Consider the following 57,671-nt stretch of genomic DNA (forward strand, 5'->3'; position numbering starts at 1 on the left):
TGTATTAGGCACGCCGCCAGCGTTCGTCCTGAGCCAGGATCAAACTCTCCAATAAAGAGTTGATATAGCTCATTGTTGTTTTGTCCCATGCGGGACAAAATTTAACGTTGACGTTTTTGTTCGTTCAGTTTTCAAAGAACAATTAATATCGCTCAGAAGCGACTTTTCTAATATAACATGTGTTGTGTTTGTTTGTCAACACTTTTTTAAAAAAGGAAATCCGTCGGCCGCTTTTGTTTTTCTAATCAAATCGCAGCGACGGATATTAATATAACAAGTTTTTCAATAAAGGTCAACACCTAAAATAGTTTTTTACGATAATTTTTTCGTAAGTTTATAATAACGATGAAAAACACCAGGTCCTTTGGTTTCAATAGTAACAACCTCAATCACATGTTTATCAATTAAATATTCCAAAAGCATACCAAGATCAACTGAATAATGAAGGAGGTCCTTGTGGTTTGTTAATTCATTAATCGACCATATTTCTTTTTCAGAAAGCACATCTGCCAGATGCATCATTCCACTTTTCATTTTTGAATGAATTAAAAATTCACTGGCAAGGAACAGAAGTTCAAGCCTTTTATCTAAGGTCTCATGGCTATTTACTAATTCTTCATATAGTTTGGTGATTTCAGGTTCAATCATTTTTACCTGTTGCCAGACTGTGACCTCTGGATGAAATCCATTTTCTATTACTGAAAGCCTCGCCAGATGATGAAGTGAGTGAACTATATTGTTATACGCATCTAAGTAATGGCCATTTTCGAAGAAGGCCTTCCCATCCATATACCGCCTGATCAGCTTAGCAAATTCTAGGCCCATTTTTAACTTTCTTCCGTAAAATGGAAACTCTGTAATTTCAGTCTTAAGATTATGAATGTATTCATTCCGTTCAAATATCACTTTACCATTGTATAGCCAGTCAAATATCTTTCGATGGGTTCCCAGCAAGATCCACTCACGCAATTTTTCATCAGTAACAGTATATAAGGCTGCTTTTTCATTTTTGTATGTGTAATGTTTAACAAACACAGGCGAATCTGCTTCTTTAACAAGGATTAGTAATATAGCATCAAATGTATTCGTCACTGGTGTATTATTTGGCTGCTTTTTGACCAATAATACTCCAAGGGTATTTGCCTGACTTGCCCGTTCCTGGTAAATGGGGCGGAGAATGTCTTCCATAAATAATTCCTCCAAATGATTGTTAGGTTATATGTTCGACAATTTTTTTATATTTTCCTTCCTTTAATGCAAAACGGTCTTTATTAATTTGCTTTTATGATAGGTTCTTTTAAATATAGCCGCCGATTTCCGCTCTCCTATTAATTTGTCATTAGTCAACATTAGCTTTAAATCATCCCTTTGAAAAATAATATTTCTGCTAACCCATTATGGTTTTTTTATTTAATTTCCGTCAAACGTTATGATATAGTTATTCCTTAGGAGGGACAAGGATGGCTAAATATACAATGTATTCAAGTAAAATTAATAAGATACGTTCATTTGCGCTTGCTTTAATATTTGTAGGATTTATTGTTATGTATATTGGAATTTTCTTTAGAGAATCTCCTCTTGTCATGACCATATTTATGATTTTTGGACTCTTATTCTTCGTTGCCAGTACGGCTGTTTATTTTTGGATCGGTATGCTTTCGACAAAAACGATTCAGGTTGTTTGTCCCAATTGCGAGAAACCCACGAAAATGCTTGGCAGGGTTGATATGTGTATGTACTGCCGGGAGCCTTTAACTTTAGATCCTAATCTTGAGGGCAAAGAGTTTGACCAAAAATATAACAGAAAAAACTTAGAAAAATAGGCATTCGCTATGTTTTTGCGAATGCCTTTACTTTATATGCGGTTTTTTAAAGGTTTTTATAAAGAATAGACTAAAAACAAAGAAGCTGTCAGCATCATAGCCAGCAGCTTTCTTGGCCTTTTTTAGTGTGCCTCTTTACTGGCACAGTCCGGACAAGTTCCGTAAATTTCCATTCTATGATGACTGATTTTAAATCCAGTTACGTGTGAAGCTAAATGTTCTACTTCATCTAAGCCTGGGTAATGGAAATCCACAATTTTTCCGCACTTCTCACAAATAACATGATAATGCTGTGTAGTAACAAAATCAAACCGGCTGGATGCGTCACCATAGGTCAATTCTTTAACAAGACCAACCTCACGAAATACTCTTAAATTATTGTAAACTGTAGCCACACTCATATTTGGAAATTTTCCTTCTAATGCTTTATATATTTCGTCAGCGGTTGGGTGTGACATTGAGTTTATTAAAAATTCAAGTATCGCATGACGCTGTGGTGTGATGCGAACTCCGGTTTCCTTTAGCGTATCTAACGCTTCTTTTAAATCCATTTGCGCCACCGCCATGCACCTCTCTTCTAACAAGAATTATTATATTATAATCTTTATAATCAGTGTACTAATTTATTGCCACATTTGTCAACATAACAACCTGCTTTAATCAATTTCCCGGCAATTTTTTAATATATTCCTTCCCCCCTTCTGTTTGTTTTTATTTATTTTAATATATGTAAGCAATTCATATTTAAAAACATAAAAACTGACTGTCTTTTCATAAAAAAAGGAAGCAGAAGAACCTTTCCATTGTTCCGGAGTTTGGTCCTTTTGCTTCGTAAAATATAACTGAGGAGGTATGCCCTAATAAATCATATTCAAATTGCACTACATTGAATGGACGTAAGCCTTTGTATTGAAAAATAGGCTGTGTTTACGAGAGATTTGCCTTGATAAATTCAAGAGCCTCTTCTACATGCCCCTTTACTGTAACCTTTCTCCACTCTTTGGCTATTTTACCCTCTTTATCTATTATGAATGTGGAACGTTCAATACCCATGTACTCTTTTCCAAAGTTCTTCTTTAATTTCCAAACATCATAGGCCTCTGCTGCTTTATGTTCCTCATCAGCTAGCAAAACGAAAGGCAGATCATACTTTTCAATAAATTTCTCATGCTTGCTGACAGGGTCAGGGCTTACTCCCAGTATCACAGCATTTAAACCGGCAAAGCTTTCATGATGATCTCTAAAGTCGCAAGCTTCAGTTGTACATCCTGGCGTCATATCCTTTGGATAGAAATATAAAACCACATTTTTCCCGCGATAGTCAGATAATTTCACACTTTCTCCATTGCTCGCCATTAATGAAAAGTCAGGCGCTAATTCACCCACAGAAATTGTCATGTTAATCCCTCCATCTTTTTCAAATCCTTTATCACAAGCGTACCGAATTTTAACAGGAAAAACAATTTATCCGACTATACCTGATGCGATTACATATTATTCTCCATATCAAACACCGCCCTGAATACAAAAGCTGCCGGAATGGTATAACCAATTAATGCCTCTGTAACAGCTATCATTCTGCCAATTCCAATCGGAGCAATATCCCCATACCCGACAGAAAACAATGTGACCGCGCTAAAATAAAATCCTGTCTCCAGCTGTGCAAAAAAATCGTCATCGATCCCAAATGTTCCATCCATAAAAACGGTTAGCCCATTTAATTCAAGAAGAATATATATCAATCCAAAACCAATCATGACCGTTAAATATATAAATGCTAAATAAAGAAAGTTTTCAAACGAAACCTTTTTTCCTTTAATTTTATGCGGCAAAAATAAGGTCCGCAGGCTCATCGCCATACAAAAAACAATTAGTGACAGGGATAAGTAAAAAACCATAGTCCTCCCTCTTTCCCTTTCTATCTTTCTTAAACTATACGCTTATGCAACATGCTCTATGCCTGCTTGTCTCGCAGAAAAGAAGCAAAAGATTAAGTTAATTCCACTTTAAAAAGTCGAAATTGTAAGACCAAGCTTCTATTGTTAAAACATGTTAATATAATAAAGGTTGAGAATTAAAAGCACCAAGTTCTTAAAGGAGGATTTTTTGTGCAGTTTACAAATTCAGAACGGATACATAAAGAAGCGCTTGAACATATTGTTGGCGGTGTAAACAGCCCTTCCCGCTCCTATAAAGCGGTTGGCGGCGGTGCACCTGTAGTTATGGAAAGGGCAAGCGGCGCCTATTTTTGGGATGTTGACGGAAACCAATATATAGACTTTTTGGCCGCCTACGGTCCAATCATCACTGGACACGCCCACCCTCATATAACAGAAGCGATAAAAAAGGCTGCTGAAACCGGCGTTCTTTACGGAACACCTACACCGCATGAAGTAAAATTCGCAAAGATGCTTAAAGAAGCTATGCCTGGATTAGAAAAGGTGCGTTTTGTCAATTCCGGTACAGAAGCTGTAATGACAACCATTCGTGTAGCACGTGCCTATACAGGAAGGGACAAAATCATTAAATTTGCTGGATGCTATCACGGCCACTCCGACCTTGTGCTTGTTGCCGCAGGCTCAGGGCCATCCACTTTAGGAACACCGGATTCAGCTGGGGTACCTAAAAGTATTGCCCAGGAGGTTATCACCGTTCCTTTTAATGACATTGAGCCATTTAAAGAAGCAATGGAAAAATGGGGAAGCGAAATTGCCGGCGTTCTTGTAGAACCGATTGTCGGGAATTTTGGTATTGTTGAGCCAAACCCTGGATTCCTTGAACAGGTCAACGAATTAACGCATGCAGCCGGCGCCATCGTTATTTACGATGAAGTCATTACTGCTTTTCGCTTTATGTATGGCGGTGCCCAGGATTTATTGGGGATACAGCCGGATTTAACAGCGATGGGTAAAATTATCGGCGGTGGTCTGCCAATCGGCGCATACGGCGGCAAAAAAGAAATTATGGAGAAGGTTGCTCCGCTTGGACCTGCCTATCAAGCTGGTACAATGGCTGGAAATCCAGCATCTATATTATCGGGTATTGCCTGTCTTGAAGTTCTTAAGCAGGATGGAATATATGAATACCTTGATCGGTTGGGAGCTATGCTCGAAGATGGCATTACCGAGGCAGCAAAGGAATATAATATCCCAATTACGATTAATCGCTTAAAAGGCGCATTGACCGTCTATTTTACGAATGAAAAGATAGAGAATTATGAGCAAGCTGAAAATACAGATGGAGAGATGTTTGCTAAGTTTTTCAAACTAATGCTTAAACAAGGGATTAATCTGGCTCCATCCAAGTATGAAGCCTGGTTTATTACGATTGCACATACTGAGGAAGATATTAACGCAGCCATTTTTGCCGTACGAAATGCATTTGAAGCATTAAGTGAAAAATAATTTGATTAACAGGGGGATCTTTTTGGTTCCCCTGTTTTTCCTCCATCCTAGAATCGCTATCCCTTCCTTAAAATAATGAAATTACCCATTGTACATCCTTTCATAACCATGTATAGTACATTCATGCATATAATACTATAACAAGCCTTTTCATATATTCTAATGGTTTGGACTCATGTAATTATTTATTAAGAAAGGAACATCAGTATTTATGAAGCTTGGCGCCCGCATTTTCAAAACGGGAATTGCAATTATTTTGTCATTATTTTTATCAGAGTTATTCCAGCTTCCGTCGCCACTATTTGCAGCAATTGCTGCTATTTTTGCAATACAGCCGACGGTATACCGTTCCTTTTTATCGATTGTTGAACAGATTCAAGGGAATGCCATCGGTGCGATTATTGCAGTAGTATTCGTTCTTTTATTAGGAAAAGATATGCTGATTGTTGGCCTTGCAGCAATTATTTTAATAACCATCAATCTTAAACTTAAGATAGAAAACACGATCGGGCTTTCCCTTGTCACCATGCTTGTTATTATGGAAACCCCTGGAGATGCGTTTATTGAATTTGCTTTCATACGGTTTTTAACCATTATGCTTGGAGTGCTTTCAGCGTTTATCGTGAATTTATTCTTTCTTCCGCCAAAATACGAGAAGAAGCTTTACTACCAGCTTTCTGACGTCACAGTGGAGATCACCAAATGGATTAGGATGACTATTAGACATTCTTCTGAACACAAACCCCTTAAGAATGATATTAAAAAGATGAAAGAGACCGTGCGTGGGCTTGATCAGCTTTATTCATTGTTTAAAGAAGAAAGGCATTATCTTAAAAGGGACACCTTTGCCAAATCACGAAAATTGGTTGTCTACAGACAAATGATCTCTACAGTAAAGCGAGCCCTTGAAGTCTTAAGAAAATTGCATCGATATGAAAATGATCTTTATGAAATGCCTGCAGAATTTCAAGTCATTGTCCAGCAGCAGCTTGACAGCCTGGTGCACTACCATGAGCACGTGATGCTGAAATTTATTGGGAAGGTTCGTCCGCAAATGATCTTTGAAGACGGAGAGTTCTATTTAAAAAGAAAAGAGCTTGCTAACCAATTCCTTTCCTATCAAAAGAATTCACATATAACAGATGAATCTACCCTAACCCATACGATGCAAATCGTTTCGGCCATTATTGACTATGATGAACAAATTGAACACCTTGACAAAATTATCAGCAGCTTCCAACGGTATCACAAAAAAACAAACAAGATTTTGATTGAAAAATAACAAAAAGCACTGACTCTTATTTAAGAATCAGTGCTTTTTTGTAGACGAGAATGGAAGGTACCCCTGTTTCCCTTCGGGACACGGTGCCTGTCCCCTAGTCCGCGGCCGGGACAAAGTGCCTGTCCCCTTGTCCCAGTTCCTGGACTTGGAAGAGCTTATAGTAGCCGCCTTGTTTTTCCATTAATTCATGGTGGCTTCCGATTTCTGCGATTTTTCCATGTTCAATTAAAATGATTCGATCTGCATGCGTGATTGTGGACAGCCGATGGGCAACTATAAAAGTGGTTCGGTCCTTTGCAAGCTCTTCGAGTGACTCTTGTATTAAATGTTCACTTTCCAAGTCTAAAGCTGAAGTTGCTTCATCAAGGATTAGGATAGGCGGATTTTTTAAAAAGATCCTCGCGATGGCTATCCTTTGTTTTTGCCCGCCGGAAAGCTTTACTCCTCGTTCACCAACCCTCGTGTCATACCCCTCCGGAAGGTTCATAACAAAATCATGCGCATTGGCTGCTTTTGCCGCTTCGATTACCTCTTCATCTGTTGCATCTGGTTTGCCCAGCAATATATTCGTTTTAACCGACTCGCTAAAAAGAATATTGTCCTGCATAACCATGCCAATTTTATCCCGCAGACTTCTCACCTTAAAGGAGCGAATATCTTTTCCATCAAGCAGAATGCTGCCCTCTGTGACATCATAGAATCTTGGAATCAGGCTGACCAATGACGATTTTCCTCCACCGCTCATACCAACTAGGGCAATGGTTTCGCCTTTTTTCACATGAAGTGAAATATTATCTAATACAGGACCTTCCTTTTCATTATAGGAAAAGCTGACGTTCTCAAATTGGATATCTCCTCTTACATCTACTACTTCAGCAGCTCCCGGAAGATCATCGATATCATATTTCTCATCAATCAGCTCAAATACCCTGTCCATCGATGCAATGGATTGAGTCAGAGTGGTTGAAGAATTTACAAGTCTCCGCAAAGGATTATACAATCTTTCAATATAAGCATAGAAAGCCATCATTGTACCAATGGTCAGATTTCCTTGAATAACCTGGTACCCCGAATATCCGATTAAAAGCAGCGGAGCGATATCTGTTATCGTATTGACAACTGCAAATGCTTTTGCATTCCATTTCGTATGGTCAATGGCTTTGACTAAAAAGTTTTTATTCTGCCGGTCAAATTGTGTCTGCTCATAATCTTCAATGGCAAAGCTTTTGATGACTGCTACTCCCTGCACCCGCTCATGAAGATATCCTTGAACCTCAGCAAGGGCTTGGGAACGTGCTCTTGTCAGCTTTCTTAAATTTCCGAAGAAGTATTTAACGGAAAATCCGTAAAAAGGGAACAAAATTAACGATACAATGGTCAATGTAACGTCCATTTTCAGCATGATCCCCACTGCGATAAGAATCGTTGCCAAATCAAGCCAGAGATTCATGAGACCTGTAATAACGAATGTTTTAGTCTGTTCCACATCATTGATGATTCTTGAAATGACCTCACCAGATCTTGTATTTGCAAAATACTTAAAGCTTAATTTCTGTATATGGGTAAAGAGCCTATCCCGGATATCATATAAAATCTTGCTTGCCACCCATTGGGCAAAATATTGCCGATAATACTCAATTGGCGGGCGCAATAAGACAAAAATCAGAATCATTAATCCCATCATCTGCAAGAGACTGGATGTCTTGTCCGCAGTGCTTAAATCAGGGTTCCCTGCTACATCATCAATGACATATTTTATTAATAAAGGTGTGATGAGCGGAATGGCAAATTTAATAATTCCAATGATAATCGTTAAGATGATTTGCCACTTATAAGGTTTAACAAATTTCATGTAACGCTGAATGCTGCCCAACTATTTCCCCTCTTTGTACGTAAAATTTATATAAATATTATCTGTTCATGGAAAAACCTGTTGATGTATGGTCAACAGGTAATTACATAATCCTTATTTAGCGTCTGTAGGTTAAATATCTTTCATACCAAATATCAATAAAATCAGGCGCAAATGGACCTTTTTTTTGCCGAATCCAATAGATTAATTTTTTCACATTAGATTTAAGTATCCGGTCAATCGGTTCCGGATAATTCATTTCTTTTCGATGTCTTTCATATTCATCTTCATCAAGCAGATTAAAGGTCATATCTGGAAAAACCTTTATATCCAGGTCATAATCAATATATTTTACTGCTTCCCCATCAAAAATGAACGGTGAGCTTAAATTGCAGTAATAATATATCCCGTCTTCTCGAATCATCCCAATCACATTAAACCAATGCTGGGAATGAAAATAACATATTGCCGGCTCCCTAGTAATCCAAGTCCTTCCATCTGATTCAGTAACAACCGTCCTGTCATTGCACCCAATGACTAAATTCTGCGTTGCTTTTAGTACCGTTGTTTCCTCCCAGACGCGATGGATGTGCCCATTATGTTTATAGCTATGGATTTGTACTGGTTCTCCTTCAATGGGTACGGCCATACTTTTCCCCTACTTTCATAAATCCCGGGCTTTGCAACCTATAGAAAAAACGCATTGGCGCGATATGTTAGAGGCTGAAGGCAAAAATATAATAAAAAATCAGGCGATGTCTGATCTTTTACAAACCTTCCGCAATGGTTCAAAACAAATTAAGGCAACAAAGATCGAATACTTTTTTCTATTATTATAACGGTTTAAGAAAGAATTTAAAACAAAGAGCCATTGGAAATCAGCGATTTGGGAAAATAATAGAATAAAATGAGGAGTATTTGCCCCCGTTAAATGGAAATATGGTGGACGGGGGCAGATTGCCTGATAGCAAAAAACGAGGCATCTTTTCAAACAGTTACCTTAGCATTTTGATAGGAACGAATAACCTCTTCTGTCTGTTCTTCAAAAGTCTGATGGATATCTTTTAATTCAATTTTTAATTTAGCAATTTCCAAACGGATGCTTTCTAATTCTGTTTCCTCCTCTAAGGAATTAAGCTCCTGCTCCAGTTCCTCGCATCTTTCAATCTCACTTTGCAAATATAATAATTTTTCCATTGTTTGCATTTGCTCTGCGACTAAATGGTTAAAGTTTTTCATTGTAATCAGACACCGCCCCATTTATTTTCTCTTTTTTAATTATTCGCGGTATCTTCCCAGCAATCCTTTGACAATTAATGTAGAGATAATAGAAGTTTTGTCGAAGAACAAAAAAAAGAGAAGGTGCCCTTTTCGTAAAGAGAGCACCTTCTAGGTTAAGTATTATGAATTTTGAGGACCTGAGTTTTGTGCTTTACGAGACTCAGCCTGCTGGTTTTGCTGTCTAACTTCTTGTGCATTAGTTTCACTAGCAAATTCAGTACCGAACTGTCCTGCACCTGAAGCAGACTGTGCATTTTGCTGTCTTACTTCTTGTGCATTAGTTTCGCTTGCAAATTCAGTACCGAACTGTCCTGCACCACCTGCAGCAGATTGTGCATTTTGCTGTCTTACTTCTTGGATGTTAGTACCTGCTTGTGTTTTGTTTGGTTGTTTTGCCATGTTTATCACCTCCACGCTCATTAATTTGTACCATGCGTGAAGGAAATATCCTTAAAAAATAAAAATGTTTTTTGAATAATTAACGAAAACTTAAACCAGTAATGATATCCCGCCATCGACAATGATAGTCTGACCGCGAATCATGCTGGACTCATCTGCCAGGAGGAACATAATTGCATTGACCATATCCTCAATCTGCACCATTCTCCCTGCAGGTGTTTTTTCCTTTGCTTCTTCTAACAGTTCATCACGGTTTGGAAAATGCTTTAATGCTTCTGTATCCACCGCTCCGCCTGAAACCGCATTAACAACAATATTTTTTGGAGCAAGCTCTACCGCTAAGTATCTTGTCAGTGCTTCAAGGGCCGCTTTGGATGTGCCAACAGCTGTATAGTTTTCTAAATAGCGGATGGAACCTAAGGAGCTGATGCTGACAATTTTTCCTCCCCCGTTTCTTTCCATCAGCTTTGCTGCTTCTTGGGCACAGAATAGAAGAGCTTTGCTATTAATATTTAACGTCCAGTCCCAATGGTGTTCCTCCAGTTCCATTAATGGTCTCTGAACACCTGATGCCGCATTGTTGACAAACACATCAAGCCGGCCGAATTCCTTATCAATTTCTTCAAACAGGTTTTTTATCTTTTGGACATCCCCGACGTTTGCTTTTACGGTTAAAGCCTTTCTGCCCAAAGCTTCAATTTCTGATGCTGTTTCCAGTGCAGCTGTTTTGCTGCGGGCATAATTGATAACAATATCATATCCTTCTTTGGCCAGACGAATCGCTGTAGCCTTACCGATGCCACGGCTGCTTCCTGTTACTAGTGCTACTTTCTGTGTCATTTTCATAACCCTTTCTTTATTGATCAGCCAATAATGGCGTATCTTCTATTTCTTCTCATTTTATCCTTTTCCATGTATATATGGCAATTAGGTTAAAAACAATATGAAATAGATCCAAGAATAGAAAGGAAGATTTATATGTACGATGGCCGTGATATGACTAAGCTTTCAATGATGTCCATTAAATATTGGACAGACAGCGAACTTAAGCATTTTCACCATTCCCTGCAGCAAATGGATTCTTATTTAAATACCGAAGGCCAAACGATTCAGACGGAAATTGTCCAAGAGATCCAAAACCGCGGGGGATTGAAGAAGATAAATTAGTAAAAAAGCTCTAGTGCCATAACTGGTGCTAGAGCTCTTTACTTTCATTATGCTGCTTTAAGATTTTTTGATGGGAAACAGAGAAAGGATAATGTTGAATTTCTTCCATAGTGACAAGCTTTAAGTCTGACTTTTCTTTTTTTATTGACAGAAGTTTCCCTTTGTAGACATTGATGTTCCACGTTAAATGGGAAAATACATGCTCAATCTGACCAATCATTTCATTCATTTTAACTTCTGCCTCGTATTCGTTTTTAATAGCTTCTTTTAATTGCTCTTTTTCAAGGTCATGCGGCGGCAAGACCTCTGCATTTGGGAATTCCCACAGATTTGCCAAAAGCCCTGATTCTGGCCGTTTATGAATTAATACCCTGCCTGCTTCATCTTCTAAAACAACCGCTGCTATTTGGACTTGGCGCTGTTTTTTATTCTTTGTTTTAACAGGAAGGTCGTTTTGAACGCCATCGTAAAAACCTTGACAATGCTCTCTTACCGGACAAAGAAGACAGCTTGGTGAGGTTGGGGTACATATTAAGGCGCCCAATTCCATTAGAGCCTGATTAAAGGATGAAGGGTCCTCCTTTGAAATAAGAACTCTCACGGCATCCTCAAAAACTTTTCTCGTTGACGCTTTGGCAATATCATCCCAAATGGATAATATTCTTGATAATACACGCATGACATTTCCGTCAACAGCTGGTTCTGGAAGCCCGTAAGCAATACTTAAAATGGCTCCAGCTGTATACGGTCCTACTCCCTTAAGCGAGGAGATCTCCTTAGGTTCGTCTGGAACCTTGCCTTCATATTTTTCATTTACTTCTTTTACAGCAGAATGAAGATTGCGTGCCCTCGAATAATAGCCAAGGCCTTCCCAGGATTTTAGAACTTTCTGTTCTTCAGCTTCTGCTAATGCCTTGATATCTGGAAATTGCTCAATGAAGTTTTTAAAATAAGGGATAACAGTGTCTACCCGCGTCTGCTGCAGCATGATTTCTGAAACCCATATTTTATACGGATCCTTATCCTCTCTCCATGGCAATTCTCTTTGCTCTGCTTTAAACCATTGGATTAAATCATGCATAAAAGCTTCTTTAGGAAATTTCTCTAACTTGTCGTCATATTTTATATTCAAAACAGGATCCTCCAAACTTCGGGATAAACTCAATATAACTTGGAAAAATAGTATTATGTTTTGGTTGAACACGTTCCCGCAGCTTTAAATGTAACAATATTTTAACTGGTGCAACAAGATAAAAAAGTTTAGAATTATTATTAAGATGTTTGATTAGTTCACATCAACCTCTACTATTAAAGGAGGTCTTTCGTTTTGGATACTGGAACACATATCGTAATGGGCTTAGCTCTAGCCGGGATTGCTACACTGGATCCGGCTGTTGCAGAAAATTCTGCTACCATGACCAGTGTCATGATTGGGACGATTGTCGGTTCACAAATACCGGATATCGATACTGTTTTAAAACTAAAGAATAATGCCGTTTATATCCGCAATCACCGCGGAATTACCCATTCCATCCCCGCAGTTTTGCTTTGGCCAATTTTGATTATAGCACTTATTTATCCCTTTTTTAGTGGAGCTAATTTGTTCCATTTGTGGATTTGGACATTTGTCGCTGTTTTTCTCCATGTTTTCGTTGATATTTTTAATGCCTATGGAACTCAAGCACTAAGGCCATTTTCATCGAAATGGGTAGCCTTAGGAGTTATTAATACATTTGATCCGATTATCTTTGGTTTTCATGTTGTTGGTTTAATCGTCTGGGCATTAGGGGCTCATCCTGGATATACTTTCCTAACCCTTTATGCTTTGCTTGTTGTTTATTATTTCGCGCGTTTTTGGGTACAGCGGAAGGTATATGCTGAGGTCAAAAGGCTTATCCCAAATGCAACAGAAATCATCATTTCACCGACGATGAAGTTTAATCAGTGGCGAATAGCTGTTATGAACAAGCATCAATTCTTTGTTGGCCGTGCGGTAAATAATGAAGTGACGATATTGGATCAATTTAACCGGGTTCCCGTTCCGGAAACCCCAGTTTTGGAAGCAGCGCAAAAAGATAAAAATTTATCCGCTTTTATATCCTTCTCCCCTGTTTATCGGTGGGAAATTGATGAGTACGATGATTTTTATGAAGTTCGCTTTATTGATCTAAGATATAGGAGCAAAGATTATTATCCATTTGTCGCTGTCGTCCAGCTTGATTTGGAGTTAAACATTATTTCCTCCTATACCGGGTGGATATTTAGCGAAGAGAAGTTACGCAAAAAACTGGATATCATTCCTGGTTAACCTTTTCAAAAAAGTCCTTCATTTTACGAATATGAAGGGCTTTTTTTTGGCTTTTTTGCGGGTCTTGTTTTCCATAAGGGACAAAATGTCTTCATTCATAAAACGCTTTACCAATATATAACCTTCATACTTAAGCACGAACAACTCATACTATTAGTACGTGATCAGCAATTGGTTCTGGCCATTGTTTTTCACGGTTGAAGCCTTTCTAGGAGGGTTAATATGCGGAATAAAGAAAGAGGTTTCCCCAATCAGAACAGAAATAAATTAGAGGGTGAGCCGCGGGCTAAGGCAGATTACAACTCCTTAAGAGCCAACGGGACGATTAACACCCATCCTCAGGAACGCATGCGAGCTTCGTCAAACCGAGATTTTGATACACCTGAATTTTAACTTATTCAGACTGAATCATAAATGAGGAGGCTCAAGTAATGGGACAAAAGCCGAAAAACTTCTTCCAAACAAAGTTTAATGCTCCATGGTTTAGGCCAAAGAGAGCTCACTCACAGGTAAACGGCGAAACGCAAATTACACAAAACCTCGTTATTCTAGAAGCGCAAACTAGAAAACGCTCTTAGAAAAGATTTTTGGCGCTTCAACAAAAAAGGAAAGGGAAGGTACTCCTTCTCTTTCCTTAACTGTTTTCTTTTTTTAGAATGGAAATCGGCAGTGCTTCTTGTTCACTGCCTTCATTTAAACGATATCCCCAGGCGAATACTCCATTCATATAATCAATTTTAAAAAAGGTACCTGGATCTCCATCAATTTCATATATTTCTCCGGGCTTAAAGTCCTCCGGATTCAATAGATAACATTTAGCCATTACCATTTTTCTTTCTAAAACAGCAAATTCATTAACCATGCCCATTTGCTCTGCTTTCCTGGCCTTTTCAGTCAGTACAGAAACCTCCTGAAGCAGCTCCTGGATTGTCATATCACTATATCTTCTCTCGTGCATAATTTTTCACTCCCATAGCTGGTACATAGATGTAAATAAAACATTCCCCATTTAGTATAGTGAATTATCCTCTATTAGAAAAGCCTTTTCAAATGCGTTCCCTTAAATACCGTTCAATTAATTCAATGGAAAATCCTTTCCTGTAAAGGGTTTGTTTCATTTTTTGCTCATATTCAAATCCGCTGAGATTAGCATATTTTCTATGCGCCTTTTCGGCATGGACCAAAAGAGCAGTCATTTCCTCATCTTCAGATTTATCTGCATCCACTTCTGAAATGGCCTCTTGAATAATTTGCAGAGGAAAGCCTTTTCGCACAAGCAGCTGCTCAAGCTTTTGTTTCATGATTCGCGTGGAATCACGTTTATTTTTCAGGACAAATTTTTCAGCTATTTGCCCAGCCGTGCTAAGTTCCATATCAAACGTATATTCCAGCATGGCTTGTTCAATCATCGGATCTGCGATTCCTTTTTCCCTTAATTCACGGCGGATTACTGCTGACCCTTTATCTGTTGTGTTTACTTGGGTCCGAACAAACGCAATCGCATATTCCTGATCATCCAAAAACTTATGTTTATACAATTTATGTATGACTTCTTGGATTACCGGATCCTCAATTTCTTTTTCCTTTAAATGCTGTCTTACCTCTTTTTCCGATCTCATTCTGCGCGATAAGTGCTGAATCGCCGTATTATAAGCTTTGCTAATATCATCGTGATAGGAAATATCGGCCATAGAAAAATCATCTATGTCCATTCCCTTCTTTAATTGATGTTTAATTAGCACCTCTTCATCCACACTAAATGCATATTTATCATCCAAAAAAATATTGTAACGGTCTTTATTTTTTTGCTGAATAGATATTTTCGTAATAACAGGCATCTTTTTCACCTCATTTTTACTGTAACACATAAGTATCAATTCATACATCTAGGGGAAAAATATAAATGGTGTGAGATTTTTACATAACTTTGAAAGGGTGATCCAGATGGATAAAAAAACGAAGGATAAAAAGAAACGGTCATTGTCAGCTACCCAGGAGGTTTTGTATTCACGTGAATTTAAAATGGCTGACCGTGCTGGCGGCTATTTAGGGAAACATTCCCGGTCTTAATTTCAGCCTATAATATTGCTGAAAAAGCAAATAATAAGTTGTGGAAACACCTTAAGCGTTTCCCTAATCAAAGCTGAAAGGGGTTATTGCCATGGGCCGTTCACGCGGACAAAGATCTCGGGATAAAAACAAAGCAACACTGCCACAAGTACCTCAAAATATGAAGTCAGATGGTGTAGACGAGGAATTTTCACAGGAGCTTGCTGATCAAGCGGATCTTGAAGCACAGGCACGTGCAAATGCTGCCAATCAAAGGGTAAAAGGAAAGCAAAGAAGAAGTTAATTAAGAAAAGTGCAAGGCGGCGGTCAAGGTGCCTGAAGCTGAACAATTCTTAAAGCAGGGAGCCGATAAATCTCGGCTTCCTTTTTTAGTTGTGAACAAGTTTATCCACAAATATGTGGATATTGTGCATAAGTGCTATGAGACTTTGGTATGTATAGTCCGAAAGTTCCACAAGGAAAATCCCTATTTTCTGTGGATAATGTGGATAAACCTGTGGACCATTTAATATTACTGGATTTTTCGTGTGGATAAACAGTGAAAAAATGGAGACAGAAGAACTCTTCCTATCCCCAATAATGCTTAATTGTCTGCTTTCCCCTGCAGGCTATAGTAAAAGCCCTTCTTCTGAAGTAAAGCTTTATGTGTGCCTTCTTCAATTATCCGGCCCGAATCAAGAACAAAAATCCTGTCAGCACTTTGAATCGTATTTAGACGATGGGCAATAACAAAGCATGTTCTATCTTTCATCAGTTCTTTTAAAGCTTCTTGAATTTTAATCTCAGTGACGGTATCGATGCTGCTTGTCGCCTCATCTAAAATTAAAATGGATGGGTTTGCTAAAAAAGCCCTGGCAATAGACAGCAGCTGCTTTTGCCCCTGACTAATCCCGCTTTCATCCTGACCAAGTATCGTGTCATATTGATCTGGCAGCCTTGAGATAAAGGTATGGGCATTGGCCATTTTCGCCGCTTCAATAACCTCTTCTTCAGAAGCATCGAGCCTTCCATAACGAATATTCTCTCTGACCGTTCCTTGAAACAAAAAGGAATCCTGCAGAACAAAGCCCATATGACTTCTGAGGCTCTCCTTTTTCACAGTGGCAATATCCTTGCCATCAATAAAAATCGCCCCGTTATCCACCTCATAGAATCGCGATAGTAAATTGATCATCGTTGTTTTTCCCGCACCGGTGGGACCGACAAACGCTGCAGTCTCTCCTGGATATACATGCAGGTTAATATTTTTCACAGTGCTGTCTTCTTCATAGGAAAAGGAAACATCCCTGAACTCTACTTCCCCTGTTACTTCAGCAAGTTCCATTCCGTTTTCTTGCTGAAGTTCATCCTTTTCCTCAAGGATTTCAAATACCCTTTGGGCACCGGCGATAGCCGATAGCAATGTGTTGAATTGATTGGCTAAGTCGTTTAAAGGACGTGTGAATTGCCGTGAATACTCAGCAAAAATAACAATAACACCAATCGTAATCATCCCTTTTAAGGCAAATATCCCGCCAATGCCAGCGATAATCGCAAAGCTCACATGATTTAATACGTTCATCAGCTTTGGGATAAATCCTGAATACGTCTGCGCCCAAAACCCTGATAATTTCAGGCTCTGTGCCTTTTCTAAAAATTCATCGGTCATTCTTTTTTCCTGCGAGAAGGTCTTAACAATCCGCTGGCCGGAAATAGTTTCTTCGATAAAGCCATTTAAGTCCCCAAGATTTTTTTGCTGTTCTTTAAATAGCACCCTTGTCCGTTTGGTAATCCACTTCATCCCGAAAAACATAATGGGCACAATAACCAGCATGATCAAGGTCAAAATTGGACTGAGCCAAAGCATGACTGATACGGTGCCAATAAGCGTAAGCAGACTTGAAAAGATCTGAATGACAGAACTATTCAGCGTAGAACTGACATTTTCAATATCATTTGTAATCCTGCTCATTAATTCCCCAGTCTGCCGTTTATCAAAAAAGGAAATGGGAAGCTTATGCAAATGATGAAAAAGATTGGTTCTCATTTCAAAAACAGTATTTTGGGCAATGCCGATCATCCAAATGTTTTGATACCAGATAGAGAGTGAATGAATCACATAGATAAGTGCTAGACATGCTAACAAAGTGAATAGGCCCTGGCTATTTTTAGCTACTATGTAGTTGTCTATTGCCTTTCCTAATAAAAATGGCCCTAATAATCCCAAAAGAGAACTGACTACAACTAAGAAAAGCACAAGCAGTAATCGCCTCTTATGTATAGAAAGATATACCCATATTTTTTTTAGCGTACCCCTCATATTTTTTTTCTTTACCATTTGCTCTGAGGAAGTCTGAAAGGAGTTCTCCTTTATTAATACCTCACTCTTTTTATAAAAAAATGGTTTCAAAAGCTCGCTAAGCATAGCTTCTTCCCTCTTCTCTCAGCTGGGACTGGTTAATTTTCCTATAGAGTTCAGAACTTGCCAACAAAGAATCATGTGTTCCTTTTGTAAGGAGCCTGCCGTTTTCCAGAAGCAAAATATAATCAGCTTTCATTGCGGTACTTACTTTTTGGGTAATAATTAATGTTGTGCAGGTATATGATTTGAGGTCCGCCAGCAAGTCAGCTTCTGTTTTTAAATCAAGTGCGCTTGTGCTGTCATCTAGAAGCAGAATCTTTGGCTTTCTTACCAGCGCCCTGGCAATAGACAGTCTCTGCTTTTGTCCTCCGGAAAGGTTCACACCCTTTTGGCCAATCTTTGTTTCAAACTGATTTGGAAGCTTCTTAATTGTTTCATAAATTTGCGCATGCTTGACAGCCATGGTGATTTCTCTTTCAGATGCTTTCTCCTTGCCCCATGAGATATTTTCTTTAATTGAACCGCTAAATAATAGAGCTTCCTGTGGAACAAAGCCAATTTTTCTTCTCAAGTTTTCTATCTTCATATCACGGACATCGATCCCATCGATCAAAACCTTGCCTTCACTCACATCATATAGCCTAGGGATGAGCTGGAATAGTGATGATTTTCCCGAACCAGTGGCTCCCATGACAGCGATTGTTTGCCCCGGCTGAACAATGAAACTCATATTCTCAATGGCTGGCGTCTTAGCATTAGGGTGCTGGAAAGTGACATTCTGAAACTCTATTTTTCCCTCTTTTACAAGAAGGGAAGATTTATCTAGGTGAGAATCGGATAAATCAATATCCACGTCAAGAACCTCAGCAATCCTTTTTGATGAAGCACGGGCTCGCGAGAAGGCCATGATAATAAAAGAAAAGACGAAAAATGCACTTGTCATTCTTGTTGCATAGTTTACGATAGCAACTACTTCGCCAACCTGGACACCGCCGTTATCCACATGTATGCTTCCAAACCAAAGAACGCCAAGAATACTCATATTCATAATAAAGAGCAGGATTGGCATGGTTATTTCCATTAGCCTCAATGCCTTGATTGTCTGATCTTTCAGGTTTCCATTTGTCTTGGCAAATCGTTTTTCCTCATGTTTTCTTCTGGCAAAGGCCTTGATAAGACGGATGCCCGTTAAGTTTTCCCTCATTACGCCATTAACAGAATCCAGCTTTTCCTGGACGCTTTTAAAAAGCTTTCCGCCTTTATTCATGACAAAGATCAGAAAAGTAAATAAAAACGGTACAACTATAGATAAAATAAAGGCAAGCTTAATATTGATCGTAAAAGCCATGATAAGGCTGCCGATGATTAACAATGGTGCTCTGAGCATAATGCGCAGACTCATAAACACCGTGTTTTGGATTTGGGTGATATCATTGGTCATTCTTGTAATTAGAGATGACGCAGGAAAGGAGCTGAAGTTCGCAAAAGAGAAGGATTGGATCTTTTTAAAAAGGCTTTTTCTGACATCAAATCCGAAGCTTTGGCTAACATGGGCAGAATAAAATGAATTAATCACTCCCGCTGCAAAAGACAGCAGCGAGACAGCTGCCATGATTAATCCCCATTTGATGACTGCTTGTAAATCGCTCTGCAAAATTCCCTCATCAATGATTTTCGCCATAAAAAGAGGCTGGATAAGCTCAACTGCCAGTTCTGTCAGCGTTAGAGAAAGCGCGGCCGCTACAGCGATCCTGTACGGCTTTAAATAAGCTAAAACCTTTAACATAATGTCCTCCCGAAGCTGTAAATATTTCGAAGCCCAAAATAATATATCCCTATCATAAATGATTTGAGTGAATTTTTAAACAACATTATGCAGAGGGTTTTATCCATTAAAAAAATGTCCAATATAATGGACATTTCTTTAACGCTTTAACGTATCGGGGGCCTGTCCCCCGTTGCTTTAATGCTTTAAATGGTTGGGGGCCTGTCCCCCGTTGCTTTAGTGGGTTAAAGCTGTGCTTGGTATTCATGCTGGATGAGCAGGTTTATTGTATGGTGTTCTTGCGGGTTTTGGGCATTTATTTTTTCTTTTAGGACTGATTGGCTATTTTGGTGGCCTGTTAAGAGGATGACCCAGTTTCCTGCCAATGTTTCTTGAAGTCTATTAATCTTTTCAACAGGTAATTTGATATTCTCCAATCTTCCTGGTGATGCTGCGAAGTCCATTCCCGCTTCGATGCTGAATACTTCTTTAAGCCATATTTGCAATCCGCCCATTGTATTAAATTTCATTTGATAGCCGCTTTTTATCGCCGTCTCTAAATCTTCCTCATGCTCAGCTGCATAAGAGAGAAATTGATCATACTTGAAATGCTCATCCTCAGCTGCTTTAAAAAGTGAAGCATCGCCAGATTTAACACCTGCCAGCAGTTCCTCTGCTGTAATACCATAATTTCTTGCTCGTTCTAATAAAATAGCCGTCATTTGCGAAATCCTTACTATAGCCATCTAATTGCTCCTTTATAAAAAATAAGACACGGGATCGATTCCCGTGTCCTAGGGACAATCAAACTGCCCCAATGTAATTATAGAAGATCTTTTCTTAAATCTTCTGCAGATTTTGGTGAGATGTAGACAGGCGGTACTTCAAAGACTGATTTCGCACCAGCTTGTCCTTCTTTATTCAAACGGTATGCTGCACGTGCATAGGCAACTAACACGCTTGAAGTGAATTCAGGATTGCTGTCAAGGTTAAGAGAGTATTCAATGATTTGCTTGTTGCCCTCTGAACCTGTATTTCCGCCGCGAATGACAAATCCGCCGTGAGGAAGTTTTGAATGTTCTGCTTTTAACTCTTCTTCAGTAATGAAGTGCACTTCTGTTTTATATTCATCAAAATAGTTTGGCATTGTTTTAATTGTTTCCTCGATTTTAGCCTGGTCATAGCCTTCTTCAGCAACAACATAGCAAACGCGAAGGTGCTTCTCTGCAGTGGAAAGTTCTGGATTTTCGCCGCTTCTTACTCTATCCATAGCTTCTTCAACTGGAACTGTGTATTGTACTCCGTTCTTAACGCCTTCAACACGGCGAATCGCATCTGAGTGGCCTTGGCTGACACCCTTGCCCCAGAATGTATAAGTTTGGCCATCCGGTAAAATTGCCTCAGAATACAGACGGTTAATGGAGAATAAACCTGGATCCCATCCAACAGAGATGATGCCAATCTTTCCGTTCTCTTTTGCCTCTTTATCTACAGATGCAAAATACTCTGGAATTTTTGCATGTGTATCAAAGCTGTCAACTGTATTAAACATTTGTACAAATTGAGGGCCTTGTTCAGGAAGGTCGGTTGCAGAACCACCGCATAAAATCATGACGTCAATTTGATCTTTATAGTTTTCTGCTTCAGAAATATGTAATACTTTTGCATTTGTATTTTGCACATTTAGGCTTTCTGGAGATCTTCTAGTAAAAATTCCAACAAGCTCTATGTCCTCACATTTATTGACAGCATCTACTACTCCGCGTCCAAGATTTCCGTAACCAACAATTCCTAACTTAATTTGATTGCTCATCATCCTACCTCCATTGCAGTTTAAATATAAAGAATTCTTTACATTTTTCAATAATACAGCTTTTTTGCCCTGATGACAATAAAAACTTTATTGTGGTAAAGTTTTACAATGGTAACGCATACAAAGATTATGAAATAGAAATATTAAATGACTGTTCGCTAATTTTTTCATTGGCGTATACACGCTCATTGTACTCAATTCCCTCATTACTCATTAGCAGTACCGTTGAGCTTCTCGTCCCGTATCCCTCGCTTTTAATAAAAATCGGGGATAATGTCCGTTCCCATTCCAGTGAAACCCCAGTTTTCGGTAAGTCATCGTCAGCTGCAGGATCAGCATTATTTAAAAGCTGAAAAAGCTTTTCGGATTGAACGTGCTTTTGTTCCTTCACTAATGCAGCCAATCCTTCCTTTCCGCGCGTCACCTTTGGCCAGCCTGTATTTAATAGATGATTGCTGACACCATAAATACCCGGTTTAAGCTTTAAAATCTGATTTTCAATATTTGAGTAGTAATACAGCTCTTTTAAATCACCAGCCAACAAGTTATAGCCAGGATAACTTTCCCTATTGCGGGAAATTATCTTTAAATACTCTTCAGGCCGGCTGCTTCCCTTCAAATATTCTGCAACAAGCTCGCCCCGAGAACGCTTTCCATCAGTTTGCTCTTTTGGATTGCGAAAATTTGTTAATGCGGCAAATCTCCCATTTTTTGATACACCCATCCATGTTCCCATTTTTTCAAGATCCCTGCCTGCTAAAATCTCCGGCTCATCCTCCCAAAAGTGTGCATTCGCCGTAGGGCGCTGGTAATATTCATCTCGATTTGCTGCGACCACTAGTCTATATTTCGGATGTACATCATAAGCGAAAAGAATTAAACACATGTTTGAACCTGCCTTCGTCATCATATTAAATATATTATAGGGAATTTTCGGCAATAATGTAAAAAAAAGAGCTTAGGAGGCAATTGCTTTTGGACCTATCCTGGATGGCATTTATCATGATTATTTTAGCAAGCTATCGGCTAACACACTTAATTGTTTTTGATAAAATAGCAGAACCATTGCGCAACGTTTTTCTAAAAGAAAAAGAAAATAAAAGTCACGAAATCAAAAAGGTTCCCAAATCTTTAATCGGTTATCTGCTAACATGCTATTGGTGCACCGGCGTCTGGTCTGCCATTTTTCTTGGCCTTATGCACCTGTTTCTTCCTTCGATTGCCAAATACATTATCTTTATTCTGGCCATTGCAGGCGGCCAGGCCATACTGGAAACCTTTGTGGGTGTTAATATTAAGAAAACTGCCTATTATGATCATCAAATCAAGCAGGACAACAGCTAATGGGGATATACTTTTATTTTGGGCTTCCCCCTTGGCCATTCTCCTGCCTTCTTATACTCCTCTATATACAAAATTCAAAATATTCATTATAATATTCGGGTACCGAAGTTTATTTTTCCGGGGGATATTATGATGAAAAGCTCATTGAACACAAAGAATCAATATCAGGGCCGTATTTTACTAATTTTAGGTATTATTTTCGTCGCTTTCACATTAAGACCAGCACTTACTTCCGTTGGTCCTTTAACAAGCGCAATCCGTGCGGAGACAGGCATGTCAAACGGAGCTGTCGGTCTTGTAACAACACTCCCGCTCATTGCCTTTGGGCTGCTTTCCCCTGTTGTTTCTAGAATCGCCCGCAAATTCGGAATTGAATTAAGCGTTCTAATCGGTTTAATTATATTAGGTGCCGGAATTATTCTTCGCTCGACAAACACGATCTTTCTGCTTTTTGCAGGAGCAGCAATTATTGGCTTTGGCATTGCTATTTGCAATGTACTTCTTCCTGGGATTGTAAAACAATCTTTTCCTAAGAAAGTGGGTTTGATTACCGGTATCTATACTTTATCGATGGGTATATGTGCTGGCCTGGCTCCTGGCCTTAGCATTCCTCTTGCAGAATCCCTTGGTTTGGGATGGAGACTGTCACTTGGCACTTGGATTATTATGATCATCCTTGCTATATGCTTTTGGATACCGCAGTTAAAAAGGAAACGCAGCGCAGCCGTGCGTTCAGCTGAAAATCATTCTAAGGATCCGTCTATTTGGCTTTCCCCGATTGCCTGGCAGGTTACGCTTTTTATGGGCCTGCAATCACTGGCTTACTTCAGTATAACTCCATGGCTGCCGGAAATACTTCACGGCAAAGGATATGATTTAGCTGTTGCTGGCTGGATGGTTACTCTTCTTCAGTTTTCTGGGCTTCCGGCAAATCTTATTATTCCCGTTTTGGCTGACAGGCTTCCGAACCAAAAAGGGATTGCTCTTGCTATTGGTCTCATAAATATAACCGGATTGATCGGATTGCTCTTTAGTACAAATAAAATCTTAACGATATGCTGCATTGCATTAATTGGGATTGCCCTGGGTGCAGCTATAAGCCACTCATTAACACTTATCGGTTTGCGGGCAGCTAATGCCAAACAAGCAGCTGATCTTTCGGGCATGGCACAGTCTGTCGGATATCTTTTATCAGCACTTGGACCTTTCGTAATGGGGTTCCTTTATGATCTTTTCCACTCATGGTCACTTCCGATCTTCGTGATTATGATAATTACCATTATATTTACTGTTTCAGGTATCGGCGCAGGACGAAACCAATATGTTTTTCAAGAACATTCCGCTCAACAAAAAGAAGCCCCTTCTACGATAGCGTAGAAAGGGCTTTACCTTTATAGATTTGCAATAATTTTCTTTGCCGTATTTTCACCGCTTTCAATACAGACAGGGACACCTACACCATAGTAAGAGCAGCCCGCAGGGTAGATTCCAGGGTATTTTTCCTGCAAGACATCTTCAAGATTCTTGACTGACTGCGGGTGGGTCAGCAGGTAATTTGGCATCTGATCAGACCAGTTTGTTACCTGGCTTGTGATTGGCTCAGCCGTGATACCCAAGCTTTTTTCAATATCCGAAAGGGCAGTCTTTAGAAGTTCCTCTTCACTTAGATTCTTAAGACCAGCGAAGGCTGGATGACTGCTCTTGTAAAACAGCCGAACAAGAAGGTTTCGTGTTTTGGATGTATGCTCCCATTTCCTGCTTGTCCATGTGCAGGCATTGCATGAAAGCTCGTCAGTATCAGCCGTAATAAATCCAGTTCCATCTTTTGGCAGAACACTGTCAGGAACATCAAAGCCAACATAGACACTGATAAGTGAGCTATTTTTAAAATTGGAAAAAACATTTTCAAGCTCTGAATCAACTAACAGTTTTTCTGCTTCAGAGTGCGGAATACTTAACACTATATAATCAGTTTCGACCACTTCACCGTTAGCAAAAGTAACAAGATAATGCTGATCCCTTTTTTCGATCTTCGCGGCTTTTGTATTTTTGTAAATATCCACACCGTTTAATTTTGCTTCATAGGCATCAATGAGAGTTTTTAGCCCATTGTTGAATGAGAGAAATTTTTCTCCGCCTCTATTTTGATATTTTTCTTTATTCGCTTCAAAACCTTTTATAATGCTTCCATATTCATTTTTATACTGAAGTACAAACGGAATCGTCGATTCAATAGTCAAATCGCTTAAATTTCCGGAATAGACGCCGGAAAGGACAGGAGCAATTTGCTTTTCCACTAATTCCTTGCCAAAAAAGCATTCCAAAAATGAGCCAATGGAATCCGTTTTGGTGAATGTCTCATTCTTCACATATAAGTCCTTAAGCGCCTCTACTTTCCCTTCTGCGGAAACTAATGTGCTTTTTGCCAATGATTCAACTGTTGTTGGGATCCCGAATAAGGAATCATCAGGAATCGGTTTAATTTCTCCATCAACATATATATACGAGCGGCCCGCTGTATTATAGACGACCTCATTTTCTAATCCAAGCTCTTTTATGAACGACATTTCGGTTACTTTGCGGGCTACAAGCGAGTCTGCTCCTTCTTCCATTAGAAAGCTGCTGTCTCTTTTGGTCTTTAGTTTTCCTCCAAGCTCTGGTGAGCCCTCTGCAAGAATAAGACGGACATCAGATGAATGTTCTTTTTTCCATTTATTTAATTCATACATAGCTGATAAACCTGTAATACCTCCGCCAATAACCATGACTGTTTTCATCTAGTGCACCTCATTTAGCTTTTGATAAAAAAAGTGTACCATACCAAACTTACTTCTCCTATGACATATATCATCTGTCATAAACCTGCCACTTTTTCTTGAAGTATTAACTTTTACAAAATTTAGCAACAGTTTATTTGTGACTGTTTATCCACCATTCGCATACATTGGTATGAAAGGAGGGATAAGCTATGCATTATTCTGCTGAAAAACTTGTACGCTATGCGGTTGCCTATGTATTCATCGTTTCCGCCCTTTTAGCATTTATTAGCCCAGATATGGAAGCGTATTTTATTAGCTTAGGCTTGCCGATTCATCTCATGTATTTAGTAGCTGTAACCGAATTAATATGCGGGGGGTTAATCCTGCTAAATAAACACGTTAGTACAGCGGCCATTCCCTTAATGATCATTATTGTTGCCTCCATCATCCTAACAAAACTTCCAACCCTTAATACCGGTATCCTTCAGTTCGCCTATAACGCAAGACTGGATATCGTCATGCTCATCCTGCTCTACATTCTATACAAAGCAAAAAAGCACCACTAGTGCTTTTACACTTTAAAGGAAAGGGGGTCAGTCCCCCATCGCTTTAAAGCGATGGGGGACTGACCCCCGTTATATTAACGCAATAAAGTATTATTTGCGTTTACCTTTTTTTGTTAGTCTGCCTAGGACAAATGCACCTGCAGCGACACCTAGGACAGTGTTTGTTTTCTTAGTGAATACTTGTTTTGCAACAAGATTTAGGTTTTGCGGTCTTTCTGCAAGACGGCGCATAAAGTAGCCATACCAATCTTGACCAAAAGGTACATATGTTGTAAAGTTGTATCCCTCTTTTGCAAGATCTAGCTGCATTTCTTTTCTAAATCCATAAAGCATTTGGAATTCGAATTTATCATTAGAGATATTATTTCTTTTTACGAAATCCTTAACATGGTTAATGATATTATGGTCATGCGTTGCAATAGAAGTAAATTTACCATTCAGTAAATGCCATTCAATTAGTTTAATAAAGTTTCTATCAATATCTTTCTTATCCTGGTACGCATATTGTTCAGGCTCTTTATAAGCACCTTTAACAATGCGAAGACGGAAGTCTTTATATTTTTCAAGGTTTTCCTGAGCATTATAGAAATATGCTTGGATAACCGTTCCTACATTATCATATTCCTTTGAAAGCTCATCTAAAATATCGAAGGAAGGCTGTAAATGGCTGTAATCTTCCTGATCAATATTAATGAACATATTATATTCATTTGCTTTTGCAACGATTTCTCTTAGATTTGATAAGGCAAAATCATAATCAATATCTAAACCTAATTGAGTTGGCTTTAGAGAAATATGTGCGTCCGCTTGGTTTTCATGAATTGCTTCAATAACCTTAAGAATTTGTTCTTTTGCTTGGGTTGCTTCTTCTCTTTCGAAAACAAATTCCCCTAAATTATCTACTGTACAAGAAATACCATGGGCATTAAGCTCTTTAATACTTTTAATTGTTTCTTCAATATTTGTTCCAGCCACAACACTTTGAGCACCTAGTTTTAATCCATATTTTTTAGCAGTTGCATTAAGAAATTGGTTCTGTGACAGACCAATGAAAAAGTCCTTTAAAATAGGCATGGCAATTTCTCCTTGTATTTTTTTATTATCATTATATCACGCTTTTATTTAAATTAATGTTTTGTAAATACTCAAAATAATTAAGGAAGCAGAGGTAAAAACCTTGCTTCCTTAATTATTTCTTTCCCAATATATTATCTTCAATATTATAATCAAGTATTACTTTTCAGCTAATTTGGCATTTGCAAAAGAAGCCATCTGCCGCTTTTCACTTGAGCGGTTTTCAGTTTCTCCCTTTTTCAGACTGAGCATAAAGATGAAGGAAATGATATACAATCCTGCAAGGTATGTCATAGCTACTGTCATATCATAAGATTGTAAGAGATATCCTACTAGGATGGGAGATAATCCCCCAACAGCCCGTCCAAAGTTGAAAATTGTATTGGTCGCTGTACTTCTGATTCCTACATTGTAAAGACTTCCAATTAAAGCTCCATAGCCGGCAAACATTCCATTTGAAAAGAATCCTACGATGGCTCCTCCTATCAATACTCCAGCACTTCCTTCCGCAAAAGCGTATAGGAATACAGCAGCCGCCGAAGCGAGAAGGAAAATTCCATATGAACGTTTGATGCCAATTCGGTCAATGAACTGTCCAAATGTGAGCATTCCGATAATCATTCCAACTGCCGTACTTATCGTCCAAATCGCCGAACCTGAAACTGATAAACCTTGGGACTGCTGCAGCATGGATGGCAGCCAAATCATTAATCCATTGTAGCCAGCAATTTGAACGGTAGCCATTATTGCTAGAGCGATTGTGGTCATAGCCGTTTTCGGTGTGTTGAATAGCTGTATAAGCTTTCCTTTTTCTTTTACCTTTGCAGCTTTTTTCTCTTTCTGTGAAGCAAGCCATTCAGGTGACTCATCTAAGTTCTTTCGTACGATAAAGGCAAAGATAACAGGGACAATACCGACGAAGAATAATGCTCTCCAGCCAAGAGTTGGAAGAATCATAGCACTAAGAAGCGCAGCAAGAATAACGCCATATTGTGCTCCTACACTAACGTATGATGAAGCTCTGCCCTGTTTATTCTTTGGCCATGCCTCAGCAACAAGGGCCATTCCGATTCCATACTCACCGCCGGCACCCAGGCCAGCAATAAATCTGAAGAGGTATATTTGTTCAATGTTTGATGCCATACCAGTTAAGGCTGTTCCGACTGCAAATAATAGGACCGTATAAGTGAAGATCTTCACCCTGCCAAACTTATCTGCAAGAATTCCGAAGACTACACCGCCGGCTAGCATACCGATATTTGTAATAGAAGAAATAAGTCCGCCTGTCGCAAAATCTATTTGGAAATGAGCGACAATCATTGACATGGCAAATGAGATAAACATGATGTCCATGCCTTCTAATGTTAAACCTGCTACTGATGCTACTACTGTTTTTTTACGATAATCCATTGTTGTTTCCCTCCATTATCATTGTTTGAGGGAATGGAAAATTCTCTTTTCCATTCTCTTTACAAGTCTCACAGGACATGCTTAAAAGAGATATATTCTCTTAAAATTAGGCCGTTGATTTCCGTTCCAGGCGCTTCGCTTTCAGGGGGCGTTTTGCGAGCCTCCTCGGAACGATCGTTCCTGCAGGGTCTCACTTCAACGCTGATCCCCCAGGAGTCTACGCACCTTCCACTCCAATCAACTAAGCGGTTAAAATCAACATTAAGCTTTGACACTGCCTAAAAAATAAATGCCCTTTTCGTCTCAGAGGACAAAAAGGGCATAGAATGACATAGTTACTCCTACTATTGCGCCCTTCTCGGCCTCTCTGGACCGTATTAAAGGTATTTATTTTCTGTTTCTAATATTATCACGCATAAAATAATGATTCAACAAAAAAATGATAGGATATTAATTCCAATCGCTTTTAACTGTCACCGAACACTTTTCCACCATTTATTTACATCATCATGTTGTTCCCCATCCTTTTAGATGCCTATTTTATTTTTGTTCAATAATTTGTCACTTTTTCTATATTCGCCCTATTTCCTTTTTAAATCATGAAAACAGTGATAATACCGCGGTTTGCGGGTTCTTGGCCAATTTCATTTTTCATAAATTTATGGTTTAAACAAGCCAATTTATTATTTTTATTAAAAAAGAACTTTTGCATGTGATGCAGTTCACTTCTGTGATAATCATTCGCAACTATTATGTAGGTATGAACCAAACAAGGAGGGAATAAAAGATGGGAGCTGCTAAACCAAATCACGGAAAAAAAGGGTCTAAAGAAAACGAAACAATGGTAGGTACCTTTTTTTCAGTAGGTGTTGTCGGAGCTGTTATTTTATTCACGTATATAGTTCTATACGGCCTATTTATGGCTAGATTCTAAGGGGGGAAAATCATGCATCGTTCTGAGAAAGTTTGGCTAACATTAAGCTTCGGTATGATCATGTTATTTATGATTTTTGCTGGCTATCAAGCATTTGCGCTGGAGATGGGACCTCCAAGCAATGAGGAAAGAATCGATCCGCAAAAAGTGGATCAAACAGCACCATTTGACCAGCCAGGGGTAAAACAAATTGGTGAAAATGAATATGAAGTTGTCATGACTTTACAAATATTTAGCTTCAACCCAGGTAAAATTGAAATTCCTGCTGGATCAACTGTTCATTTTACTCTTACTTCTAAAGATGTTGTTCACGGATTTGAAATTGCTGAAACAAACGTCAATGCAATGGTAATGCCTGGATATGTACAAAAAATTACTCAAAAGTTCGATAAGCCTGGAGAATATTTAGTTTTATGTAATGAATATTGCGGTGCCGGTCACCAGTTAATGGCAACTACCATTACGGTGAAATAAAGGGGGGATTTTAGATGGAAGCGGTAATAAAAACTGCAAGCTTTAAGGAAAAAACAAATAAAGTAATGGGTGTAAACCCTCTTGATGCGAAATTATCTAAATCATATTTCTTAGTAACATTTATCGCACTATTGCTTGGCGGTACCTTTGGATTAATGCAAGGTTTAAACCGCGGCGGCCTTTTAGAACTGCCATCATGGCTTAACTACTATCAAGTCTTAACAGCACATGGTTTACTTCTAGTTGTGGTATTCTCAGCATTCTTTACAATCGGTTACTTCTATGCTGGTATGTCACATACTTTGGGAGGTCTTCTTCCAAAAGTACGTAAAATGGGATGGATTGGCTTCTGGCTAAAAATGATCGGATTAGTGCTTGTAGTTATTCCGGTTTTGATGAATGAAGCATCTGTTATGTACACATTCTATCCGCCAATGGCTGCACACCCAGTGTTCTACTTTGGTCTAGTCTTTGTCGTCTTAGGAATTTGGATGTGCTCTATTGGGGCATTTGTTCAAGTAGCAAACTGGAGAAAGAATCATAAAGGACAGCATCTTCCAATCCTTTCTTTCTTTGCAACTGGTGTATTTGTTCTATTAGTTGGTGCCACTGCCTTTGTAGCAGTTGAAGTACTCTTTATGATCATTCCTTGGACACTTGGCTGGGTGGATACCATCAATGTCATGGTTGCCCGTACACTATTTTGGGCATTCGGCCATACAGCCGTTAACATCTGGTATTTAACAGCAGTATCTGCATGGTATGTCATCATACCAAAAGTTGCCGGCGGAAGACGCTGGAGCGATTTATTAACTCGTGTTGTTGTTATTGCCCTTGTTATTATGAATATTACAGGTGGATTCCACCACCAGATCGTTGACCCTGGTATCTCACAAACTGTTAAGTTTATGCACGTATTTATGAGTTTAGCCATTGGATTCCCTTCATTAATGACTGCATATGCACTATTTGCAGTACTAGAAAAAACTGCAAGAGCCAAAGGCGGCAAAGGAATCTTAGGCTGGTATAAAGCATTACCATGGGGCGATGTTCGTTTCTTAGCACCATTTATCGCAATGGCTGCCTTCATCCCTGCTGGTGCTGGCGGTATTGCTCAAACAACAAACCAATTAGACCAGGTTGTTCATAACACTATGTGGATTGTAGGACACTTCCACTTAACATTAGGTATGTCTGTAGCAATGACATTCTTTGGATTAAGCTACTTCTTAGTTCCATATGTATCAGGTCGTGTTTTAACACCAAAAATAAATAGATTAGGTGTTATCCAAACCATCCTTTGGACAATTGCCATGATCTTAATGTCAGGATCTATGCATACAGTAGGATTATTTGGTTCACCACGTAGAACTTCTTTCTCAACTTATTTTGATAATGCAACTGCCTTGAGCTGGAGCCCATATTTAATCATGATTGCAATTGGTGCAACAGCATTATTCATCGCAGTGCTTATCCAAGTGTATGCCGTATTCAATATGATGTTCTTTGCACCAAAAGGTGAAACAGAATTCCCAATTGCAGACGTTGAAGAAGGAGCAACTAAAACTCCATATTGGACTGAACGCTGGGGACTTTGGGTAGTACTTGGGATTGTCGTTATTGCCATGGCTTATGTCATCCCATTAACTGACTTTATCGTAAATGCACCTCCAGGATCACCTCCATTCAAGACTTGGTAATTAGAAAAGCTCAGCGCCTTGATAAGGCGCCGCCCAATCAAGAAACTTTTATTATATGAGATAGCTCAACTGCTTGGGCTATCTCATAATGAAACGGTATAAAATCGGCACCTAGGACAAGGAAACGATTATTACAAGCTGGTGCAAGCGGGCGTTAAGCTCGTTTGCACCCCTAATTAATTTATTTACCAACATTGCCACCTTTTTAAAAAGAAATTGGGAAGTGATCTCCATGATCAAAAACCGGAACAGCAGGATCGCAGCTACTATCGTTTTAGTATTCGGGATTATCTTGTTTTATGTTGGTACAGATGGATTCAAAGCCTATACAGCTGAAACAGCAAGGGTCAATGACCTGCTTCAAGAAAAGCCTATGTTTCCAGAAGTAACGCTCGAGGATAGCAATGGACATACCTATCCCTTCTCCGAATTTAAGGATAAATACGTCTTTATTACTTTCCTTTACACATCCTGTGCAACCGTATGTCCTAAATTAGAGTTGAATATGTCTCAGGTATATGATCTTATACCAAAGGAATATTTTGGAGAAGATATTGTCTTTTTAAGCATCAGTTTTGATCCTGAGAGGGATACTCCTGAAACATTAAATAGATACAAAGATGCGTTTCACAGCGATGGGGTAACCTGGAGAATGGCAAGAATTCCAAATCAAAAAGAATTAAATTCTTTATTGGATGAATTCGGGGTTATCGTTATTCCGGATGGTCAAGGGAATTTCACACATAACTCTGCGTTTTACCTTGTCAATCCTAACGGCCAGCTGATCGATGTAATGGATTATACAAAAGTGAATGAAGCAGCAGATAAAGTTACTAGAATTCTTAAAAATGAAACGGAGGAATAATGATGAATCAATCATCTCTCGGTTTTTACCTGCTCATCTTCTTAGCTATTCCTCCGGTTGCTCATTTAATGGAATCCGTAATGATTATTCATATGCATATGCAGATGCCAATGCTGATTATTGCAGGAGTTTTAATGGCACGTTTTTTCCAATTACGGTTTCCTAAGTTCTTCGAAAAATGGAATAGCGACGGTATACCTGGCATCTTACTATTTGTCATTGTTATGGGATATTGGATGCTCCCTCGAACAATGGATGAGGCACTTGAAATCCAGGCCGTTGAAATCTTTAAATTTATTAGTCTCCCATTTTTAGCAGGAGTTCCGCTTCGCGACAGCTGGAAAAAACTGAAGCCAATTGGAAAAAACGTTATTTTCGTTCTTTTTACCATTATTTTTGCGATCGTTGGCTGGATGTACATTTTCTCAGATGACCAAATTTGCAATAACTATTTAGTCATTGAACAAATCACACTTGGCTGGGGCTTTTTAACAATGGCATTAAGCATTATCATCTACCTGTTTTATGCAACCTTTACTGACCCTAGCAAATACGAATAAACAATTATTGCGCAGTTTTATTTTTTCAGAAGCCACCCTTAGAAAAGCCAGGGTGGCTTTTATTATTATTTCTACTCCCACTTTTAAACAGTAACTGCCTGTTTTTTTATTTTTGTTGCTGGCTTTCATTAAGCTCATCCATTAATTGCTTCGTTCTTTTCGCATTTCCTTCAGCAAAGTTTTCCAGTCGCTCTTTTAGCTGATCGTCATCATGAATGCGTTCGGCTGTTATTAAGTAGGTCCGCATTAAATCCTCTTCCACATCTATGGAATGCTTCAGAACCTCCTGAAGATTTGCTTTCTCTTCACTAGACTCTTTTCCAGTCATTTTTTGACTCATTTAGAAACCTCCTTTTCTGCTTATCGTTCTCCATTTTAAATGCGGGTATCCATGAAAAAGGGCAGTTCTCTTTGAGAACTGCCTCCTGTCATATAGTTAAAATAATTCGGGATATGCTATTTTCGCTGCTAATTCAACAGCTTCGCCAATTCTTGGTCCTGGACGTGACATAATATCCGGGTCAAGGAAGAAGACCTTGTCATTTTTTACAGCATCTAAACTATCCCATCCTTGGCGTGATTTTATTTCTGCGATTGGGTCATCTGCATAGTTAACCGTAGTCACAATAATATCTGGATTTTGTTTCAATATTTCTTCTTCAGAGACCTTAATCCACCCTTCTTGTTCACCAAAGATATTCTCTATGCCTGCCTTTTGTAAAATTCCCTGCTGGAATGTATTCTTTCCTGTTGTATAAATATCTGGCGAAGGGCTAATTTCAAAATAAACGCGCTGTTTTTTGTCAATGTCAGCTAATTTATTTTCAACCTCCGTTACTTTCGTCTGAATATTGGCAGCTAACTCTTCTCCTTTATCCTTTACACCCATAACTTCAGAAATTTGTTTAATATCATCATACACATCTTCAAAAGTAAGTGCCGATTGAATAATAAATACAGGAATCCCGGCATCCTCTATCGGCTTTATGGCAGTTTCATCACCGTTCGAAAAGGCAAATACAACATCTGGATTAAGTTCAAGAATGCGTTCGGCATTGATATTAACAGCATCCGCTACGCGTTCTAATTTGCTTGTCTCCTCGGGATAGTTATCAAACTCATTTACAGCGATAACTTTATCTCCCACACCCAGAGCGAATAAGGTTTCAGTATTGCTTGGCTGCAAGGAAATAACGGTTTCTGGTATTTTTTCAAGCTTAACTTCTTTTCCCCGGTCATCCTTTACCGTATACGAACTGGTTTCTTCTGTTTTTGGCTGATTATTATCATTGGTTTCGACTTGATTATTGTCTGCAGATTGGCAGCCCGCAACCAAAACGGCAAGCATTACGATTGACAGCCAGCTAAATAATGTTACTTTTTTCATGATGTTTTCCTCCATGTAATTACCTATTTACTGCTAATTGCGGTGAATGGGTGTCTGTTAATTGAACTTCAACCCATCTTCGGACACTATTAATGAACCATATTCTTTCGCACTTTTTTAGATCAGATATGGTAAGTATTTTTTCACGGATTTCACCTGCTGCAATAAGCTTGCTGCGGAATGTTCCAGCGAGCAGCCCGCTTTGGACAGGGGGTGTCCATAATTCCCCATTTATCTGCAGAACTACATTCCCATTCGTGAATTCAGTCAGTTCCTCACTTTTATTCCAGAGAAGCACATCGAAAATATCTGAAGGCTTTTTCTCCTGGAATCGCGTGTAGATTGCTCTGTTAGTCGTCTTATGGAATAGGAAAGGCTCGTCGTTATCTATTGGCTGACTCCCAAGCATAACTTTCACTGCCCCTTCCTGCTTTGCTAATTCCTGTGCTTCCAGGGTCAGTTCGTTATTTTTTGATAAAAGCAAGCGAACTTTATAGACGCCACTGTTATTCTTGTCAGCAAATTCATGCAGTGCCTCTTTAATCTTTGCGAAATTACTTAAGAACCCAAAGTATTGTGCTGATTCTTCCAGGCGTTTTAGATGTTCTTCAATCAGAAAATAATCTCCATTTTCAAGCAATAAGCTTTCCAGCAGCTGGAACTCAGGGCGATTTTCCACAAGAAGTCTTGCTTTGGCAAGGATCTCGTCATATTCTCCATCCGGCGTTGAATCCCAGGTAATACCGCCGCCTACCCCATACACTGCCTTTCCGGTTTGATGCTCAATCAAAACCGTTCGAATCGGCACATTAAAAACCGCTTCCCTGTTTGGAGTAATAAAGCCAATCGTCCCGCAATAAACCTCACGCGGTGCAGTTTCTAGATCTGCGATAATTTTCATCGTGCTGATTTTTGGCGCACCAGTAATCGAGCCGCACGGGAAAAGTGCTTTAAAAATATCAGCAATCTGGGTATTTTCAGAGATTTTCGCCGTAATGGTAGAAGTCATTTGATGAACAGTCGGATAAGGTTCAATGTCGTAAAGCCTTGAAACGGCCACAGTCCCTTTATCCGCAATCATCCCTAAATCATTCCGCAGCAAATCAACGATCATGACATTTTCTGCACGGTTTTTTTCAGATTGATATAGCCATTTTGCATTTGCCTGATCTTCTTCATAGCTTCTTCCCCTTTTAACTGTTCCCTTCATAGGCTTAGTTGTAATGGTATCACCTTTTAAATGGAAGAAAAGCTCAGGTGAAGCAGATAGAATACTATGTTTACCGGTATGAATATAAGCGCAATAATTCGAAGACTGGGCTCTTTTTAGCTTTTGAAAATACGATAGATCATCGCCTTGAAAATCAGATTTCAGCCTGATTGTATAGTTCGTTTGATACGTATCGCCGCTCTCAATCGAGTCCTTTATGGAAATAATCGATTGATCATACTCTTCTTTGGTAACAGAAGGCTTCCATTCGGTGAGTGAGTAGTTCCCTTGACTTGATATCTCCTCGGAGACAGGCTCTGAAAAAATCCCGAACCAAAGAAGCGGCAGGGTCCCTCCTTCCACTACCTGAAAAGCTGAATCAAACGCAGGTGCACTTTCATAGGAAAGAAAGCCAGCAGCATAAAGCCCTTCATCAACTGCATCCTGAACAAGCTGAAAGCATGGCAAGACTTCTTCTAGCTTTCGAGCCTCAATTACCCTGATTGGCTTTCGAAAAGTAAGCGGCCTTACTTGGCCAGTCGAATCAGCAAACTCAAATGATAGTAATGGTTCATTTTGTTTCATGATAGCACATCCTTTTAAAAGCACGGGGACAGGTTTACTCTGGTTATTATGAGGAGGATTCCTATCCCGCTGTTATAGATTTGAAAAATGCTCTCGCGCTTTTTCTGCAACCTCTTCCGGTATTTTATATGTAAGGGGCTCCTGGTGCAATGCTTGAAAGTAATTAATATCACTTGTATCCATCATCCCGATCGTAAATCTTGGAATTAACCGGGCATGTATCGATTGTTTTGCACTTGCTTCAGTTGGAACAGTAAGCATCATATTGAAGCTGGCAAAGCCCTGGTCGGTTAATGCAGCAAATACCGCCTGCAGCCCCTGCGCAAAATGAATCCAATCCTGTTCCACAATATCATCAAGGGAATACTTTTCCGGGAAAATCGCAAGAAAATCATTTTGGCCCTTTGGTGAATAGGCATGCATCCAGGCTGTATTTCCTATTTCCCCAATCCATCTATCTCCAAGAGACTTTTCTTTTTCATAAAGGTCAGTAAAATAGTCTTTTTCACTATTGAACCCTTTAATCTTTTCGTTGATAAGCGCCTGGTAATTCGTTGGAGAATCAGAAGCCGCCACCTGTAAATGCGGATGCAGGATACTGCCGCCAGAATAAGGCAGGTAGTTCCAGTTAATCGATGCATAGCGAACATCTTTATCGGTTTCTACTATCCTTTGGACGTACGCTTGAGCTGCTGCTAAACCATCTTTGATAAGTGGTACAGTCATTTCCTCCAAACGCAAATAATGCTTTTTAGAAAGAACAACTACTCCATTATGCTTGCTGTACGGGAAAAGATTCGGAAAAACAACCGCTTCTCCTTGGATGATTCTGCCTTGTTCAGCAATTTCCTCTTGAAAAACTGGAGTCATCTTATATAAATTTTCCAGACAGAACGGACACCTTGCCCCGCCTGTCTCTTCAGCTGCCCGTGTAAAATCAGGCGGAGTAAACTTTATCCCCGGATCAAATATGATGCGTGACGTCTCCCCAGTAAGCGGATCAACCCGAACCTCCGTCTTCCTTTCAATCAAATTCCCTTGACCATCACGAAACCTAAACCATTCATCCTTCTTAACAAATTTCACTGTTCCATCCCTCCTAAATACTGATAACTTCAGCAAAACTCAGCGAAAATCCTCCCAAAGGAAGCAGCCCCGCCCTTTAACACACTAAAGCACCGGGGGTCAGGCCCCCAATGGTTTAACGCGTTACATCGCTGGGGGTCAGGCCCCCGATGGTTTAATGCGTTAAAGTGTAGGTTGTGCAATGCCAATGTTTTGCGTTTGATTTTCTTTTTCCCTTCCAGCCTTTTTTTTGCAGTTCTTCGGCTATGAATCTATTGAAAAAGCCGTGGCCGACCAATGCAACCGATTGATGCTTTTGGGCATAACCTATTAATTGTTCTGCTGCCTGTTTGGCCCGCTGTTTGGCGCTTTCCTTAGATTCACATTGTCTTGAATAACCAGCAAACCATAGACACCTAGCCAAAACAAGCCAAACATTAGGGCTCATTTTCAGCCATGGAATATTCCTCAATGCCGGCAGTTCTGTTTCGCGAAAACAGGCATCAGATATAATATCCGCTTTGGGAGCTAACAGAACAGCCGACTCTGCTGATCGCTTCAAATCACTTGTAATAACCAGGCTGGCAGCCGATATTTTATTACGTGTGAACTCAGGGTATTGATTCTCCACAAACACACCGCTGCTGTCATATTGTTCAACCCAATGCCGGAACTCCTTTGCAGCTGTACGAGTATGATCAATATGCCTGGAGCGGCCATGCCGGATTAAGGAAATTTCCAACGAAACACATCCCTCTATCTATATTTATATCTTAATATACTCTATTTTTTCATAAGAGTCTGATATCCTTCAATAAGTTCTTATTTAACATTAAATCCCTAATAGAAAAAATCCTTGCAGACAGCAGCTGCAAGGATTTTAAATCTATTATATTTACTTAACTGGCACCAGCTTAATCCGTTCTTTCGTCTCTTTCTCAACACTTTTGCGGCTATAAAGTAATGGGAAGGCATCATTTTCAGCCCAGATTTTGAATAAATCGTCATAATGCTCGCTATTTGGGTCCCCAGATTGGCCAGGACTGTTGACAGCGATAGAATTATCCCAATTTCCGACATCGAGTACCATTCTGTAGGTAGCCCCGCTTGTTTGTCTAAAATTAGAGAGATTATACGATGTTGCACCAACGGTATCACCGCTGCCTCCGCGCGGATATGGCCCAACATTAAATTTTTCCTTCGTTTTATCATCCATTAAATCAGAGAGCTGATGTTCTAAATAAACCTGATGCAAATCTCCCCATTTCCATTTCTTCATGTTTGGCCCAAGCAGCTTCTCAACATGCGCAATGGCATCCTTTAAACTGGCAAGCAATACATCATTTCTCGCTTTTTCCGGATTATCGCCAAATCGCTGATCTGGATTTTGCAAAAGTTCCATTACCGCTAAAGGATCACCGGAACCAACCTTTTTCGCAGCTTCTTCAGGCAATACCTGACTAACGACTGCTTTTCTTAGATGATGCTGATACCAGACTTCAAATAAGGCACCTGCAGATGAATTCACATCGAGATTTCCATCCCATTTTTGCAGCATTTTCAAAGCCTCTTGAACCTTTTTATCATCTGATTCCAGATTATCCAGCAGGCTTGTAATTTGGCGGCCAGGCATGGAAACAAAGTCTGTCTGCAATCGCAGTGAATCTTTAATTCCCATCTTCTTTGTATTGCTTAAAACCTCTTTAATTCTTTGTGAACGATATGGCAGGCTCCACTCAAACCCAAGCTTATACTTTTTATAATCGTAATCATCCGGCAGGTTCATTTCATTTGCCGACGCTACCCATCCGCGGTCTGGATTGTATTCGGATGGCAGTTTTTCCTGATTTAAGAACCCATCCCATTCATAGCTTCCGTCACCTGGTACAGGCAGCAATCCATCCCAGTTATCACGAACAGGTGTCAATCCGCCCGGCTTCCAGCCAATATTACCTTTAATATCTGCGAATACCTGGTTTTCAGAAGGGGATCCCCACTTATTCATTGCTTCACGGAAATCTTCCCAGCTTTCGGCACCCATATAGGATAGACTTCCCAAGTATGGCGCCATTCCAGGCTCTAGCCAAGCAGCCCTTACAGCAAATGCGCGATTATTTGCCTCATCCTTGTAAATAACAGGCCCATGGCGTGTAAACTCAAGCTCAGCTGTCTGCGGCTGTTTCCCTTTGACGGCAACCTTCTCCTGTACCTTCTTCATCGGCTCCCATTGACCTTTATATAAATATTCGGAAGGGTTATTCGGGTTTGTTTCATACACATAAAGGTCTTCCTGATCGATTGAAAAAATAGTTAATCCAAACGCAGCTGTCCCATTATGACCGATAGAAATACCCGGCAATACAGGCTCACCGCCACCTATTACATTCATACCGGGTGCAGAAATATGGGCAATATACCTCAGTGAAGGAACGGCTAGCGTTCGATGTGGATCATTGGCTAAAATCGGACGGCCCGTTTTCGTTTTTTCCGGACTTAAAGCCCAGTTATTGCTTCCCAGCCCGGATTCAAATTCAATCTGTTCATCTAAAGAGACTGTTTTTACCTTTAATGCCTCTTTATCAAAATAAACCCCTTTAGTTGCAAGGTCATAAGTATTCAGTACATCTTCGGGAATATCGAATAAGTCGAGTCCCTTAGGTATGTTTACTTCCCAATCTGGCTCTAGCTTCTTCCTGATGCTTTCAGCTTCTTCGCCAAATTGACGCAGTGTGATGGCACGTGAAACTTCACTCTTGATATTTCTTGTTAAACCGTGGCTGCGAATCCGGACAACATCCTCTGGTTCCCATTTAGAAGGCTTGTAACCAAGAAGCTTAAACTCTTCTGGCAGCAATGCCGAATCCTTTTCGGTCATTTCTACATAAGCATTAATTCCATTTACAAAGGATGTAACAATTCTCTCTGTATCTGGACCATATGCTTTCCATTCTTTTTCCATATCTCCACGATATAAAAATAGTCTTGCTGCTTTATCCTGTTCTTCATAGGAAGGTCCTAAAACCTCTGAAAGCTGACCTAACCCCCGTTTCCGCCACAGATCTATCTGCCAAAGCCGGTCACGCGCAGCATTAAATCCCTGTACAAAAAACGCATCGTCTTTGGTGGAAGCATAAATATGAGGGACTCCCCACTTATCAATGAGGATTTCAGCCTGATTTTCAAGCCCAGAAACCTTAACTTCCTTTGATTTCACGGTTTTACCTTCAGCACTGTCTGTGTACATAAATGGTGCTGTAATCATAAGCACGAAAGCAAGCACAAACAAAATACCTTTTTTCAACAGCTGTCACTCCTTTTCAAAAAATGTTAGTTTGATCGTGTTCTTTCCGTATTGATGTTGTTAACTGCCCATCATCTCCTCTTTAGGTTTCTATTCACGCACTCCAATCATATATAATATTCTGAATATTCGCATCATACCTTTTTACCTTCCTCTCTATGACATATATACCATTTATTGGTGAAATCTAATCTAGAAAATGGACAGATGCTGAAAAACAAAAAAAGCGGTTCTCCCTCTTCCTTTTTTGGGAAGCAGGAGACCGTCTCCGTTTTCTGTCCTGCATGGCCAGTTTGTCATTCATTTAGCAGGACTACTTTATTGTCGTTATATAAAAACTTCCATTCGAATTAGCAACAATGTCTCCTTCTTCATCGAAAATTGTACATTCTCCAAAAACGATCCGGTTTCCAAATTGCACAATCCTTGGTTTTGCAATGAGTTTCTCGCCCACACCTTTTTTTATAAAATTCATTTTCATTTCAAGAGTAAACACTCTTTTATTAGGAGGCAGCTGGTTACCAATATAAGATCCTAATGCAATATCTGCAAATGTATATAAAGCTCCTCCGTGTGCAACATTGGCAGTATTATAATTTTGCGGTCCCAGTTCCATTACCAATTGATCATTAACCTTATGTATTCCTAGTAAATCTCCAATATATTGAATATATGGAATCCTAATTTCTTCTCTTTCTAATACTTTTTCCAAATGTGTCAGTTTACTATTTGACAGCTTATACAGCTTTTCTTCAATTCTCTTAATTGTCTTTAGTCTCTCTTCTTCTGTTAAGCATGTTTCTGAAACCAAACGTACCACTCCTGAATTTATATTGACTAATTTATCTTTATAGTAAAGATACGATTAGTTTTGGTTCTGTCGCCTTTTGAACATCATCTACTGTATAACCAGGACTAACCTCTCTTAGAACAAGCCCCTCTTTAGTTACATCAATTACTGCCATGTCAGTATAAATCCGATCAACACAATTTAACGCAGTTACAGCGTAATCCAATTCTTTTACAATTTTTGGCTGGCCATCTTTTGTTGTATGTGTCATTGCAATATAAAGCTTTTTAGCACCGATTGAAATATCCATTGCTCCGCCAATACTTCCTAGCTCGGCACCCTTGACCTTCCAGTTTGCTAAGTCACCTTTTTCAGAAACCTGCATTCCTCCCAAAACAGCAACATCAATATGTCTGCCTCTTGTCATAGCAAAGGAATCGGCAGAATGCGAAAAGCTTCCACCTGATACAAGCGTGACCGGCTCTTTCGAAGCATTTATCAAATCTGGATCAGCCTCTTCTTCCGATGCCGCTGAGCCCATTCCCAAAACACCTTGTTCACTGTGATAAATAATTTCTTTTTCTTTTGAAACAAAATTACTTACCATAACTGGAATTCCAATGCCTAAATTGACAATATATCCTTCATGGAGGTCTTCTGCAATTCGTTTGGCAATTTGTTCTCTTATACTTAAACCGTTTGACATTACGATTCACTCCTTTTCACAACATGTTGAACAAAGATACCTGGGGTGACTATACACTCTGGATCTAATTGCCCTAAATCAACAATTTCATCCACTTCTGCAATGGATATCCTTCCAGCCATGGCCATTAATGGATTAAAGTTCCGGCCAGATTTATTGTAGACAAGATTTCCCCATCGATCGGCCCTCTTCGCTTTAACAAATGCAAAATCACCTTTGATGGCCTTTTCCAGAATACATGTAACCCCATCAAATTCCTTAATCTCTTTTCCCACGGCGACTTCCGTACCCACACCTGTTGGAGTATAAAAGGCTTCGATTCCGGAACCACCTGCGCGAAGACGTTCTGCAAGTGTCCCTTGTGGAATTAATTCCAAATCTATTTTTCTTTCTTTAAATTTCTTCAGGAATACATAGCTATCTTTTGAAATAGGAAATGAACACATAATTTTCGCGATACGGTCATTCTCAATTAATGCAGCAAGCCCTGTATGATGAAGACCAGGGTTATTGCTAACAGCAATTAAATCCTTTGCACCCTGATTTAAAAGTGCCTTGATTAATTCGTAAGGTACTCCTGCTCCTCCAAAACCGCCAAACAAGATCGTACTGCCATCTTTTATATTGCTTACAGCTTCTTCTGCCGAATTGGCCACTTTATTTATCATTATCTCAATGTCCCCCAGCTCATATATTATTGAGTCACCTTCATACATAATGGAACTGACTAGAAAAACCGTCTCTGTGTCATGATTTATCAATAATTTATCATGGATTATTAATATTGTAAAACTATTTAAATTATTAATAATATTCACATTCCTTATACTGAATTAAGGTGGTATAGTCCCAATAATAAATAAAAGGCGGTACTCCCGCTTCCCATTTTAGGAAGCGGAGTACCGCCTTACTTGTTTACAATAGGTACATTCCCAATAGACCGCTCACAATGCCAAGAGCAACTACTGATACACTGACGAAAAATAAAACCTTTTTTGGAAAAGATTTAGCCACCATTAGTAAAGATGGCAAGCTTATAGCAGGCAATGTAACTAACAAGGCAGCTGCAGGTCCGCCGCCAAGTCCCAATGCCATAAAGGTCTGGATGATAGGAATCTCTGCAGCAGTTGGGATAACGAAAAGCATTCCAGCGATGGCAAAAATCAGTATTGCGATCAAGCTATTTGCCGCTGTATCACTTAATTGCGGGAACAGCCAAACACGGCCCGCCCCTAAAAGCAAAACGGATAGCACGTATGCAGGTACAATATAAAGCAGCATATTCCCTATACTTTTTAACCATCTATTAATAAAGCTGCCTTCCTCTTGTTTAACCTCTTCAATCATCCTATCAAGATTAACCGGCTGAACATCTTTTACAAAGCGATTGGCCAAATAACTGACACCAAAGGTTAAAAGAAGTCCAAACACAAGCCGGATTAACGTGAACTTCCATGATAAAACAAAGGTCATAAAAATAAGAGTCGCTGGGTTAATCATTGGATTCCCAATCCAGAAAGCCAATGCTGCCCCGACCGAAACATTCTTTTTCCGAAGGCCAACAGCCATCGGTGCTGCGCAGCAAGTACACATCATGCCTGGTACTGCAGCTAGCCCGGCAATTGCTGTGCTTCCAAACGAAGTTTTTCCAAGCACTTTAAGAAGCCATTGTGTCGGCAATAATACTTGAAGCAATGATCCCAGTAAAATACCTAAAATCGCAGCCTTCCAAACAGAGTTAAAATAAACAAGTGCATAATCTAAAGCGGACTGCAATGAAGGCTTCTCATTCGAAAGATCTCCTAAAATAGAAGCTCCAATAGAATGTGTTTGTGCTGCCAAGATTGTTTTATTAAAATAAGGCCACCATTTTACGTAAAGCAATCCAGCGGCCGCAACTACGATGAATAAAGCCACGAACCAAATCATTCTACGGCGACTCGGCTGATTCTCTTGAATTGTTGCATCTGTATATGACATGGCACCCTCCTGATTAGATCTTTTGTATTTTTTTGGACAAATTATTATATCATATGGCAAGGATTGAAACGACATCTTTGCCTCCTTTTCCAAAAAGTAACCAAAGTCATTTCCCTTGTATTTATTTTAAAAAAGGAGCATGATTATTTGGAGATCACCTGATAATTATTATAAGTAAATAATAATTATTATGTTTTCAAATAAACGTCTACAATTAAGGGGAGATTCATCAATGATTTACGCAAATCCTAACACTGAAGGCGCACTTATCCATTTCAAAGACAAGTACGATAACTTCATCGGCGGTAAATGGGTTGCACCTGTTAAGGGTGAATACTTTGAAAATAAATCACCTGTAACTGGCGAAGTTTTTACAAAAGCTGCTCGTTCATCAGCAGAAGATATTGAACTTGCTTTAGATGCTGCACATGCAGCGAAAGATGCTTGGGGTAAAACATCTACTGCAGAACGTGCTCGTATTTTAAATAAAATTGCTGATCGTTTAGAAGAAAACTTGGAAATGATCGCAGTTGCTGAAACTTGGGATAACGGTAAAGCTGTCCGCGAAACATTAAATGCTGATATTCCATTAGCTATTGACCACTTCCGTTATTTCGCTGGTGTCATCCGTGCACAGGAAGGCCGCACAACTCAATTAGATAATGATACTGTTGCCTATCACTTCCACGAACCACTTGGCGTAGTTGGACAGATTATTCCTTGGAACTTTCCAATTCTTATGGCGACATGGAAAATTGCTCCGGCATTAGCTGCAGGTAACTGCATTGTTTTAAAACCAGCAGAACAAACTCCAGTATCCATTTTAGTGGTAGCTGAATTAATTCAAGATTTGCTTCCTGCGGGTGTACTTAATATTGTAAACGGCTATGGAATTGAAGTCGGTAAACCGCTTGCAACAAACCCTCGTATTGCAAAAGTTGCTTTCACTGGTTCAACAGCAGTTGGCCGTCAAATTATGCAATATGCAACTGAAAATATTATTCCTGTCACACTTGAACTTGGCGGTAAATCTCCTAACGTATTCTTCGAAGATGTAATGGATAAAGATGATGAATTTTTAGATAAAGCGATCGAGGGCTTCGTTATGTTCGCATTAAACTCAGGCGAAATTTGTACTTGCCCTTCTCGTGCTTTAATCCAGGAATCCATTTATGATAAGTTTATGGAACGCGCCTTGGAACGTGTAAAAGCAATTAAAGTCGGCAACCCTCTTGATACCGATGTGATGATGGGTGCTCAGGCTTCCAATCAGCAAAAAGAAAAAATCTTATCTTATATTAAACTAGGACAAGAAGAAGGCGCTGAATTATTAATTGGCGGCAAAGAAAACGACCTAGGCGAAGGCCTTAAAAATGGAAACTACATCCAGCCAACTGTCTTCAAGGGCAACAACAAAATGCGTATCTTCCAAGAAGAGATCTTTGGACCAGTTCTTGCTGTAACAACATTCAAAGACTTTAATGAAGCAATGGAAATTGCTAACGATACACTTTACGGCTTAGGCGCAGGTGTATGGTCACGCAGCGGAGATATTGCTTACCGCGCAGGCCGCTGCATTCAAGCTGGACGTGTTTGGACAAATACGTATCACCAATACCCAGCAGGTGCAGCATTTGGCGGATTTAAAATGTCAGGCATCGGCCGTGAAAACCACGCGATGATGCTAGAACATTATCAGCAAACAAAATGCTTATTAGTAAGCTATGACAGAAAAGCCCAAGGATTCTTCTAAACTGAAAGGATCGGATCTACAATGGCAGAACGTGTTGTGGCAACTGAAGAAGCACTGAAATTAATAGATTTGCTGAAAGAAAGATACGGCTCCATCATGTTTTATCAATCTGGCGGATGCTGTGACGGTTCCGTTCCGATGTGTTATAGAGATGGAGACTTTCGTTTAGGGGATTCTGATATCCATCTTGGCGAAATTGGCGGTGTTCCCTTCTATATGCACAAAAGCCAATATGAATACTGGAAACATACCCAGCTAATCATTGACGCAAAAGAAGGTCCTGGTGCTGCCTTCTCTTTAGATAGTATAGAAGAAAAACATTTTATCACTGACTCTCGTGTTTTTACGGATGGGGAGCATAAGGATATAAAAACGCTGCTCTAAAAAATTTGGCTGTCCCGGAATTTTCGGGACAGCCTTTTTTATAAGATCTATTTTCTATGGAGCCGATACTGCCAGCGTCTTACTTTTCGCAATAGCCCGTAGGACACGTGGATTTTTTCTTTTTCAAGAGGAATATTAGGTTCAAGGTGCATCCACAATGATTTTGAATAGGCAACCAGCTGATCAGGATAAACACTTCGATGCCCGATCACAATGTATGCCGTAATGCAGGCGCCGACAACATATACTCCGGCTAGCCCGCCAAATAATTCGTAACCCATAAAAATAGCCGCTAGCGGTGTATTCGATGCCGCAGCAACCACCGATACCATTCCAACCGCTGCCCCCAGGGCCGGATCAACGCCCAAAAGAAAAGCGAATACATTTCCTGTTAACGCTCCGATAACAAACTGCGGTGTTACAATTCCTCCATAAAATCCAGAACCTAGCGTAATGGCGACCAATAGTGATTTCCAAAGGAAGCTAAGATAGGGGACGTGTTCGCCAGCTAAAGCCTGGTCCATGATGGGAAGGCTCAAACCAAGATAATCTCTAGGAATAAATAAAATAAGAACAGATAAAATCAGCCCGCCGATCATTGGCATGAAAGGCGGCCAAATTTGAGCCTTCTGCTGAAGCCATTGAAAAAATGTGCGGGCCTGTTCAAAAAGTTCAATAAACAGCCACGCTGCAAGTCCGGCAATCATACCAATGATTAATATTTTTATAAAAATCCCATCAGAGAAATGAGTTGCTCCAATTGGATAATAGCCGTAAGAAACTCCCCACAGTTTGCTGATTTCAAAGGATGTCACACCCGCAATAATCGCCGGGAAAATAAAATCATAGCGCAGACGGCCGATCGTCAAAATTTCTACTCCGTAAATCGCTCCTGCAATTGGCGTGCCAAATACGCTGGCAAACCCGGCACTTACGCCGCAGGCCACGATTCTTTTTTGCAGTTCGGGGTTTAATCGGATGAGATGGCCAAACCACGACGCTAGCGTACCCCCGATATGTGAACAAGGGCCCTCTTTACCTGCCGATCCGCCAGAGCTTAACGTAATGATCGCGGCAATTGGTTTTAACGGCAGGGTTTTATAGGGCATAATCCCATGCTGCTCATGTACAGCGGCAATGACCGAATCCTTTTTTTCCTTAGAAGCGTTACGGTAGCCATAATAAATAATTAGTCCGTTTACCATACCGCCAATCGGCAAAAACAGCATCTGCATCCAAAGAGGAATATGTGCTGTTTTGCCTGTAGAAAATTCTAGTACATGTATAAACAAACTCGTGCCTGTCCCAACAATCACACCTGTAATCACTGATAAAAATATCCATCTAATTAAAGTAGCCAGCATGACTAGCGGCTCAATATAATACACACGCCGAAACAAAATCATCACCCTTTCAATGCAAGGGCTGGTTCCATTTAAATAAGCAGAAGTGATCCTTCTGCTTACTCGATTTTCTCCAGTCTTTCAATAATTTTTCTTTTCTGATATAGCATCATGCCTGTTTCGGCAAGATCGTTAATTGCTGATCGGTTTGTATAAGCGCCAAAAATCATTCCAGCAACGGGCACCATTTGAAAAAGCTTTTTCCAGCCAAACTGGTCTCTATATGTATAGACGACCTCTCTCCATCCCTGCAGTTGGGACATCATTTCATTAGAGCTGCTTCCTTCCCTATAGTAATTGGACAACTCTTTGAGAATGGCTTTTTTTCCAACCACATCGGCTGATGAAAACTGCAGGCATTTGACGATGAACACTCTCTCGCTTTTTTCACTTGGATCGTATCCATGAATGATGGCAATTTCCTGCAATGTTTTTAAAGAGATCGCTAATAGGGCCGGAATATCAATAGCCAAGGTAAAAATACCGCCAATTCCCGTGCTGGCACCTTGAACAGCAGCAAAATTCTTTCTATGTTCTGTAAGCTGCTCACTAATCTTTTTCATTGTCGAAAGCGGCAGCTCGTTTATATCAGTGAATTCTTCAACAGGCTGTTTCGTTTCCTTTTGAATCAATTTGTAGATGCTCTTCTTACTAACCAAATAACGTCCGCCAGTTTGAATGTAAACACCAATTTCGTCCAGTAATGCACCAATTTTTTTATGAATAAATTTGGGGGTAAGTTTATCTAGAATTTTAAACGGCAAACGGCCGATACGTTCCCAAAACCATAATCCGCTTTGATCCTTTTCCCACTTTTCAATGACTGACAGCTTAGTCAGCAATTCCTCTCTCGACTCCATTTTATTACAAATCACTCCTTCTGAAAACACCAGATGCATTTTTCATGGTTGTCTCATTTAATATACTTACGAGGAATATAATAGAAAGTTTCAAATAGGCGTCTTTCTTTTTAGCTTTTGACACAATGGGTAAGAATATGATGGAAGTAAAATCTTTTATGGGTTTTATCGCTTTAAAGCATTGGGGGTCAGGCCCCCGACGCTTTAAAGCGCGAAAGCCTGTATCTTCTGAGGCAGGTTTAATTCTCTAATAATTTAGCTAGGAATTCTTCTGAAACGTATGCTTTGCCCTCACGGTAAATAGGTGCTTGTTCAAATTTACCTATACTGCGGTTATAGCCATATGTTTTTTCGCCATATTTTATCGAAAAAGACATGTTGCCCTTTGTTACAAACACATCTTTCATTTCGCTGCCTTCATCAACTGTAAAGCCTAATTCCTCAGCTATTTTACGAAGAGGAATCATCTTTACACCCTCTTTAATAATAAAATCTTCTTTTATCATTTCTTCAATTTTCATCTTTTTCTCTATAAGATTATCGTAAGCAACAATCTTTGCTGGAATAGTTTGAGGAGGAATACCCCTTGTTGTTGCTGAGTAAAAAATAATTAATTCCTTATCAAGCAAGTCCTTCACTTTCAGCTCCGTCCCTGCCTGATTTTCTAGTATGGTGTTCTTGCCAATATTAAGTTTTAGCTGTTTATCGAGGCTAAGAAATTTATGATCGAATTTCCCCAATTTTACAAACCCAGGCTTTTTCTCGTCATTAACAATTAGAATTTCTGGTGTTATTTGTGGAGGGTAAATCATGATCATTGGCTTATTTTTGTCATAATAGGCTTCTATTTCAAGCCCTTGTTTTAATTCACTAGGCTTGATAGACTCACCATTACTGCTATTTAAAAGAAGGGATTGCTTATCAATAGTAATATTGGCGATAACCTCACCTTCATTTTGAATGGTAGCCGTCCATTTATTTCCGGTATATTCTACCTCTTTGATCGTTCCATTGATCTTCAGAAAATCAGTCGTTTCCTTCACTTCTTCGCTCTTTTCCATTTGTACTGGGGGTTGTGCATTTTGCTCAATGACTGCTGGATTTGCCGAAACAATATTCCCGGCTAATAGGGCTGCCATTGCTGTTGTGCTAAAAATATTCATGGGACCAGTCTCCTTTTTCAAATTTCATAGGATTAGACGTATGTGTTTTGAAAAGGTTACCTGGTTTTCCACTAATTTGCAGACAGGAGAGCCTGGAAGGGTAATCAACGGCCTAATTTAAAAAAGCCTAACAAAAAAAGAAGCAGAAAAACCTCTGCTTCAATCTTGATATCCCGTTAACTCCTGCTGTGCAGACCTAAGCTGATTAATAGCCTGCTGGATTTTGTTTTTGTTTTCCTGTTTCTCCGCCATCCCAAGCGCTTGCTCCAATGAACCAACAGTAGATTGGACGGACGATAAGCTCTGATTAACATAATCTTTTGCATTACCTGCCACATTAAACACCTCCCAGAAGTAGTATTCCGCCTTTTTCACAAAATATGTATATAACCGAAGATGTGAATGTGTACTGGTACCGCTTTAAAGCATTGGGGGACAGGCCCCCAGCGCGGTAATGTGGTAAAGCGCATCAATCTTAGCAGTGCATCATGTTTTCCGCTTCGTCCCATTTGACTGTGAAGCTTTGGCCCTTGGCGCAGAAGACGGAAGAGGAGGTGTACTCTGGGTCGGCGTTTTTGTCATAGCCGATTTTTTGGATGATTTCCTGTTCGTTATGGCAGCGATGGTAGCCTGCAAAGTTAAGGCTCATACGGCCTTTTCCTTTAGTAAAGGAAGCAAGAGTGGCGCTGTAATCCATAAATGTGGCAACAGGTGCCATTCCTGTCAAAATTGAATGGTCTCCCTCCGTGATTGGCGGATCAAACAAGCCAAAAGCGTTCTGAATATCTGACAGCACACGGCCCATTTGATCAAGTTCAACCTTAATCTTGAATCGGTAAAACGGTTCCAGCAGAATATTGCTCGCCTTTTCCAGCCCTTGTCTTAAAGCACGGAATGCAGCCTCCCGAAAATCTCCGCCATGGGTGTGCTGATTATGAGCTCTTCCGGTTAACAGCGTAACCTTTACGTCAGTTAGCGGCGAGCCTGTCAGCAAACCATGATGCTCCCGTTCAAAAATATGCTGCCCTACCAAGTTCTGCAGCCCAATCGGCAGGTGATCGGTATGGCATTCACTTTCAAAGGAAATACCGCTGTTTCTGTCCCCAGGCTCAATCTTTAAATGAACCTCTGCGTAATGGCGCAAAGGTTCAAAATGCCCGTACCCAATAACCTCAGATTGTATGGTCTCTTTGTAGAGAATTTCTGGTTTTTCAAAAACAACCTTTAGCGAAAACCGCTCGCGAATCACCTGCTCGAGCACTTCTAGCTGAATCTTCCCCATCACATGAAGATGGATTTCCTGCAAACGCTCTTCCCAGACAACATTTAAGGAAGGATCTTCGGCCTCCAGCATGCGGAAATACCGCAGCACCTCTTTTGCATTCACTCCCGCTTCAAATACAACCTTTGATCTAAGTGTCGGCACCATTTCATAGACCGCTTTTTCCTTAAGCGCCCCTACTCCGTCACCTGCGGTGGCCTCAGTTAGTCCCGTTGCCGCAAAAAGCTCTCCACCATGAACCTGGCTGACCTGTTCAAATTGCTTGCCATTATATCGGCGGATTTGTGTGATCTTTTCCATCTGCCCTCCCCCGTATGCAAGCTCATCCCTCACATGCAATACGCCGCTTAATGCTTTAATAAAGGTAACCCTTGTCCCATTCTCTTCATAACGAATTTTGTAAACACGGCCTGAAAAAGGTTCATCCGCTGGGAAATCGGTCATTGTTAATAAATCAAGTTTCGCTAAAAAGCTTTCTACCCCGATATCCTGCAGGGCGGAACCGTTTGAACACGGAAAAACTTTCGCTGCTTTTATCAGCTTTTGCATTGTTTTAAGCCATATCCCCGGCTCATAGCCCTTTTCCATATAATGCTCCAGCAGCTCTTCATCCCGTTCGGCAATAAATTCTATTAATTCTTCCGACATCGCCCCATTAGACAAAGCCTCAGAAATCTCACAGACGTCCTCTGTCAGACTGCCGCGAATTTCATTAAGCACCCGGCTGGCATCTGCGCCCGTTCGATCCATTTTATTGATAAAAAAGAACACAGGAATCCGATGCTTTTTTAGCAGATTCCAAACCGTTTCCGTATGCCCTTCCACCCCTTCAACCGCACTGATGACAATGATTGCTGCATCCATGACTTGTATGGCCCGCTCCATTTCCGGAGAAAAATCAACGTGCCCTGGGGTATCTATTAAATAATAAACAGAACCGCCATACTCAAACATTGCCTGATCTGCAAACACCGTAATCCCGCGCTGCCTTTCTATGTCATGACTGTCTAAAAAAGCGTTCTGGTGATCGACCCGGCCGCGCTTCTTAATACTTTTCGTATGAAACAGCAGCTGTTCTGAAAAAGTAGTCTTTCCCGCATCGACATGTGCTAAAATTCCGATTGTCTTGTTCATATTCGTCAATTACAACTCCTCGTTACACAGAAAAACGCAGGGACGGCTCTCATGTTTTTTGTTTAGGTCCCAAAAAACAAAAGTACCGTCCCCCTGTTCACGTTCCGCAAAAAGTTTGGTATGGCCGTTTAGATGGCGGAGGCGGAGCCGTATAGGCTTCCTGTTCTGCACCATGCGCATATGGGTTACTAAGTGCCTTAAGAAGCTTTTCCATTACACTTAAATCCCCGCGCTCAACCGCTGCTTCCAGCGCTTCTTCCACCCGGTGGTTCCTGGGAATAACGCTTGGGTTGCTGTCCTTCATTAATTGCTTAGCCTTTTCTTTCGATTCCTCTTGTCTGTCTAATCTAGACTGCCATTTTGCATGCCAGTCTTTAAATTCCTTGCTTGCAAACATAGCAGAACCTTCCAGCTGGTCAAACGTTAACGCCCGGAACGTATTAGTATAGTCAGCACCATGTTTTTGCAGCATTAACAGAAAGTCCTGGATAAGCGGTTCGTCTTCCTGTTCCTCTTGAAATAATCCCAGCTTTGCTCTCATCCCTGCCAGCCAATGTGCGCGATACTGTACAGAAAACCCCGAAATTGCCTGCTCGGCAACCTTAATGGCCTCTTCTTCGTTATCGGCGAGCAGCGGTAAAAGGGTTTCAGCAAATCTGGCAAGATTCCACCCGGCCATATACGGCTGATTTCCATAAGCATAACGTCCTTGGGTATCTATAGAGCTAAACACCGTTTCTAAATCATACGTGTCCATAAAAGCGCAAGGGCCGTAATCAATTGTCTCCCCGCTGATTGTCATATTATCGGTATTCATCACCCCATGAATAAACCCGACCAGCTGCCACCTGGCAATAAGGGCTGCCTGACGTTTGATCACTTCCTCCAGCAGAGACAGATAGCGATTCTCTCCCGGCACAGCATCCGGATAATGCCGCTTGAGTGCATAGTCAGCAAGAGTCTTCAGTTCCTCAACTGTCCCCCATGCGGCCACATATTGAAATGTCCCAACACGAAGATGACTTGCCGCAACCCGAGTTAAGACTGCACCAGGAAGCCTCGTCTCGCGCTGAATTGCTTCACCAGTGGTTACCACTGCCAGACTGCGGGTCGTTGGAATCCCAAGTGCATGCATAGCCTCACTAATAATATACTCCCTAAGCATCGGGCCAAGCGCAGCTCTTCCATCCCCACCCCGGGAATACGGAGTTCTGCCTGACCCCTTAAGCTGTATGTCAAATCGTTTCCCGTCGGGTGTAATCTGCTCGCCAAGGAGTACCGCCCGCCCATCGCCAAGCATGGTAAAATGGCCAAACTGATGCCCGGCGTATGCTTGAGCTAGCGGTGAAGCACCCTCAGGAATCTCATTCCCGGCAAAAATGGCTGTGCCTTTTTCATCTATCAATGCGTCAGCCTGCAATCCTAAAGATGCGGCTAATGCTGTGTTAAGAAAAGCCAATTCCGGGGACCGAACAGGGACCGGATTTTGGCCAGTAAAGAATGACTTTGGCAATCGGGCATAACTATTGTCAAAATTCCACCCAGCTTCATTGTGTTTTGTCATCGTATCTCCTTTTCTTTTCTGACATTTTCTTCAAGTATATCATTCAGGTTAGCTTTTTAATAAAAACCACCTTAAGGTAGTTCCCTTCCTTAAACGTACCAATGGTTTTAAAATCTGAAGGCAGTCTAAATTCCTCTAATATTTTATATTTACTGCCTGCCTCCCGAAAAGCCTTATCGATAAAGCCTTTAAATTTATCCATCCCAAAAGTGCTGCAATTCGTTGAAGCCACAATAATACCGTTTTTCTCAGTGATGGCAATCGCTTTTTCTAAAAGGCTGGGATAATCCTTAGCGGCGCTAAAGGTATGCTTTTTTGACCGTGCATAACTTGGCGGGTCGAGTATGACAAGATCAAAGACTAGCTTCTTTCTTACCGCATATTTAAAATAGTTGAAAACATCCTCGACGATAATGTCCTGGGCTTCGAAGTCAATCCCATTTAAACTGAATTGTTCAATTGTCTTGCTCTCGCTCCTGTTGGCTACATCTACACTTGTCGTTTTGAATGCGCCTCCCGCTGCGGCTGCAACCGAAAATGCACCGGTATAAGAAAATGTATTTAAGACATTTTTTCCGCTGGCATATTTGTCCCGAATTGCTTGGCGAACATCTCGCTGGTCTAAAAAGATGCCAACCATGGCCCCTTCATTTAAATAGACAGCAAAATTCATCCCATTTTCTTTAATTATAAGGGGATAGGGTGCTCTTTCTCCTTCAATGAATCCATCGTCTTCAATATATGTTCCATTTTCAGCAAAGCGCTTTTTTTCATAAATCCCTTTGAAGGATCCTGTATTTTTAATGGCCTGAATCACTTCATCTTTAAAGTGATAAACTCCTTCACTGTACCAATTAATAAGGTAATAGCCAGCAAAATAATCGATGGTCAAACCGCCTATTCCATCACCTTCACCATTAAATACTCTGAAAGCTGTTGTTTCCTTGTCCCTAAAAAAGCCTTTTCGGTCATCCATAGCCTTTTTTATTTTCTTATCGAAATATGCCTGGTTAATTACTTCCTTTTCCTGCTGGGTAAGGACCCAGCCGATTCCCTTGTTTTGCTTCCCATAGTACCCTTTTCCGAGAAACATCCCCTTGTCATCAATGAGTTCAATCAGGGACCCTTCTTTTTCTAAATCATTCATATTTAGAATGGCTTCCTTCTTGATTAAAGGGAATCCCGATTTCATGCTTTTCACAAATGCAGATTTTACCTTAAGCTTAACTGCCATATTCATTTCATCATCCTATCGATTTGATTATATAGGTAAATTCAACCTAATCTACCATACACCCCTGCAGGCAAAATAGAAAGCAGGAGAACTAGTTCCATTATATTTTTCCCAATTTTTTATAAAAAAAGAGCTCTGTTAATCTTAGAAGGTAATTTTCGCTCCAATAAACACTTTTTAACACAGAAAAAAAAAGAAGCAGATAGGGCTGCCGCTCTGCTTCCTTACCAATTTAAATCCTCCATGAAATGAAGTACATCCTTGTATACTTTTTCACGTTCCTCACCCAATGTAATAATGTGGCCGGAGTGACCATACTGTTTCAGCTGTTTGTCCTTTGAATGAACGCTGTTGAAAATGATTTGAGCGCTTTCCTGATATAAGATATCGTCTAATCCTCCATATAAGATTGAAATTGGAGAGCTGATCTGGTTTAGCTGTTCACTTGTCTCTACGATAAGCTGCTGAAGGTCTTTTATAGAAGGCATTGGGTTTTCAGCAAACTCCTTCATTTCAGCCTGAATTTGTTCCTCTGTTTTTTCTTCCAGTTTCTTATATCCTTTTGCATAATCCTGCACTCTTTTGTATAGGTCATCGATGCTTTTTTCCTGGGCAGGCGCACTCATGGATACAATTCCTTTAACAGGGTGTTCAATCCCGATTTTTAAGGAAAATACGCCTCCAAGTGATACACCCGCAACGGCAATGTCCTCATATCCTTCATTTCTCAAAAACTGGTAGCCTTCTCTAACATTTTGCCACCAATCGTTTGGACCTGTTTGAACCAGCTCTTCCGGTCCTGTTCCATGTCCTTTATATAAAGGAGCATGACACGTATAGCCATTTTCCTGCAAGTATCTTCCAAGCCGTCTCACGTCTACTGTGCTTCCGGTAAAACCGTGCAATAATAAAACAGCCCTGTGTCCTCCTTTATATGTAAAAGGCTTGGGCGCTACTAATCTCATTTCTTAAACCTCCTGGTTGTGTATGGGAACCGTGCTCTGTCCCATGGCATGTTTGATTATCTGCGATTATCTATGATTTGCGAAAAAGAATAGCTTTCGATTTAGCAACAAGCTCCTGACTTTCATTGAAAATGGAGCATTCTGTATGAACTAGGGTTTTACCCTGTTTAGTTAGCTGAGCACTTGCAGTGAGGCAAGTACCCGTCGCGGGCTTCAAAAAAGAAACGTCCAAATCAACTGTCACCGCCTGCTGAATTCCCTTTTCATCGGCAGGGATCAGGTTTGTCATGGCAATATCAGCCAATGATGAAATAATCCCTCCATGGATACTGCCGGCACTGTTCACAAACAAAGGTACTATCGGCAGTATGACTTCTAAATGATATTCATCAATCCTTTTATAACTGAGCCCTAAAGACTCATCGAAAGGCTGTTTAATAAACATTATACACCTCCATTAGACCGGGGCTAATTGCCGCGAAATACTGGGCGGCTATGCATCTTTTACTATATTCCATTAAGCGGGGAGATTTCCTCCTTATTTTTTCACGATAAAAATTCCGGAATTAAACGCTTTTAGTCAACGGAACTAAAACGCCCAGGCCGAACCATTCATTTTTAGCTAACATATCATGCAAAAAGATGATTAAAGAAGGTGATGACAATTAGCGATTCAAAATATTTGGATTTTCTATCTAAGTTTGGCGTTGGCAGCGCACACCCTGGCGGTTTCAATCTGACAAAGGAAATTCTTAGCTTTGAAAATATCAATAAAACCTCCCGAGTGTTGGATGTGGGCTGCGGTACCGGACGAACGGCCGCCTATATTGCCTCCCGTTATGGAGCAAATGTAACAGGAATGGATATCAATCCGATTATGGTTAAAAAAGCAAGAAAGAGAATATCAAGGGAAAATTTACCTGTAGAAATTACCCAAGGATCCATTGAAAGCTGCGCCTTAAAGGATCAGGATTTTGATTTTGTTTTATCTGAATCTGTTCTCGTGTTTGTACATGCCCCTAGAGCCCTTAATGAAATATTCCGTTTACTGAAAAAAGGCGGGCGAATGATAGCGATCGAACTGACACTTAATTACCCTCTTAGCCCAGCTGGGATGGATGAGATTAAGAAATTTTATGGCTTTAAATCCGTTCTTAAGGAAAAGGAATGGGGTGCTTTACTAACGCAAGCTGGGTTCAAGGACATAATAATCCACAGAAACAATCTTCCCTTTCCTGCAAACCAGACACAACAAGAATTTCACTTCTCCAAATTCATAGAAACCGAACTCTACACAGTCATGCCCCAGCACTTCAGCCTCATGCAAAAATACCAAGGAATCATAGACTACCGAATCATCACATGCACCAAATAAAAAATCGCACATCCTACTCCACCACCCTATCGCGGTGACGCACTAATCGAGCGGGGGTCAGGCCCCCGATGCGGTGACGCGTTAATCGAGCGGGGGTCAGGCCCCCGATGCGGTAACGCGTTAATCGAGTGGGGGTCAGGCCCCCAGTGCGGTGACGCGCTAATCGAGTGGGGGTATGCCCCACCACACTAATACGTTAAATCATCATTATCAGTCTTTCACTAGCGGAGATAACGTTAACTTTTTTGACCTGTTCCTAAACTTTCACCTATGCCCAGATGCGAGCATAGACTATTTTACTAATCAATGCCTGCTTTTCATTAATAATTAGGGGGATTC

59 protein-coding genes are annotated in these 57,671 nt (G+C 40.2%); 20 read left to right on the plus strand and 39 right to left on the minus strand.

All coding sequences use genetic code 11. The features are described 5' to 3' along the window. Positions 1-312: 312 nt before the first annotated feature. Positions 313-1,188 carry a nucleotidyltransferase-like protein gene (locus tag AC1Q59_RS22470; protein ID WP_492368100.1) on the minus strand — a complete coding sequence of 292 codons (876 nt, stop codon included), beginning with the start codon at positions 1,186-1,188 and terminating at the stop codon, positions 313-315. Positions 1,189-1,460: 272 nt separating this feature from the next. On the opposite strand from AC1Q59_RS22470, the gene AC1Q59_RS22475 reads away from it, so the two are divergent. Continuing rightward, a complete protein-coding gene (locus AC1Q59_RS22475; RefSeq protein ID WP_492368101.1) occupies positions 1,461-1,823 on the plus strand; it encodes a YgzB family protein in 363 nt (120 codons plus the stop codon). Between the two features lie 122 nt (positions 1,824-1,945). Here the strand turns inward: AC1Q59_RS22475 and perR are convergent, their stop codons facing one another. The 3 genes from perR to AC1Q59_RS22490 form a co-directional block, all read right to left on the minus strand. Beyond that, positions 1,946-2,383, minus strand: coding sequence for a peroxide-responsive transcriptional repressor PerR (gene perR / locus AC1Q59_RS22480; RefSeq protein ID WP_492368157.1), 438 nt, complete (start codon positions 2,381-2,383; stop codon positions 1,946-1,948). Between the two features lie 367 nt (positions 2,384-2,750). Beyond that, a complete protein-coding gene (gene bcp / locus AC1Q59_RS22485; RefSeq protein WP_492368102.1) occupies positions 2,751-3,221 on the minus strand; it encodes a thioredoxin-dependent thiol peroxidase in 471 nt (156 codons plus the stop codon). An 89-nt stretch (positions 3,222-3,310) separates the two neighbouring features. Beyond that, a complete protein-coding gene (locus AC1Q59_RS22490; protein WP_492368103.1) occupies positions 3,311-3,721 on the minus strand; it encodes an ion channel in 411 nt (136 codons plus the stop codon). Positions 3,722-3,931: 210 nt separating this feature from the next. Here AC1Q59_RS22490 and AC1Q59_RS22495 point away from each other — a divergent pair, with 210 nt between their 5' ends. Together AC1Q59_RS22495 and AC1Q59_RS22500 are read left to right on the plus strand one after the other, a co-directional pair. Beyond that, on the plus strand, positions 3,932-5,227 hold the full coding sequence (locus AC1Q59_RS22495) for a glutamate-1-semialdehyde 2,1-aminomutase (protein WP_492368104.1): 1,296 nt from the start codon (positions 3,932-3,934) through the stop codon (positions 5,225-5,227). Between the two features lie 211 nt (positions 5,228-5,438). After that, on the plus strand, positions 5,439-6,509 hold the full coding sequence (locus AC1Q59_RS22500; RefSeq protein ID WP_492368105.1) for an FUSC family protein: 1,071 nt from the start codon (positions 5,439-5,441) through the stop codon (positions 6,507-6,509). Between the two features lie 94 nt (positions 6,510-6,603). On the opposite strand, the gene AC1Q59_RS22505 is transcribed toward AC1Q59_RS22500, so the two are convergent. The 5 genes from AC1Q59_RS22505 to fabL form a co-directional block, all read right to left on the minus strand. Next, positions 6,604-8,382 carry an ABC transporter ATP-binding protein gene (locus tag AC1Q59_RS22505; RefSeq protein ID WP_492368106.1) on the minus strand — a complete coding sequence of 593 codons (1,779 nt, stop codon included), beginning with the start codon at positions 8,380-8,382 and terminating at the stop codon, positions 6,604-6,606. Between the two features lie 97 nt (positions 8,383-8,479). Continuing rightward, positions 8,480-9,010 (minus strand): nucleoside tri-diphosphate phosphatase, encoded by a 531-nt coding sequence (gene ntdP, locus AC1Q59_RS22510; RefSeq protein WP_492368107.1) that lies wholly within the window; start codon positions 9,008-9,010, stop codon positions 8,480-8,482. 338 nt (positions 9,011-9,348) lie between these two features. Then, on the minus strand, positions 9,349-9,600 hold the full coding sequence (locus AC1Q59_RS22515) for a YgaB family protein (RefSeq protein WP_492368108.1): 252 nt from the start codon (positions 9,598-9,600) through the stop codon (positions 9,349-9,351). Between the two features lie 162 nt (positions 9,601-9,762). After that, positions 9,763-10,041, minus strand: a complete 279-nt coding sequence (locus AC1Q59_RS22520; RefSeq protein ID WP_492368109.1) for a gamma-type small acid-soluble spore protein — start codon at positions 10,039-10,041, stop codon at positions 9,763-9,765. A 90-nt stretch (positions 10,042-10,131) separates the two neighbouring features. After that, the gene (fabL, locus tag AC1Q59_RS22525) at positions 10,132-10,881 is read right to left on the minus strand and encodes an enoyl-[acyl-carrier-protein] reductase FabL (RefSeq protein WP_492368110.1); all 750 of its coding nucleotides are present in this window, start codon (positions 10,879-10,881) and stop codon (positions 10,132-10,134) included. Positions 10,882-11,019: 138 nt separating this feature from the next. On the opposite strand from fabL, the gene yfhS reads away from it, so the two are divergent. Beyond that, the gene (gene yfhS / locus AC1Q59_RS22530) at positions 11,020-11,208 is read left to right on the plus strand and encodes a mother cell protein YfhS (RefSeq protein ID WP_492368111.1); all 189 of its coding nucleotides are present in this window, start codon (positions 11,020-11,022) and stop codon (positions 11,206-11,208) included. 28 nt (positions 11,209-11,236) lie between these two features. On the opposite strand, the gene mutY is transcribed toward yfhS, so the two are convergent. Then, positions 11,237-12,289 carry an A/G-specific adenine glycosylase gene (gene mutY, locus AC1Q59_RS22535; protein ID WP_492368158.1) on the minus strand — a complete coding sequence of 351 codons (1,053 nt, stop codon included), beginning with the start codon at positions 12,287-12,289 and terminating at the stop codon, positions 11,237-11,239. 246 nt (positions 12,290-12,535) lie between these two features. On the opposite strand from mutY, the gene AC1Q59_RS22540 reads away from it, so the two are divergent. The 3 genes from AC1Q59_RS22540 (at position 12,536) to AC1Q59_RS22550 (ending at position 14,094) form a co-directional block, all read left to right on the plus strand. Further along, positions 12,536-13,516: a metal-dependent hydrolase gene (locus tag AC1Q59_RS22540; RefSeq protein WP_492368112.1), complete on the plus strand. Its 981-nt coding sequence runs from the start codon at positions 12,536-12,538 to the stop codon at positions 13,514-13,516. 222 nt (positions 13,517-13,738) lie between these two features. After that, complete coding sequence (locus AC1Q59_RS22545) at positions 13,739-13,909, plus strand: small, acid-soluble spore protein K (RefSeq protein ID WP_492368113.1); 171 nt, start codon at positions 13,739-13,741, stop codon at positions 13,907-13,909. 38 nt (positions 13,910-13,947) lie between these two features. Next, positions 13,948-14,094: a YpzG family protein gene (locus AC1Q59_RS22550; protein WP_492368114.1), complete on the plus strand. Its 147-nt coding sequence runs from the start codon at positions 13,948-13,950 to the stop codon at positions 14,092-14,094. Between the two features lie 56 nt (positions 14,095-14,150). Here the strand turns inward: AC1Q59_RS22550 and AC1Q59_RS22555 are convergent, their stop codons facing one another. Together AC1Q59_RS22555 and recX are read right to left on the minus strand one after the other, a co-directional pair. Then, a complete protein-coding gene (locus tag AC1Q59_RS22555; RefSeq protein ID WP_492368115.1) occupies positions 14,151-14,474 on the minus strand; it encodes a YfhH family protein in 324 nt (107 codons plus the stop codon). Positions 14,475-14,562: 88 nt separating this feature from the next. Continuing rightward, entirely contained in the window at positions 14,563-15,354 is a 792-nt protein-coding gene (recX, locus tag AC1Q59_RS22560) for a recombination regulator RecX (protein WP_492368116.1), read from the minus strand. Positions 15,355-15,460: 106 nt separating this feature from the next. Between recX and AC1Q59_RS22565 the strand changes: the two genes are divergently transcribed. Both AC1Q59_RS22565 and AC1Q59_RS22570 read left to right on the plus strand, forming a co-directional pair. Beyond that, positions 15,461-15,586, plus strand: coding sequence for a YfhE family protein (locus AC1Q59_RS22565; protein ID WP_492368117.1), 126 nt, complete (start codon positions 15,461-15,463; stop codon positions 15,584-15,586). 91 nt (positions 15,587-15,677) lie between these two features. Continuing rightward, entirely contained in the window at positions 15,678-15,869 is a 192-nt protein-coding gene (locus AC1Q59_RS22570; protein WP_492368118.1) for a YfhD family protein, read from the plus strand. 300 nt (positions 15,870-16,169) lie between these two features. On the opposite strand, the gene AC1Q59_RS22575 is transcribed toward AC1Q59_RS22570, so the two are convergent. The 5 genes from AC1Q59_RS22575 to AC1Q59_RS22595 all read right to left on the minus strand — a co-directional run bounded on the left by AC1Q59_RS22575 (position 16,170) and on the right by AC1Q59_RS22595 (position 22,391). Further along, positions 16,170-17,990 carry an ABC transporter ATP-binding protein gene (locus AC1Q59_RS22575; protein WP_492368119.1) on the minus strand — a complete coding sequence of 607 codons (1,821 nt, stop codon included), beginning with the start codon at positions 17,988-17,990 and terminating at the stop codon, positions 16,170-16,172. After that, positions 17,983-19,713: an ABC transporter ATP-binding protein gene (locus AC1Q59_RS22580; RefSeq protein WP_492368120.1), complete on the minus strand. Its 1,731-nt coding sequence runs from the start codon at positions 19,711-19,713 to the stop codon at positions 17,983-17,985. The genes AC1Q59_RS22575 and AC1Q59_RS22580 overlap by 8 nt, the downstream gene beginning before the upstream one ends. A 224-nt stretch (positions 19,714-19,937) precedes the next feature. Next, complete coding sequence (locus tag AC1Q59_RS22585; protein WP_492368121.1) at positions 19,938-20,438, minus strand: hypothetical protein; 501 nt, start codon at positions 20,436-20,438, stop codon at positions 19,938-19,940. Between the two features lie 77 nt (positions 20,439-20,515). After that, positions 20,516-21,505: a diaminopimelate dehydrogenase gene (locus AC1Q59_RS22590; protein ID WP_492368159.1), complete on the minus strand. Its 990-nt coding sequence runs from the start codon at positions 21,503-21,505 to the stop codon at positions 20,516-20,518. Between the two features lie 127 nt (positions 21,506-21,632). Continuing rightward, the gene (locus AC1Q59_RS22595) at positions 21,633-22,391 is read right to left on the minus strand and encodes an NRDE family protein (RefSeq protein ID WP_492368122.1); all 759 of its coding nucleotides are present in this window, start codon (positions 22,389-22,391) and stop codon (positions 21,633-21,635) included. 83 nt (positions 22,392-22,474) lie between these two features. Between AC1Q59_RS22595 and AC1Q59_RS22600 the strand changes: the two genes are divergently transcribed. Next, complete coding sequence (locus AC1Q59_RS22600) at positions 22,475-22,849, plus strand: DUF1360 domain-containing protein (RefSeq protein ID WP_492368123.1); 375 nt, start codon at positions 22,475-22,477, stop codon at positions 22,847-22,849. A gap of 129 nt (positions 22,850-22,978) precedes the next feature. Beyond that, positions 22,979-24,226 (plus strand): CynX/NimT family MFS transporter, encoded by a 1,248-nt coding sequence (locus AC1Q59_RS22605; RefSeq protein ID WP_492368124.1) that lies wholly within the window; start codon positions 22,979-22,981, stop codon positions 24,224-24,226. 14 nt (positions 24,227-24,240) lie between these two features. On the opposite strand, the gene hemG is transcribed toward AC1Q59_RS22605, so the two are convergent. Further along, the gene (gene hemG, locus AC1Q59_RS22610) at positions 24,241-25,626 is read right to left on the minus strand and encodes a protoporphyrinogen oxidase (protein WP_492368125.1); all 1,386 of its coding nucleotides are present in this window, start codon (positions 25,624-25,626) and stop codon (positions 24,241-24,243) included. A 191-nt stretch (positions 25,627-25,817) separates the two neighbouring features. Between hemG and AC1Q59_RS22615 the strand changes: the two genes are divergently transcribed. Further along, positions 25,818-26,174 carry a DoxX family protein gene (locus tag AC1Q59_RS22615; protein ID WP_492368126.1) on the plus strand — a complete coding sequence of 119 codons (357 nt, stop codon included), beginning with the start codon at positions 25,818-25,820 and terminating at the stop codon, positions 26,172-26,174. Positions 26,175-26,264: 90 nt separating this feature from the next. On the opposite strand, the gene AC1Q59_RS22620 is transcribed toward AC1Q59_RS22615, so the two are convergent. Together AC1Q59_RS22620 and AC1Q59_RS22625 are read right to left on the minus strand one after the other, a co-directional pair. Next, the gene (locus AC1Q59_RS22620; RefSeq protein WP_492368127.1) at positions 26,265-27,248 is read right to left on the minus strand and encodes a proline dehydrogenase family protein; all 984 of its coding nucleotides are present in this window, start codon (positions 27,246-27,248) and stop codon (positions 26,265-26,267) included. A 159-nt stretch (positions 27,249-27,407) separates the two neighbouring features. After that, positions 27,408-28,658: an MFS transporter gene (locus tag AC1Q59_RS22625; RefSeq protein WP_492368128.1), complete on the minus strand. Its 1,251-nt coding sequence runs from the start codon at positions 28,656-28,658 to the stop codon at positions 27,408-27,410. Positions 28,659-29,445: 787 nt separating this feature from the next. On the opposite strand from AC1Q59_RS22625, the gene AC1Q59_RS22630 reads away from it, so the two are divergent. From AC1Q59_RS22630 to AC1Q59_RS22650, 5 genes are all read left to right on the plus strand, one after another. After that, complete coding sequence (locus tag AC1Q59_RS22630) at positions 29,446-29,592, plus strand: cytochrome c oxidase subunit 2A (RefSeq protein WP_492368129.1); 147 nt, start codon at positions 29,446-29,448, stop codon at positions 29,590-29,592. Between the two features lie 12 nt (positions 29,593-29,604). Further along, entirely contained in the window at positions 29,605-30,066 is a 462-nt protein-coding gene (locus AC1Q59_RS22635) for a cytochrome c oxidase subunit II (protein WP_492368130.1), read from the plus strand. A gap of 14 nt (positions 30,067-30,080) precedes the next feature. Next, on the plus strand, positions 30,081-31,766 hold the full coding sequence (locus AC1Q59_RS22640) for a cbb3-type cytochrome c oxidase subunit I (RefSeq protein WP_492368131.1): 1,686 nt from the start codon (positions 30,081-30,083) through the stop codon (positions 31,764-31,766). Between the two features lie 232 nt (positions 31,767-31,998). Then, on the plus strand, positions 31,999-32,631 hold the full coding sequence (locus AC1Q59_RS22645; protein WP_492368132.1) for an SCO family protein: 633 nt from the start codon (positions 31,999-32,001) through the stop codon (positions 32,629-32,631). After that, positions 32,631-33,191, plus strand: a complete 561-nt coding sequence (locus AC1Q59_RS22650) for a hypothetical protein (RefSeq protein WP_492368133.1) — start codon at positions 32,631-32,633, stop codon at positions 33,189-33,191. The genes AC1Q59_RS22645 and AC1Q59_RS22650 overlap by 1 nt, the downstream gene beginning before the upstream one ends. A 106-nt stretch (positions 33,192-33,297) precedes the next feature. On the opposite strand, the gene AC1Q59_RS22655 is transcribed toward AC1Q59_RS22650, so the two are convergent. The 10 genes from AC1Q59_RS22655 to AC1Q59_RS22700 all read right to left on the minus strand — a co-directional run bounded on the left by AC1Q59_RS22655 (position 33,298) and on the right by AC1Q59_RS22700 (position 44,215). Beyond that, positions 33,298-33,531, minus strand: a complete 234-nt coding sequence (locus AC1Q59_RS22655; RefSeq protein WP_492368134.1) for a hypothetical protein — start codon at positions 33,529-33,531, stop codon at positions 33,298-33,300. Positions 33,532-33,627: 96 nt separating this feature from the next. After that, complete coding sequence (locus AC1Q59_RS22660; protein WP_492368135.1) at positions 33,628-34,578, minus strand: ABC transporter substrate-binding protein; 951 nt, start codon at positions 34,576-34,578, stop codon at positions 33,628-33,630. Between the two features lie 19 nt (positions 34,579-34,597). After that, on the minus strand, positions 34,598-36,373 hold the full coding sequence (gene pabB, locus AC1Q59_RS22665) for an aminodeoxychorismate synthase component I (RefSeq protein ID WP_492368136.1): 1,776 nt from the start codon (positions 36,371-36,373) through the stop codon (positions 34,598-34,600). Positions 36,374-36,445: 72 nt separating this feature from the next. Then, positions 36,446-37,459 (minus strand): hypothetical protein, encoded by a 1,014-nt coding sequence (locus AC1Q59_RS22670; protein ID WP_492368137.1) that lies wholly within the window; start codon positions 37,457-37,459, stop codon positions 36,446-36,448. Between the two features lie 154 nt (positions 37,460-37,613). Next, a complete protein-coding gene (locus AC1Q59_RS22675) occupies positions 37,614-38,180 on the minus strand; it encodes a histidine phosphatase family protein (protein WP_492368138.1) in 567 nt (188 codons plus the stop codon). A gap of 153 nt (positions 38,181-38,333) precedes the next feature. Then, positions 38,334-40,739, minus strand: a complete 2,406-nt coding sequence (locus AC1Q59_RS22680) for a penicillin acylase family protein (RefSeq protein ID WP_492368139.1) — start codon at positions 40,737-40,739, stop codon at positions 38,334-38,336. A 313-nt stretch (positions 40,740-41,052) separates the two neighbouring features. Beyond that, positions 41,053-41,550: a PaaI family thioesterase gene (locus tag AC1Q59_RS22685; protein WP_492368140.1), complete on the minus strand. Its 498-nt coding sequence runs from the start codon at positions 41,548-41,550 to the stop codon at positions 41,053-41,055. Between the two features lie 37 nt (positions 41,551-41,587). Next, positions 41,588-42,235, minus strand: coding sequence for a 3-oxoacid CoA-transferase subunit B (locus AC1Q59_RS22690; RefSeq protein WP_492368141.1), 648 nt, complete (start codon positions 42,233-42,235; stop codon positions 41,588-41,590). Then, positions 42,235-42,903: a 3-oxoacid CoA-transferase subunit A gene (locus AC1Q59_RS22695; protein ID WP_492368142.1), complete on the minus strand. Its 669-nt coding sequence runs from the start codon at positions 42,901-42,903 to the stop codon at positions 42,235-42,237. Before AC1Q59_RS22695 ends, AC1Q59_RS22690 begins: the two co-directional genes overlap by 1 nt. Before the next feature lie 247 nt (positions 42,904-43,150). Continuing rightward, positions 43,151-44,215, minus strand: a complete 1,065-nt coding sequence (locus AC1Q59_RS22700) for a permease (protein WP_492368143.1) — start codon at positions 44,213-44,215, stop codon at positions 43,151-43,153. A gap of 232 nt (positions 44,216-44,447) precedes the next feature. Here AC1Q59_RS22700 and exaC point away from each other — a divergent pair, with 232 nt between their 5' ends. Together exaC and AC1Q59_RS22710 are read left to right on the plus strand one after the other, a co-directional pair. Continuing rightward, positions 44,448-45,968 (plus strand): acetaldehyde dehydrogenase ExaC, encoded by a 1,521-nt coding sequence (exaC, locus tag AC1Q59_RS22705; protein WP_492368144.1) that lies wholly within the window; start codon positions 44,448-44,450, stop codon positions 45,966-45,968. A 21-nt stretch (positions 45,969-45,989) separates the two neighbouring features. Then, positions 45,990-46,352 carry a DUF779 domain-containing protein gene (locus AC1Q59_RS22710; RefSeq protein WP_492368145.1) on the plus strand — a complete coding sequence of 121 codons (363 nt, stop codon included), beginning with the start codon at positions 45,990-45,992 and terminating at the stop codon, positions 46,350-46,352. A 47-nt stretch (positions 46,353-46,399) separates the two neighbouring features. On the opposite strand, the gene AC1Q59_RS22715 is transcribed toward AC1Q59_RS22710, so the two are convergent. The 9 genes from AC1Q59_RS22715 to AC1Q59_RS22755 all read right to left on the minus strand — a co-directional run bounded on the left by AC1Q59_RS22715 (position 46,400) and on the right by AC1Q59_RS22755 (position 56,402). After that, positions 46,400-47,752, minus strand: a complete 1,353-nt coding sequence (locus tag AC1Q59_RS22715) for a chloride channel protein (RefSeq protein ID WP_492368146.1) — start codon at positions 47,750-47,752, stop codon at positions 46,400-46,402. 62 nt (positions 47,753-47,814) lie between these two features. Further along, entirely contained in the window at positions 47,815-48,615 is an 801-nt protein-coding gene (locus tag AC1Q59_RS22720; protein WP_492368147.1) for an EcsC family protein, read from the minus strand. Positions 48,616-48,854: 239 nt separating this feature from the next. Next, complete coding sequence (locus tag AC1Q59_RS22725) at positions 48,855-49,778, minus strand: stalk domain-containing protein (protein WP_492368148.1); 924 nt, start codon at positions 49,776-49,778, stop codon at positions 48,855-48,857. A gap of 159 nt (positions 49,779-49,937) precedes the next feature. After that, a complete protein-coding gene (locus tag AC1Q59_RS22730; protein WP_492368149.1) occupies positions 49,938-50,114 on the minus strand; it encodes a hypothetical protein in 177 nt (58 codons plus the stop codon). A gap of 139 nt (positions 50,115-50,253) precedes the next feature. Further along, positions 50,254-52,194 (minus strand): GTP-binding protein, encoded by a 1,941-nt coding sequence (locus AC1Q59_RS22735; RefSeq protein WP_492368150.1) that lies wholly within the window; start codon positions 52,192-52,194, stop codon positions 50,254-50,256. A 97-nt stretch (positions 52,195-52,291) separates the two neighbouring features. Continuing rightward, entirely contained in the window at positions 52,292-53,758 is a 1,467-nt protein-coding gene (locus AC1Q59_RS22740) for a protein adenylyltransferase SelO (protein ID WP_492368151.1), read from the minus strand. 43 nt (positions 53,759-53,801) lie between these two features. Then, positions 53,802-54,998 carry a class I SAM-dependent rRNA methyltransferase gene (locus tag AC1Q59_RS22745; RefSeq protein ID WP_492368152.1) on the minus strand — a complete coding sequence of 399 codons (1,197 nt, stop codon included), beginning with the start codon at positions 54,996-54,998 and terminating at the stop codon, positions 53,802-53,804. A gap of 218 nt (positions 54,999-55,216) precedes the next feature. Continuing rightward, positions 55,217-55,957, minus strand: coding sequence for an alpha/beta hydrolase (locus AC1Q59_RS22750; RefSeq protein ID WP_492368153.1), 741 nt, complete (start codon positions 55,955-55,957; stop codon positions 55,217-55,219). Positions 55,958-56,027: 70 nt separating this feature from the next. Beyond that, a complete protein-coding gene (locus AC1Q59_RS22755; RefSeq protein ID WP_492368154.1) occupies positions 56,028-56,402 on the minus strand; it encodes a PaaI family thioesterase in 375 nt (124 codons plus the stop codon). 213 nt (positions 56,403-56,615) lie between these two features. Here AC1Q59_RS22755 and AC1Q59_RS22760 point away from each other — a divergent pair, with 213 nt between their 5' ends. After that, positions 56,616-57,332 (plus strand): class I SAM-dependent methyltransferase, encoded by a 717-nt coding sequence (locus tag AC1Q59_RS22760; protein ID WP_492368155.1) that lies wholly within the window; start codon positions 56,616-56,618, stop codon positions 57,330-57,332. Positions 57,333-57,671 lie beyond the last annotated feature (339 nt).

It is taken from the genome of Cytobacillus sp. MT66, assembly GCF_058792595.1.

Excerpts from the sequence above, each read along its gene's own strand:
- AC1Q59_RS22695 (WP_492368142.1), bottom strand. The coding sequence starts at position 42,903 with ATGATAAATAAAGTGGCCAATTCGGCAGAAGAAGCTGTAAGCAATATA.
- AC1Q59_RS22745 (WP_492368152.1), bottom strand. The coding sequence starts at position 54,998 with ATGAATATGGCAGTTAAGCTTAAGGTAAAATCTGCATTTGTGAAAAGC.
- exaC (WP_492368144.1), top strand. The coding sequence starts at position 44,448 with ATGATTTACGCAAATCCTAACACTGAAGGCGCACTTATCCATTTCAAA.
- AC1Q59_RS22585 (WP_492368121.1), bottom strand. The coding sequence starts at position 20,438 with ATGGCTATAGTAAGGATTTCGCAAATGACGGCTATTTTATTAGAACGA.
- AC1Q59_RS22725 (WP_492368148.1), bottom strand. The coding sequence starts at position 49,778 with ATGAATATTTTTAGCACAACAGCAATGGCAGCCCTATTAGCCGGGAAT.
- AC1Q59_RS22515 (WP_492368108.1), bottom strand. The coding sequence starts at position 9,600 with ATGAAAAACTTTAACCATTTAGTCGCAGAGCAAATGCAAACAATGGAA.
- AC1Q59_RS22565 (WP_492368117.1), top strand. The coding sequence starts at position 15,461 with ATGGATAAAAAAACGAAGGATAAAAAGAAACGGTCATTGTCAGCTACC.
- AC1Q59_RS22605 (WP_492368124.1), top strand. The coding sequence starts at position 22,979 with ATGATGAAAAGCTCATTGAACACAAAGAATCAATATCAGGGCCGTATT.
- AC1Q59_RS22710 (WP_492368145.1), top strand. The coding sequence starts at position 45,990 with ATGGCAGAACGTGTTGTGGCAACTGAAGAAGCACTGAAATTAATAGAT.
- AC1Q59_RS22660 (WP_492368135.1), bottom strand. The coding sequence starts at position 34,578 with ATGAAAAAAGTAACATTATTTAGCTGGCTGTCAATCGTAATGCTTGCC.
- AC1Q59_RS22595 (WP_492368122.1), bottom strand. The coding sequence starts at position 22,391 with ATGTGTTTAATTCTTTTCGCTTATGATGTACATCCGAAATATAGACTA.
- AC1Q59_RS22475 (WP_492368101.1), top strand. The coding sequence starts at position 1,461 with ATGGCTAAATATACAATGTATTCAAGTAAAATTAATAAGATACGTTCA.
- AC1Q59_RS22490 (WP_492368103.1), bottom strand. The coding sequence starts at position 3,721 with ATGGTTTTTTACTTATCCCTGTCACTAATTGTTTTTTGTATGGCGATG.
- AC1Q59_RS22760 (WP_492368155.1), top strand. The coding sequence starts at position 56,616 with ATGACAATTAGCGATTCAAAATATTTGGATTTTCTATCTAAGTTTGGC.
- AC1Q59_RS22640 (WP_492368131.1), top strand. The coding sequence starts at position 30,081 with ATGGAAGCGGTAATAAAAACTGCAAGCTTTAAGGAAAAAACAAATAAA.
- AC1Q59_RS22545 (WP_492368113.1), top strand. The coding sequence starts at position 13,739 with ATGCGGAATAAAGAAAGAGGTTTCCCCAATCAGAACAGAAATAAATTA.
- AC1Q59_RS22650 (WP_492368133.1), top strand. The coding sequence starts at position 32,631 with ATGATGAATCAATCATCTCTCGGTTTTTACCTGCTCATCTTCTTAGCT.
- ntdP (WP_492368107.1), bottom strand. The coding sequence starts at position 9,010 with ATGGCCGTACCCATTGAAGGAGAACCAGTACAAATCCATAGCTATAAA.
- AC1Q59_RS22690 (WP_492368141.1), bottom strand. The coding sequence starts at position 42,235 with ATGTCAAACGGTTTAAGTATAAGAGAACAAATTGCCAAACGAATTGCA.
- AC1Q59_RS22750 (WP_492368153.1), bottom strand. The coding sequence starts at position 55,957 with ATGAGATTAGTAGCGCCCAAGCCTTTTACATATAAAGGAGGACACAGG.
- mutY (WP_492368158.1), bottom strand. The coding sequence starts at position 12,289 with ATGCATGATTTAATCCAATGGTTTAAAGCAGAGCAAAGAGAATTGCCA.
- AC1Q59_RS22590 (WP_492368159.1), bottom strand. The coding sequence starts at position 21,505 with ATGAGCAATCAAATTAAGTTAGGAATTGTTGGTTACGGAAATCTTGGA.
- AC1Q59_RS22645 (WP_492368132.1), top strand. The coding sequence starts at position 31,999 with ATGATCAAAAACCGGAACAGCAGGATCGCAGCTACTATCGTTTTAGTA.
- AC1Q59_RS22625 (WP_492368128.1), bottom strand. The coding sequence starts at position 28,658 with ATGGATTATCGTAAAAAAACAGTAGTAGCATCAGTAGCAGGTTTAACA.
- AC1Q59_RS22620 (WP_492368127.1), bottom strand. The coding sequence starts at position 27,248 with ATGCCTATTTTAAAGGACTTTTTCATTGGTCTGTCACAGAACCAATTT.
- AC1Q59_RS22580 (WP_492368120.1), bottom strand. The coding sequence starts at position 19,713 with ATGTTAAAGGTTTTAGCTTATTTAAAGCCGTACAGGATCGCTGTAGCG.
- AC1Q59_RS22655 (WP_492368134.1), bottom strand. The coding sequence starts at position 33,531 with ATGAGTCAAAAAATGACTGGAAAAGAGTCTAGTGAAGAGAAAGCAAAT.
- AC1Q59_RS22735 (WP_492368150.1), bottom strand. The coding sequence starts at position 52,194 with ATGAACAAGACAATCGGAATTTTAGCACATGTCGATGCGGGAAAGACT.
- yfhS (WP_492368111.1), top strand. The coding sequence starts at position 11,020 with ATGTACGATGGCCGTGATATGACTAAGCTTTCAATGATGTCCATTAAA.
- AC1Q59_RS22550 (WP_492368114.1), top strand. The coding sequence starts at position 13,948 with ATGGGACAAAAGCCGAAAAACTTCTTCCAAACAAAGTTTAATGCTCCA.
- AC1Q59_RS22520 (WP_492368109.1), bottom strand. The coding sequence starts at position 10,041 with ATGGCAAAACAACCAAACAAAACACAAGCAGGTACTAACATCCAAGAA.
- AC1Q59_RS22755 (WP_492368154.1), bottom strand. The coding sequence starts at position 56,402 with ATGTTTATTAAACAGCCTTTCGATGAGTCTTTAGGGCTCAGTTATAAA.
- AC1Q59_RS22720 (WP_492368147.1), bottom strand. The coding sequence starts at position 48,615 with ATGGAGTCGAGAGAGGAATTGCTGACTAAGCTGTCAGTCATTGAAAAG.
- AC1Q59_RS22630 (WP_492368129.1), top strand. The coding sequence starts at position 29,446 with ATGGGAGCTGCTAAACCAAATCACGGAAAAAAAGGGTCTAAAGAAAAC.
- recX (WP_492368116.1), bottom strand. The coding sequence starts at position 15,354 with ATGCCTGTTATTACGAAAATATCTATTCAGCAAAAAAATAAAGACCGT.
- bcp (WP_492368102.1), bottom strand. The coding sequence starts at position 3,221 with ATGACAATTTCTGTGGGTGAATTAGCGCCTGACTTTTCATTAATGGCG.
- AC1Q59_RS22740 (WP_492368151.1), bottom strand. The coding sequence starts at position 53,758 with ATGACAAAACACAATGAAGCTGGGTGGAATTTTGACAATAGTTATGCC.
- AC1Q59_RS22470 (WP_492368100.1), bottom strand. The coding sequence starts at position 1,188 with ATGGAAGACATTCTCCGCCCCATTTACCAGGAACGGGCAAGTCAGGCA.
- AC1Q59_RS22635 (WP_492368130.1), top strand. The coding sequence starts at position 29,605 with ATGCATCGTTCTGAGAAAGTTTGGCTAACATTAAGCTTCGGTATGATC.
- AC1Q59_RS22615 (WP_492368126.1), top strand. The coding sequence starts at position 25,818 with ATGCATTATTCTGCTGAAAAACTTGTACGCTATGCGGTTGCCTATGTA.
- AC1Q59_RS22575 (WP_492368119.1), bottom strand. The coding sequence starts at position 17,990 with ATGCTTAGCGAGCTTTTGAAACCATTTTTTTATAAAAAGAGTGAGGTA.
- AC1Q59_RS22700 (WP_492368143.1), bottom strand. The coding sequence starts at position 44,215 with ATGTCATATACAGATGCAACAATTCAAGAGAATCAGCCGAGTCGCCGT.
- AC1Q59_RS22555 (WP_492368115.1), bottom strand. The coding sequence starts at position 14,474 with ATGCACGAGAGAAGATATAGTGATATGACAATCCAGGAGCTGCTTCAG.
- AC1Q59_RS22570 (WP_492368118.1), top strand. The coding sequence starts at position 15,678 with ATGGGCCGTTCACGCGGACAAAGATCTCGGGATAAAAACAAAGCAACA.
- pabB (WP_492368136.1), bottom strand. The coding sequence starts at position 36,373 with ATGAAACAAAATGAACCATTACTATCATTTGAGTTTGCTGATTCGACT.
- fabL (WP_492368110.1), bottom strand. The coding sequence starts at position 10,881 with ATGACACAGAAAGTAGCACTAGTAACAGGAAGCAGCCGTGGCATCGGT.
- AC1Q59_RS22500 (WP_492368105.1), top strand. The coding sequence starts at position 5,439 with ATGAAGCTTGGCGCCCGCATTTTCAAAACGGGAATTGCAATTATTTTG.
- hemG (WP_492368125.1), bottom strand. The coding sequence starts at position 25,626 with ATGAAAACAGTCATGGTTATTGGCGGAGGTATTACAGGTTTATCAGCT.